Source organism: Clostridium sp. RTP31139st1_H3_RTP31139_211217 (assembly GCF_040227035.1).
GTDB classification, from domain to species: Bacteria; Bacillota; Clostridia; order Clostridiales; family Clostridiaceae; genus Clostridium; species Clostridium saudiense.
Map to the genome: position 1 here is coordinate 1 of NZ_JBCOAB010000019.1, position 57,671 is coordinate 57,671.

The following is a 57,671-nucleotide window of genomic DNA, read 5'->3' on the forward strand; positions in this document are numbered from 1 at the left end:
AATTAGTGTATAAAATTTTGAACAATTAAAAAGGAGTTGTATTCAGACTGAATTTATTAATTCAATCTGATACAGCTTCTTTAATTTATAAATAAAAAAGGACAATCCTTTAAAAGGTTGTCCTGAAAATTACTTTAACATCATTACATTTTTAAATCTTGAACCTGCAACAAGGAATAAAGGTACACCTATTATAGTTATTACTACTAATTCTCCTAAAGCAACTTCTCCAATAGATAGAAGTAGTGGTAATCCATATAGTTTGTTTAGCATCCATCCAATGATGAGACCATTAAATAAGGTCGGCCAAATAGAAGCAACTAATAATTTTACTTTGTAATTTTTGATTACTTTACCTGTAAAATAGATAGCATATACACTTATAAATGTGGCTAATGTGCCGAATATAACATCCATTGGTCCATTAGGGCCTAAAATATTAGCAATTAAGCAACCAAGTGTAAGTCCTCCTATGTATAATGGATCAAAAACAGCAAGTAACACTAAGATTTCAGAAATTCTGAATTGAATATTTCCATATGAAAATGGTGCAATTGCAATAGTTACTACTGCATAGATTGCTGCAATTATTGCAGTTCTAGTAAGTCTTTTAGTCATATCATTTTTCATTTTTGAAAAACCTCCTAATAAAAAATATTAGGAACCTAAGGCTATAATAGATAGTATTTAGAAGTAAATAATAAGTTAAAACATCGAAGCTAATTAATTCAAAATATTATCTATTTAAATTTAATAATAAATTTTTACCTAGTTTTGTTTAAAGACAGGAGGTTCCCGAACTGTCTATATTTCAGAAATAAATTATACTTAATATTATATGATAAATCAAGAAGAATTATATTTTATTACTTCAATTTAAGAAAATAATATATAAAAAGTTAATATTTTAAAAAAAATAGTATTATAATTTATTAATCATATTTTTATATAAGGAGGAAAGTGGGTATGGAGTTTTTAGAAAATAAAAATAGGAAAGATTTTGAAAGGCATAAAAATAAAATTCAAGAAAATATAGATATGGGGAAAAATATGGGGGTAAATAAAATTAGTGCTATATTGGCAATAGCAGATGAATCTCAAGAAATTCAAACAAAATTAATAAATTGGCTATTATCTGAAGGATATAGGATTTCATTAAAGGAAGAAGATTGTACAATATTAACTATCGAATGGTAAAAAAATAATAAAAAAATAATTATTCATGAATATCATTATGAAAGCTGTCAATAATTACAGAAAAAGGAGTGATATTTATGAGTAATGAAATGCATGGTAAAGATAAAGAAGAAGTAAAATTTGAAAATAAGCATTTTAATAAAAAAATTTCAATTTTATCAGGTATTATAGTTTTTGCTGTAGTTGTTAGTTTTTTTGTAGCATATATTATAAGTGATAGATTAATAAATCCAAAGTATTCACAAGAAAAAGAAGATGATGAAAAAACCGTTTATAATAATTCTAAAATTTTAAGTGATGATATGATGGTTGTGTTAATGAATGAAGGTGTTGTGGAAAAAGAACAAAGCATTTTAGAGTTTAAAAAAGAAAATTCTATAGTAAGTGATATTAATCAACAATTTGTTGTTAATTTTTATGAAGCTAATGGATATAACCTAGAATCTTTAGAAGATGATAAAGTAGTTTTTGTAAAAGAAGGAACAACAAGTGTTTTACAACCTAACAAATACTATCTTGGAGAAAAAGATGGATATTTTGCTATATATAAAACAGATGATTCAGGAAATTTAACAATTGAAGAAAGTGAAGATGTATATACTAATAATCGACCAATAAGTTTCTTACATGGTGATGACTTAGAGGCAATAAAAAATTTTAAGTATTCTTATGATACAAAGGAAGAAGCTATAGAAAAATTGTCTGCTTTTATTTCTTAAAAGTAAATACGTTAAATAAATACATATAAGGAAAATTTACTTTTAAGACGAAATTAAATTTTTAAAATTAATAAATTTGTAACCCAATCAACAACTCAAATATTTTAATGAGTTGTTTAATATATCTTTACACTAAAAAGAGATTATAAATAGAATTTGGTTTCTGTTTATAATCTCTTTCATTATAGGAAAATACACACCTGTATAACAAGATAATCATAGGGAAAAATATTAGCATAACCTACTAAGGAGGCGAAGAGATGAGTATTGTACCAAACTTCGATTATTTGTTAGTGATGCCAAGCGGAAATATAATAGGATTTCATGATGAAGAAACAGCAAAAGCATATATTAATAACTACTATTATTTTAGGACAAGAAATAATGATGTAGTAGGTGCATATGAAGATTTAACTGAGGATTTTGATGATATTGCAAATGTTCTTTGCTATAAAATTGGAGTAGAAGAAGGTGAGTGTAAATTATATAATACACGAGATATAATAGAAAAAATACAAGAGGAAGTTATTTTTTTTGATGAAAGAGAAGAGGTAATATCAAAATTATTATCTAATCATATTGATTTAAACATATTTGATTATGCAATAGATAACATATTTACTAATACAGAATCTATAGATATTATGGAACCATATGGAGATCCAATAACTGGTCAGTAATATTATAATGAAGAGTTATGCTTTATACAATGGCATAACTCTTTATTATTGAAAAAGTTATTTTAAAATGTTAAAGTATAAGTTAGATTATATAAGAATATAAGTTTTATAATTAATATTAAAGTTTTTAAGATACAAAAACATATTTAATCTATTTATTTAGATTGAGGGGGATAAAAATGTACGAATATATTAAAGGGAAGTATATTGGAATTAACAAAGATTATGTTATTATAGAAAATGGTGGTATAGGATATAAAATATTTACTTCAGGAGCTACTATGGCTGAAATGCCTAAAGTTTCGGAAGAAGTGATGTTGTATTTAGAACAAATAGTAAGAGAAGATTTTATTGGATTATACGGATTTAAGGATAGAGAAGAATTAGAAATGTTTAAACTGCTTATTTCAATAAGTGGTGTTGGAGCAAAAGCTGCATTATCATTACTTTCAATAAGTAGAATAAATAATCTAAAGTATGCTATTATTATGGAAGATGATAAGCATTTATGCAGAGCACCTGGGATTGGTAAGAAAACAGCAGGAAGAATAATTTTAGAATTAAGAGATAAAATCAAAACAGATGAAGTATCAGAAGGTGTTGATATTCAAGAAGGATTTGAAGATATCGTACCAAGTAATGCAAATTCAATTGGCGAAGCTTTAGGAGCATTATTAGCTTTAGGATATTCAGAAAAAGAAGCTGAAAGTGCATTAAAGAAAGTAAATAGACAGGAATCAGTTGAAAATATTATTAAGGAATGTTTAAGAGTATTAATGGGATAGAGGTGATATAATTTGGAGAGAATTATCACGCCAGATGAAATTCTGGAAGATGGGAATGGTGAATTAAGTTTAAGACCTCAAAAAATCAATGAATATATTGGTCAAGATAAGGTAAAAGAAAGATTAAATATATTTATTACCGCTGCAAAGAAAAGAAATGAAGCATTAGATCATGTTTTATTATATGGACCACCAGGATTAGGAAAAACTACCCTTGCTAATATTATAGCAAAAGAAATGGGTGGGGATTTAAAGATTACATCAGGTCCAGCTATTGAAAGAGCAGGGGATTTAGCTGCTATATTAACTACATTAAAAGATAATGATGTTTTGTTTATAGATGAAATACATAGATTAAATAGAAGTGTTGAAGAAATTTTATATCCTGCAATGGAAGATTATGCTTTAGATATAGTTATAGGTAAAGGAGCAGCAGCAAAATCAATTAGATTAGATTTACCACATTTTACTTTAATAGGAGCTACTACTAGAATAGGTATGCTTACATCTCCTTTAAGAGATAGATTTGGGGTTTTGTGTGATATGGTGTATTATACAGAAGAGCAATTGAAAGAAATAATTGTACGTTCTGCATTTGTTCTAGGGTGTGATATAACTGAAGAAGGTGCATATGAAATTGCTAGGAGATCTAGAGGAACTCCGAGAATTGCAAATAGATTATTAAAGAGAGTTAGAGATTATGCAGAGGTATATTCTGATTCATTAATAAGTTTTAAAGAAGCAAAAGCAGCGTTAGAATTATTAGAGGTAGACGCTCAAGGGTTTGATAGAGTTGATAATAAAATTTTAGAAGCGATTATTGATAATTTTAACGGCGGTCCTGTTGGGATAGAAACATTATCTTATTTTATAGGGGAAGAGCTTGGAACAATAGAAGATGTTTATGAGCCATATTTGCTACAAAAAGGATTTATAGTTAGAACTGCTAGGGGAAGAACCGCTACGGATAAGGCTTATAGTCATTTAGGTAGAATAAGGGGCAAAAAAGTTACAAAAAAGCAAACTAGTTTTTTTGAAGGTTAGGAGATATATAATGAAAACAAGTGATTTTGATTTTTACTTACCAGAGGAGCTTATAGCTCAACATCCACTAGAAAGAAGGGATTATTCTAGATTAATGGTTTTAGATAAAGAAACTGGAGAGATAGAGCATAAACATTTTTATGATGTTATAAACTATTTAAATCCAGGAGATACATTAGTTTTAAATAATACTAGAGTAATGCCAGCAAGACTTATAGGAGAAAAGGCTGAAAGTGGAGGTAAAATTGAGTTTTTACTTTTAAAAAGAATTGAAGGAGATAAATGGGAGTGCTTAGCTAAGCCAGGTAAAAGAGCTAAAATAGGAGCTGAATTTGTATTTGGTGAAGGAAAGTTAAGATGTAAGGTTGTAGATATAATAGAAGAAGGAAATAGAATTATTGAATTTTCTTACGATGGAATATTTGAACAAGTTTTAGATGAGCTTGGAGAAATGCCACTTCCTCCTTATATAACAGAAAGACTTGATGATAAGGAAAGATATCAAACTGTTTATTCTAAGGAAAAAGGATCAGCAGCAGCACCTACTGCAGGATTACATTTTACTAAAGAACTTTTAGAAGAAGTTAAAGAAAAAGGTATTAATATAGCATATGTTACATTACATGTAGGACTTGGTACATTTAGACCAGTAAAGGTTGATGATGTAAATGAACATGTTATGCATTCGGAATTTTATCATTTGGAAGAAGAAGATGCAAAGATAATAAACGAAACAAAGAAGCGTGGAAATAAGATTATTTCGGTTGGAACAACATCAACAAGAACTTTAGAGACAATTGGTGATGAAAATGGATTTGTTAAAGCACAAAGTGGATGGACTAATATATTCATTTATCCAGGATATAAGTTTAAAGTAGTAGATAAGCTTATAACAAATTTCCATTTACCAGAATCAACATTAATAATGTTAGTTTCTGCATTAGCAGGAAAAGAAAAAGTAATGAATGCTTATAATGAAGCTGTAAAAGAAAGATATAGATTCTTCTCTTTTGGAGATTCAATGATAATAAAATAGAATACATAAGTTAAGAAGGACGTGAAGTTTTGAGTAAAAGATATACGTTATTAAAAAAAGACGGTAAGGCAAGAAGAGGTAGATTTGAAACACCTCATGGAACTATAGAAACACCAGTATTTATGAATGTTGGTACTTTAGCTGCAATTAAGGGTGGAGTTTCTTCAATGGATTTAAAGGAAATTGGATGCCAAGTTGAGCTTTCAAATACATATCACCTACATTTAAGACCAAGTGACAAGGTAGTTGCAAAAATGGGTGGATTACATAAGTTTATGAATTGGGATAGACCAATTTTGACAGACTCAGGTGGATTCCAAGTATTTTCATTATCATCAATGAGAAAAATTAAAGAAGAAGGAGTATACTTTAATTCTCATATAGATGGAAAAAAAATATTTATGGGACCAGAAGAATCAATGCAAATTCAAAGTAATTTAGCATCAACAATTGCAATGGCATTTGATGAATGTATACCAAATCCATCTACTAGAGAGTATGTTCTTCAATCAGTTGCAAGAACAAATAGATGGCTTGAAAGATGTAAAATTGAGATGGATAGATTAAATTCTCTTCCAGAGACAATAAATAAAGAGCAAATGTTATTTGGAATTAATCAAGGTGGATGTTATGAAGATATAAGAATCGAACATGCTAAGCATATTGCTAAAATGGATTTAGATGGATATGCTATAGGTGGATTAGCAGTTGGTGAGACTCATGAAGAAATGTATAGAGTTATTGATGCTGTAGTACCACACTTACCAGAAGATAAACCGATATATTTAATGGGGGTTGGAACTCCAGAAAATATATTAGAAGCTGTAGATAGAGGAGTAGATTTCTTTGACTGTGTTCTACCAGCTAGAAATGGTAGACATGGGCACGTATTTACAGGGCAAGGTAAGATAAACTTAATGAATGCAAAATTTGAATTAGACGAAAGACCAATAGATGAAGGTTGTGAATGTCCAGCATGTAAGCATTATACAAGAAGCTATATAAGACATTTATTTAAAGCTAAAGAAATGCTAGCATTAAGATTATGTGTATTACATAATTTATACTTCTATAACAAGCTTATGGCAGATATAAGAACAGCAATTGATAATGGCACTTATAGTGAATTTAAAGAACAAAAATTAAGAGAATGGAATTGTAAAAAATAAATTCTAAACTATGTTTTGTGAATAATTTGTGAAAGTTAGAAATTGATTTGTTCATAGAATTGACATATAATTTTAAATAAAGTATAGTATTTAATACATAGTAAATATTACGATGTATCCTTAAAGATGAATGTGAAGGGAAGGGATTTTTAAATGGCACAATTATTAGCTACACTATTACCTTTAGTAGCAATGTTTGCAATTATGTACTTTTTATTAATAGTTCCAGAAAAGAAGAGAACAAAGAAGTATAATACAATGTTATCAGAATTAAAAGTAAATGACGAAATTTTAACAAGAGGCGGAATAGTTGGAAAAATTATAACAATCGAAGAAGATCAAATGGTTATCCAATCAGGTCCAGATAGAGTAAGATTTAGAATTACTAAGAATGCTATAGCTCAAAAATTAAGCAAAGACGTTGCATAATTAAAGAATAATACCCCCTTTTAGGTCATAGAATGAACTAAAAGGGGGTGTTTTTATGGAGTGGAAAGACTATTTTAATAATGTTCTAAAAGGTGTAGTGGGAGCTATAGCAGTAGTAACAGTGTTAACTGCAATTTTATCTTTAGTTATGTCTTTTGTAGACATTAGTTCAGGAATGTTTAGTGCCATTTATGTAGTTATAACTAGTATTAGCTTAATATTTGGAACAATATTTGCAGCAAAACTATATGGTCATAAGGGTTGGCTAGTAGGACTTTCTGTAGGAGTTTTATTTTACATATCCTTATATGCTATTGGAGTTTTATTTGGAGCAGAAGCTACATTGGGATTATATGATTTGATGAAATTTTCACTTTGTGTAGTTGTTGGCATTCTTTCTGGGATGTTAGGCATTAATTTAGGAAGTGACTAAAGAGAAAAGGAGCTATGTTATAGGCATAGCTCCTTTAATTTATGTATATATAATAATTATAACATTAAATAAAAATAAAATATATAATATGAAAAAAGATTTGTTAAAATGCACAAAAAATATAAAAAAGGTAGAAATAAACCATGGGAATACTTTACAATAAGAATGTAAAGTAAATTTAAAAGATAATATAGATATTTGGAAACGATTTCCTAAATAGATATTTTCTTTTAAATTAAAAAATAGGGAGGAGAAATTTATGAAAAAAAGGGGATTAATGAAGTACAAATGGCAAGTAGCAGTAATGATGTTAGTATTATTTTGTCTAAATCTGGTACCGTTTCCTAACGGTGTGAGTGATGTTTTGGCTGAAACAGTATTAAAAAGCCCAGTAGTTAATAGTGATGGAACTGTTACTTTTAATTATCAAGGTGATGGAACAGAAAATGCTGTAAAGGTAAAGGGTGAATTTAGTGGTTGGAATACAATTGATATGATAAAAGGTGAAAATAATATTTGGACAACCACAGTTGAGGGAATATCAGGAATAAATGAATATGGAATTGTGACTTGGGCAGATACAACTACTGATGATATTAATGGTGATTGGAAGGGTGATCCATTAAATTCATATAAAAAGGGTAATAATCCAGCAGTTGTAGTTAATCCACAGGTTAGTAATGGAAAGGTTACATTATATTATTTAGGTAATGGAACAGAAACGAGAGTTGCAGTAAAAGGATCTTTTGATAATGAATGGTCAGTTTTACATGAGATGATAAATGAAAGTAGCTCAAATATTTGGTCTGTAACATTAGATCTTGCACCAGGAAATTATGAATATGGAATAGTAACTTGGTCTCCAGACACAAGTAATCAAGAATTTGGCGATTGGCAAGGGGACCCATTAAATCCTAAGCATTCTGAAGAAGGTGATTTTACTTCTAATGCATTGATTTCAGTAGAAGGTGAATCAGAATTAAAAAGTCCAGAAATTAATGAAGATGGTAGTGTAACATTTAGAGCTGAATATGAAGGCGAAAATTTATATTTAATTGGATCGATGGTTGAGTGGAATACATCTAAAGAAATAAAAATGGAAAAAAATGAACAAGGCATTTTTTCTACAACGATCAACTTAGAACCAGGAACATATGAATATAAATTTAAACCATGTGAAGGTGATAATTGGGAAGGTGCATTTAAAGACTCGTTGAATACAGAAGTTAATGGAGAAAATTCAGTAATTGTTGTACCAAAGCAACAAGAGAAAAAAACAGTAAAAGTAAGATTTGTAAAAGAAGGAGAAACTAAATACGAAAACTGGGGATTTTGGACATGGTATCCGGGGGAAGTAGGAAAATTTGTTGAGTTTGATTATATAGATAAAGAAGGAGCATATGCGTTATTAGAATTACCAGCTAATGTAACAGAAGGTGAGCTGGGGATTATAGTAAAAGAAGGACAAGGTTGGGATAATAAGGCAACTGGAGATTTAAAATATGAAATCTCTGATCTAAATAATGATAATAATGAAATCGTTGTAATTTATGGTGAAAAGGAAAATCCAAAGAGTGTTATCCAAAGGGCATTTATAAAAGAATATGAAGAAATTACTGTAAATATTCATTATAAGAGAAATAGTAAAGACTATGACAATTGGAATATATGGGAATGGTTAGATGGTACAGATGGAGAAACATTAGAATTAACTTCAGAAGATAGTTATGGTAAAGTAGCAACTAAGGTATATGAAAACCTAATTAATGATACTAAGATGGGGTTCATTGTTAAGAAAACTGAAGGTGATAATGAATGGGCTGAAAAGGATGTAGATATTAACAGATTTATTGATTTGAGGCATGTATCTAATGATGGAACATTAGATATATACGTAACACAAGGCAAAGAAGCCTTTGGTTATCATTCACCATTAGCTTCAAAAGAAATAATAGATTTAGATGGACAGGTAAATGGTGATATGTTATATCACAATACTTGGGATAACCTATATAAATATCCATTTGGAGCAGTTGCTGAGGGAACTGATGTAACAGTTAGAATGCATGCACAAAAAGGTGATTTACAATATGCTAGAGTATTAGTAAGAAATACTAATACAAACAGATCAGACCTTTATAATATGGAAAAAGTATCGACAATTACTGTAGATGAAGAACAAGTTGATATATGGGAAGCTACATTTACACCAGACGAAATTGGAGTTTATGGATATAAATTTATTGCTGGTGATGGTGATACTGTAAAATACTATTGTGAAGATGGTAGCGAAGGTAAAACTGGAACTGTAGGAGATAAAAATGGACTATTCTTCCAACTTACTGTTTATGATAAAGATTATAAAACTCCTGATTGGATGAAAGAGGCAGTTGTTTATCAAATTTTCCCTGATAGATTTTTTAATGGTGAGGAATCAAATGATACAGCTAAAGAAAATGCAAGAGGAGAGGAACCAATAGAAGCTCATGAAACTTGGAACTCACTACCAGATAATCCGAGATTGGGTGAAAATGGGATGGATGATATTGATGGAGCATATTCTGGTGATGGAATATGGTCAAATGATTTCTTTGGTGGTGATATTGAAGGAATTCAAGAAAAATTAGATTATTTGCAAGGATTAGGAGTTAATACATTATATTTAAATCCTATTTCTATGGCTTCTTCAAATCATAAATATGATGCTACAGATTATAAAACTTTAGATCCTATGTTTGGAACAGAAGAAGAATTTAAGGCATTTACTGCAGAATTAAAAAGTAGAGGAATGCACTTAATTGTAGATGGTGTATTTAACCACGTTGGTGATGATTCTATTTATTTTGATAGATATGGTAAATATGATACAGTTGGTGCATATGAATATTGGTCATATGTATATGATTCAATGAATAATGAGGCAATAACACAAGAAGCTGCAATGACTAAGGCAGATGCCTATTTTGTTGAAGATGGACAAACATTTAGTGAAGAAAAATGGCATTTATGGTTCAATATTAAGAATACTAAGGTTGATGTTGGAACAACAAATGAAAGATATGATTATCAAGGATGGTGGGGATATGATTCACTACCAGAATTTAAATCAGTAACTAAGGAAGAAGCTATTGAATTAGGTTTAGCTAGTGAAAATGACGAATTTGTTAATAAAGCAAGTGAATGGAACAACAAAGAGTTAGTTGATTATATCTACAAAGATGAAGATTCTGTTGCGAAACAATGGATTGATTGGGGAGCAGATGGTTGGAGACTTGATGTTGCTAATGAGGTTGATACAGTATTTTGGAATGACTTTAGAGAAGTTATGAAGGAGCATAATAGTGAAACGCTTATTTTAGGTGAAATCTGGGATGATGCTTCAAAATATTTTGTTGGTGATCAATATGATTCAGTAATGAATTATAGAATAAGAGCAGCGTTAATTGATTATTAAAAAAATGGTAATGCAACAAGATTAAATGATACATTAATGGCTGTTTATGAAGATTATCCAGAAGAAGCATTTTATGCATTAATGAACTTAATGGGATCTCATGATGTTGCAAGAGCAATTTATGTATTAGGAGGAGGAAGTGATTCTTCTGAAAGAGCTGAACTTGGAAATTATGATGAAAATCTAGGAAAGCAAAGATTAAAGCTTGCTGCTTTATTTGAATTTGGTTATGCTGGAGCTCCTACTATTTACTATGGAGACGAAGCAGGAGTTACAGGATCTAAAGATCCAGATTGTAGAAGAACTTACCCATGGGGTAATGAGGATGATTCATTAGTTAGTTTTTATGAAGCAATTGGAGCAGTTAGAGAAAATAATAAAGAATTATTTTCTTATGGAGATTTAACAACTTTATATACTGGTACTGAAGGAGTATATGTATATGGAAGAAGCTATGAGGATAAACATGCTATAGTAGCTATTAATCCTACACAAAGTGATGCTAAAATAACTTTAGATTTAAAAGAATTTACTGGAAATGGTACTAATTTCATCGATGGACTAGATTCTGATTATAAAATTTCAGTTAAAGATGGAAAAGTTGAAATAACTATTCCTGCAATGACTGGTAGAATGATGACAAGTATAAATGTTATAAAATTACCTGATTCAGTTAGTAATATTACAGGAATTGAAGGAAATGGAGAAGTAACTTTAAAATGGGATTCTGTAAAAGGAGCAAAAGAATATAAGGTTTATTCTTCAAGTTTTAAGGGAAGTTTACAAATAGAAGTTGAGATAGTAGATAATACTGAGATTACAATTGATAAATTAACAAATGGTAATAGATTATACTTTGCAGTAAGTGCAATAGATAAAGATGGAAATGAATCACCTTTATCTTGGAGTGATGGATTAACTCCACATTCAGAAATTACATGGCTTGGTAATTTGAGTGACGTAAAAGCTGATAAGGTTGATATATCATCATCTATAAATGTTAATTCTGAAGTATATATAGAAAATGTTTCAAACGTAGAAGGAGCATCTGAAGGATTAGTTGGAAGATTACTAGTTAAATATCCTGGAGATGAGGAATTTACAACATTCAAAGGGACTTATTTAGAGGAAAATGGTAATAATGACGTATTTACAGCGTCATTTATAGCAAATAAAGCTGGAAAGTATGAATATAAGTTTGAGTTTACTACTAAAGGAACTTATGGATTTAATGACAAGGATAGCATAAAGTCTACAGAAGTTAAATCATTTAAATTAGCTGTTAATGATAATGTATCTCCAGCAGAAGCTATTGAGTTAAACACACCTGAAGCGCAATCAGGAGAAGTTAATTTAAGCTGGAATATTGTTGGAGAAAATAATATAGCTCTATATGAAATTGTTAGAAATGGAGTTGTAGTTGCAAGAATTCAAGATAAGTCAATAGTATCTTATAAAGATACAGATGTAAAAAATAAAACTGAATATAAGTATGAAGTAATTGCTTATACAAATGGTGGTAATTCAATTAAATCAAATTTAGTTGATGTTACACCAGATTTAGTTATGGTAGAAGTAACGTTTAAATTACATGCACCTTCATATACACCACTTGATGCTGTAATAACAATGCCAGGTGGAATGAATGGATGGGATGTAAACTCATGGGAAATGAGCAGGAATGGTGCTGTTACAGCTGACTGGACTTATACTATTTCAGTTTTAGAAGGTGAAGAAATTGAATATAAGTATGTTAAAGGTGGAGCTTGGGATCAAGAAGCATTAATGAATTATTCAAATCCAAAGGCTGCTAATCAAAGTAAGTATGGTTGTACTACTGGAGAAGGTGGTAATGAAAAAATTACAGTAGTTAATCAAGGTAATGGTAAAATGCTTGTTGAAAATGAAGTGGTAAGATGGAAGGATATGCCTGTAGTTGTGTTAGATCCATCAAATGGAAGCTATACAAAGAATGACACTATTACAGTTAAAGGTAATTCAATGTTAGATCCGAACTTAACTATAAATGGTGAAAAAGTTGAAGTTGATGAAAACGGTAATTTTGTGCATCAAGTTAAATTAAATGTTGGTAAAAACGATATTAATATTCACATTGAGCCAACAGATGAAAATAAAAATAACCCAGATATATTTAATAATAATGAAGAAGCAATAGGATTTGCGACAAAAGATTTATCATTAGAAATAACAAGATTAGCTGAAGGTGAAGAAATACCAGGACCAACTATTAATGCAAATGATAGAGTTTTAAAGCTTGGCGATGAATTCAATGTATTAGAAGGCATTACTGCAAGTGATGCAGAAGGAAATGATATTACAGAAAAATTAGAGGTAATTGAAAATACAGTTGATACCTCTAAAGAAGGGGATTATAAAGTTATATATAAAGTAGTTGATCAAAATGGAAAAGAGGCTACTAAAGAAATTAAGGTTACAGTAGAAAAGCAAGATTCTGAAGAGGATGAAGATGATGATACATCTGTTGAAGTTAAGCCAGAAGAAAATGGAACTATAAAAGTTGATAAAATTACAGATAAAGATGGTAATAATAAAATTAATATTAGTAAGCCAAGTGATGAAGCTATTGTTGAGATTACTGATATAGAAAGTATTAAAAATGGTACTGGTTCTATAGAAATAACTAATGGTAATCAAACATTATTAATACCATTTAGTGTATTTGATAAGGAGTTACTTGTAGATGGTTCTTCTGTAATAGTTAAATTAAAGAAGAGTAATGATGATACTATTACAAAGGGCTTAAAGGCAGTAAATAAAGTTTATGAAATAGACTTATCTATAAAGAATAGAGATAAATCTACTAAGATCACAACTGCAAAGGACGGAAGAATTACAATATCTATTACATTAACAGATGATGAATTAAAAGGATTAAATAAATCTAAATTATCTGCATTCTACTATAATGAAGAAAATAAGAAATATGAAATAGTAGAAACTAAAGTTGATGGTAACACTATAGTATTTACAACAGATAAAATAGGAAAATTCATAATTGCTGAAAAGTCAAGCACTGTTGATGGTAGTATATTACCTCAAACTGGAGGGACTAATAATATGTATTATATAATAATTGCTTTATTATGTACTGTAGGTGGAATAGCAATTGTATATAAGAAAAAAGAATTAAGAAAATAATCAAGAAAGCTCTAGGGTAACACTTAGAGCTTTTGATATGTAAACTAGGTTATATAATTTGAAGTATACGGAATATAAAGTAAATATACTTCTAGTAAATTAACTTTTATGGTAAAATCAAGATAAAACATAAGAAGATATGTTCATAAGGGGGACAAAATGGGTTTATTTAAAATAGTGGGTAATGCATGTATATGTATGTTAATAGTGTTTTTATTGGCTATAAGTCAAGTGATTTCACCTTGCATAACTGTAAGAGCTGAAGAGAATAGTAGAGAGTTAGAATTTAGTACTTATAATGAAAAAATAATTGATATAAAGAATAATGTACTAGAAGATAGTGATTTGATTGTGGAAAATGAAGAAATAAAGATTGAAACTGTTATACATAATACAAAATTGGTTGAGATTAATAGGGTTAAAATTGAATATTTTACAAAAAGTAAATTAAAGCCAATTAAGGTGGTTAACATAGATAAAATTTTAGCAGGAGAAAGTATAAATACATATATAGATTATTATTTTAATAAGGCTGGGAGATATACTATTGAAGTTAAAGTAAGTGGATATATTACTAAAAATAGTAGCAAGTTAGATAATAATACTATAAAAGAAGATAATATCAAAATAGAGAGTAATAGTAGTGTTGATATAAAAGTATCAAAAATGAAGGAATTATCTAAGGTTGTAGTTCAACAGGGGTATAATAATGGAGTTAAATCAGATGATAACCTGAAAACATTAAAAAATATTGTCAAAGAAAATGGAATGAAATTAGTTTTAAATGAAAACGTATTATCAAATCAAGTTTTAAGTGAAGCAAAATTATTAATTTTAACGCAAGAGTATATAAACATTGCATCTCAAGTTGAAATAAATTTAATAACTAAATACATAAGTGGTGGAGGAAATCTTATAATAACATCTAGTTCAGATATTTATGATGAAAATTCAAATTGTGAATATGCTAAGAAAGGAAATCATATTTTAGAAGCAATTGGGGCAAAAATACGATTAAATGATGATCAAGCTATTGATAATGATATAAATGATGGAGAAAATTATAATTTAAGTTTTAATAAATATAATATAGAAAGCGAATTATTAGTAGGAATTGATGTAGATAAGAAATTTAAATTTTTTAATGGATCAACTTTAATTATTCCTTAATCAAGTGATAATATAGAAGTATTAATCGAAGGTCATGAAAGTACTTATGGACATTATTATGATAAGCAAAATGATAATGTTTCAGTAAATAAGGGAGAAGTAGTAGGACTAGCTATCGAAACATTAGATAATAATTCGAAGATAGTTATATCAGGTACAAATTTTTATTATGAAGATGAAATTAGTGATAGCAATTTTTCTAATTATGAAATAACTAATATGCTTTTAAGATATTTAGCGCCAGTACCTAAAATAGAATTAAGTTCAATTTTGTCTGTTAAAATTGATAAAAATAGTGATAATATACTGGATAAATTGGGAGAGAAAGTAATTGTTGAAGGCTATGTTACTGTAGCATCTAAGGCCGAGTCAAATAGCAATTTATTTAATAATGTTATCTATGTTCAGGATGATACTAGCGGAATAGAGGTTTATGGAGTTATAGAATCTAAAGTAAAGCTAGGTCAAAAGGTTAGAGTAACTGGACGTGTAAGTTCAAAATTTGGTAATGCGCAAATTAAATTGCAAGATGAAAATTATGATTTACAAATAATTGATGAAAGAATAAATTTAATATTGCCAATAGAATTTTCAACATTTGATAGTATGCAAGAAAAAAATGAAGGTATGTTGGTGAAAACTATAGGAAAAGTAACATCTATAGTTGAAAATATTATTTATATTAACGATGGAAGTGGAGAAGCTGTAGTTTATATAGATAACTTTATAGAAAATAGTATCAAATGTGATTTAGAATATGAATGGAAGTCAAAAATTAAAGTCGGAGATGTAATTTCAATAGTAGGTATTGTAGTTGAGGGTACTGATGGATATCTTCTGCTAGTAAGGGATTTAGCAGAGATAGTAAATATTAGTGATGAAATACAAGAAGATATTGAGAATGAAGAAATACCTGAGTTAGGAGAAAAGCCTGAGGTAGATGTAAATCCAGAAGTAGATATAAATCGTGAAGAGAATATACATAGTGAATTAAATAAAGAAAAAGAACATAATAACATCAGTAATGAAGAAATTGAAGAAAATACTCTAAGTCAGAATATAGATAAATATTATTTCTTTTTTACGATTGCATTGATAATAGTTAGTGGAAATATTTTTACATTGTTTAAAAGTGAAAGATATTAATATAATAATTAAAAAAGGAGAATTTAGTTTAAAATATACTTTAATGTAAGGTGATTTTAGATTGAATTCTCCTTTTTTATAAGTATAAATAAGCTAGAGAATATTAATTGATTTTAGCTTGTCTTTAATTTCAAATAGTTTATTTTCAAGACTATCGATTTTTGATGAAAGGATTTCACGTTCACTAATTTTATCTGTTTTACTTAATTTTGTGTTTAATTCATCGATATCAGTAGCTATTGAAATAATTTCTAGGGCATATTCCCATGCACTTTTTCCCATATACAAACCTCTTTATATAATTTATTTACTTGTATTTTATGAGGTAATATTTAATGTGTGCCAAATTGAGATAAAAAAATGTTTAAATTAAGTGAAAACGATATAAAGAGCAATAAAAAGAAAGAAATCCAAAATAAAAAGGTTTAGATATAAGAAAATAAAGATATAAGGGGAAAAACAGTATACTAAGTTTCTTAGTTTATAAAGCTATAAAAATATAATTTTAATAAAAAATAATGTAATTATAAATGAATAAAAGATAATAGTAGATTTTTTGTATTAATGAATTAGTTAATATATAGATACATAAAGAATATAGAATTAAGAAAAAATAAAAAGTAAGGAGCTAAAAGTAATTACCAAAAAGTGCTTGTTAAAAAAAAGACAATTTTTTTATAAAACCTCTTTACTATTTCTTAGTAAAGTAGTATGATTTAATCAAAGAAAATAATTATTGATTAGTAATAAATATTTAAAAATATTTATTAGCTCTAGGAGGAATTAATATGAAAATAGTAGTAGTAGGATGTACTCATGCAGGAACTGCAGCAGTAGTTAATTTAAAGGAACTTCACCCAGAAAGTGAAATTACAATATATGAAAAAAATGATAATTTATCATTTTTATCTTGTGGAATTGCATTAAATGTAGGAGGAGTTATAAAAGAAACTAAGAACCTTTTCTACAACTCACCTGAAAACTTAGCTAAAATGGGTGTTATAACAAACATGAAGCATGAAGTTTTAAATATTGATTTTGATAATAAAACGTTAAAGGTTAAAAATCTTTTAACTAATGAAGAGTTTGAAGATAATTACGATAAATTAGTCTTAACATTAGGCTCATGGCCAATAGTACCAAGATTTGAAGGTGGAGACTTAGATAATATTTTATTATGTAAAAATCATGACCATGCAGTTGAAATTATAGAAAAATCAAAAACCGCTAAAAATGTAGTAATAATTGGTGCTGGATATATTGGGGTTGAGTTAGTAGAAGCATTTGAGATGCAAGGTAAAAAAGTAACTTTAATTGATGCTGAAGAAAGAATAATGGCAAAATACTTAGATAAAGAGTTTACTGATATCGCAGAAAAAGAATTTACAGATAGAGGAGTTAACTTAGTATTAGGAGAAAAGGTATCTAAGTTTGAAGGAGAAAATGGAAAAGTATCTAAAGTTGTTACTGAAAAGGGAAGTTATGAAGGCGATTTAGTAGTATTATGTATTGGATTTGCACCTAATACTAAATTAGTACAAGGAAAGTTAGATACATTACCAAACGGAGCTATTATAATTGATGAATATATGAGAACTAGTAAAGAAGATGTTTTTGCAGCTGGAGATTGTTGTGTTGTTAAATATAATCCTGCTCATGATACAAGATATATTCCACTTGCAACAAATGCTGTAAGAATGGGAACTTTAGTTGCAAGAAATATAGTTGAGCCTACATTAAAATATATGGGAACACAAGGTACTTCAGGAATAAAAATTTACGAAAAATGTATAGCATCAACAGGATTAACTGAAGAAGTTGCTAAAGCTACTACTAAAATGAATGTTGGTTCAGTTGAATTAACTGATAACTATAGACCAGAATTTATGCCAACATACTTACCAGCTACTGTTAAATTAGTATTTGATAAGGATACAAGAAGAGTAATTGGTGGACAAATAATTTCTGATATAGATTTAACACAATTTATGAACACTTTATCAGTTGTAATTCAAAATGAAATGACTATTGAAGAATTAGCTATGACAGATTTCTTCTTCCAACCACATTTTAATAAACCATGGAGTATTTTAAATGCAGTAGCTTTAAAAGCTTTATAATATATAAAAATAGCCTATTTACTTAGGCTATTTTTTTATTGTATTAAAAAAGAAATATTTTTAAGGTTGTGTATAGTTTGTTATATTTAAATAGTATACGAGAGTAATAAATAATATGGAATAATTTTTTAGAGAAAAGAGTATATCTCATATAGAGAATAAAATTATGTAAAAGATAAAGAAAATATTTACTTTGGGTAATGGGTGATTGAGGATGAAAAAATGGTACAAGTTTTTTATAATTTTTATTGCTATATGGATAGTTGTGGCAATAGTTTTAAATATTAAGCTAGACAAAATAAATAGTAGAAATAGTAGTAATGAAAAAGAAGTAACTGAAAAAGATAATAGTAATGAGACTTTTAATAGCAAGTTTAAGGAGCAAGGAGAAATGAGAGGGGTATGGCTTTCAACAGTTAATAATTTAGATTGGCCGGAGGTAGGAAGTTATAACAATAATAAGATGCAACAGGAATTATTAAAGGAAAAATTAGATTTTATTGAAGATAATAATATGAATACTGTATTTTTTCAAGTAAGACCTATGGGAGATGCTTTATATGAGTCAGAGTATTCTCCATGGTCAAAATATTTAACTGGAGAATTGGGAAAGGACCCTGGATATGATCCATTAGAATTTGCAATAAAAGAAGCTCATAAAAGAGGAATTGAAATACAAGCTTGGTTTAATCCATTTAGAATAGATAGTAATTCAGAAAAATTTAATTTAGATAATTATATAAATGAATTACCAGAAGGTAGTCCTTTAAAAGAAAATAAAGACTGGATTGTAAAATATGATAAATATAGTTATTTAGATATTGGAATACCAGAGGTAAGGCAATATGTAATAGATTTAATTTTAGAAGTAGTGGATAAATACAATATAGATGGAGTTGTGCTTGATGATTATTTTTACCCTTATCCAGTTAATGGATTAGAGTTTTCAGATGATGAAACATATAAAAAGTATGGTGAAGGATTTTTTACAAAGGAAGAATGGAGAAGAAATAATGTAGATACATTTATTAGTGAACTAAATAATGCAATAAAATCAAAAGATTCTACCCTGAAATTTGGAGTAAGTCCATTTGGAATATGGAGAAATGGGGAGTCAGTTGGAGGTAGTGCAACAAGTGGATTAAGTAGTTATGATGATGTTTATGTAGATTCAAGGAAGTGGATAAAAGAAGGATATATTGATTATATTATTCCACAAATATACTGGCAGTTTGATAATAAAAATGCACCTTATTCTATTCTTGTTGATTGGTGGGCTAAGCAAGTTGAAGGAACAAATGTAGAGCTATATATAGGAAATGCTGTTTATAAAATAAATGATTCAACTTATGGAGATGCATGGTTAAATGAAAATGAGGTAATAAATCAAATTAGATATTCAAGAACAATATCTAATGTTAAAGGTAACTGTTTCTTTAGATTAGGTAGTTTAGAAGAGAATCGATTAGGATTTACAGATGAATTAAAAGAATTTTATGAAAAAAATCAATAGAATATTTGACAAAAAATAGAAATAATGATATTATTATCTCATAATGATAGTAAATTTAATTCGTTTAACAAAGGCAATGGGGCCTTAAGGTTATCTTAAGGTACTGTTGTCTTTTTTACATTTAAATTTCTATTATCTTTTTGATATTACTTCAAAAAGCTAAACCCTTAAAATTTTTATATAGTTTGCAAAGCACTTATTTAAAAATAAATTAGTAAAATGTAACCCCTAAAATTAAATTGCCTAAGTGATAAATAAGTGCTTTGTAATATATAAGTATTGGTATATTATTTATTAATTATTTATAGTAGAGTAGTATAAAAATTAATTGGTTTAGTATTAAAACTTAATTAATAATAACTATTTCTATTTAAATTATTAGTTTTTGATTATTTGCATAGATTAATAGAAAATTAATTATGATTAAGTAGTTGCTATTATTTTACCAAGATCTTTTAGATCATACCCACCAATTCCTTGTAGCTCATTTTTAAATTTATCAGAAGATAAAATGGAAATAATATTTTGATAAATTGGATTATTTAAATCACTTTTTTTTATAATCAAATCATATCTTTCAGTCTGAATTGGTATAAAATCAATAGTTTCGACTTGCATAGAAGCTTTTTTATTGCCAATTCCAACATTTGCATCTCCACGACCAACTGTACTTGCAACGGCTAAATGCGAAGTTTCTTCATTATAATATCCATTTATACAGTTTGGATCAATATTAAGTAATCTTAGCTTTTCATCAAGTAAGACTCTAACACCGCTACCTTTTTCTCTGTTAACAAATTTAATTTTATTATTAATTAAATCTTCAAAAGATTTTATATTTAATGGATTTCCTTTAGCAACATAAAAACCTTGTAATCTATAGGCTAAATTGATAAGTACGCAAGATGTTCCAGGAACAAGTCTTTTAACATAATCTACATTATAGTTATCATTGTCACCATCCCAAAGGTGACATGAAGCTATAGAAACTTTATTGTTATATAAATCATACAAGCCGTTATAACTCCCTTTGTAGGAGCGTAAAACAGTAAAATCAGGATATAGCTCTTCTATGTATCTTGCTAAAATATCTAATAAGATATCTTGACCAGAAATTATAATTTCGTTAGTAGATTGATTGCTTAATGTAATAGAATTATGAGTTTTCTGCTTGGGTATATTAGCTTTTGATTCAAATGTATTATTTTGAGATTCAGTATATTTTAGCTGCTTAGAGCCAATTTTTTGATTGCGTATATATTCTTCTACATCATGCATATCAATTCTAATTTTTTTCCCTATTTTATAGCTTGGCAATTCACCGCGTTTTATAAGTTCATAAACAGTATTTTTCGTTATTTTTAGTAATTCTGACACTTCTAGTGGAGTCAAAGAAGATTTTAAGTCCATGTTATCCCTCCTATATATTATGATAATTTTAGCATTATTAATAAATAAATTGCAAGAATTAACGATATATGATACTATCTATTTGTATCAAACATGACAAAACTAAACAAAACATAATAAAACATGTTTATTTAAAGGAAATGGAGGATGTAATAATGAAGAAATTAGGAATGATTTCAATGTTACTATGCTGTAGCTTATTATTTGTAGGTTGTGGTAAAGGTACTGAGGGGGAGAATACTAGTAAAGGTGATACAGAGGCAAAGGCTCCTGTAGAGCTAAATATATCTGCAGCTGCAAGTTTAAAAGAAGTAATGGCTGATTTAGAAACAGAATATAAGAAGAGTAATGAAAATGTTACTTTAGTTGTAAACTATGGTTCATCAGGTTCTCTTCAACAACAAATAGAGCAGGGAGCACCTTGTGATTTATTTATTTCTGCAGGGCAAAAGCAAATGAATGCATTAAAAGATGAGGGATTATTAGTTGATGATACAACAAAAGATTTAGTTGAAAATTCTTTAGTTCTTGTAGCAGCTAATGGAATTGATATTACTAGCTTTGATGATTTAAAAAGTGATAAAGTTACTCATATAGCTGTTGGTGAACCAGAAAGTGTTCCAGCTGGTAAATATGCAGATGAAGTATTAACAAATACAGGAATAAAAGATAGTATTACTGATAAATTGGTTTTTGCTAAAGATGTTAAAGAAGTTTTAGCTTGGGTTGCATCAGGAAATGCAGATGTAGGATTTGTATACTTAAGTGATGCATTAAGTAGTGATAGTGTTACTATAGTTGAAAATATTGATGAAGTAAATAATCATTCATCAATTACTTATCCAGTATCTGTTATAAAAGATTCAACTAATGCTGATGAAGCAAAGAAATTTGAAGATTTCTTATTTACTGATGCAGCACAAAAGATATTTGAAAAGTATGGATATAAATCTGTAGAATAATATTCTGTAGAGTTAAATTGAAGAAAGTAAGGTTATAAGTTATGGATTTTTCACCTTTATGGATATCGCTTAAAACGGCCTTTCTTGCAACTATTATAACTTCAATAATAGGGATATTTATATCTTATAAAATGGCTAATTATAAAGGAAGAGGTAGAGGATTCATAGATGGAATCTTCACTCTTCCTCTAATATTGCCACCAACTGTTATAGGATTTTTCTTATTACTTATTTGTGGGAAAAATGGATTTGTAGGAAAGATTTTTATGAGTTTTAATAAAAATATTATATTTAGCTGGAGTGCAACAGTTATAGCTGCTACTGTAGTTGCATTTCCTATGATGTATAGAACTTGTCGTTCTGCATTTGAACAAATAGATAAGAATATGATTTCAGCAGCAAGAACATTAGGTTTAAGTGAAACTAAGATATTTTTTAAAATTGCAATGCCACTTGCATGGCCAGGAATAATTGGTGGATTGGTATTAAGTTTTGCAAGGGCGTTAGGAGAATTTGGGGCGACTTTAATGATTGCTGGTAATATACCAGGAAAAACACAAACAATGCCAGTGGCAATATTCTTTGCTGTTGAAGGTGGAGATATGAATAAGGCTATGCTTTGGGTTTTAATTATAGTTGCAATTTCATTTATAATGATATTTTTACTAAATTATTGGTGTGATACTCAACAAAAAATAATAGGCAATAGGGGGAGATAATTATGAGTTTATATATAGATATTAATAAAGAATTATCTTCTTTTAATTTAGATGTTTCTATGGAAAGTAAAGGTGGTATTATAGGCCTTTTAGGAGCATCGGGTTCAGGAAAAAGTATGACGCTTAAATGTATAGCAGGTATTGAAAAAGCTGATAGTGGAAAAATAATAATTAATGATAAGGTACTTTTTGATTCAGAAAAAAAAATAAATGTAAAGACCAAGGATAGAAAAGTAGGATTTTTATTTCAAAATTATGCCTTATTTCCTCATATGACTATAAAAGACAACATTGAAATTGGATTAGATAGGATAAGTAAGGCAGAAAAGAATAAATTATCATCTAATTTTATTAAAAAATTTGGATTAGAAGGACTAGAAAAGAGATATCCATGGCAGCTTTCAGGTGGACAACAACAGAGAGTTGCACTTGCAAGAGCTCTTATTACTTCACCAGATATCTTGCTTTTAGATGAACCTTTTTCTGCATTGGATAATCACTTAAGAGCTACAATGGAAAGAGAGCTTGTAGAAATTTTAAAGGATTATAATGGGACAGTTGTTTTTGTAACTCACGATATTGCAGAGGCTTATAGAGTTTGTGATAAAATTATAGTTTTTGATAGTGGAAAGGCTAGTAATATTAGAGAAAAAAATCTTTTATTTGAAAATCCTTTAAGTTTTGCAGAAGCTAAGCTTACTGGCTGTAAGAATATATCAAAGGCTAAAAAGCTAGAAGATAATTTGATTTTAGCTGAAGATTGGGATTTAAAATTAAAATGTTCAAGTAACAATAGAGATACTGATTATATAGCAATAAGATCCCATAATATTAAGTTGTTTAAAGGGCAAGAAAATGATGAAAATGTATTTACTATGAGTATTGAAAATATAGTAGAAAATCCTTTTGATTATACTTTATATATTAGGAGCATTAAGTCAAATAAATCAAATTTAATACATTTTACTATTTCAAAAGAAGAAATGGTATTTGATATTAATGAAAAGATAAAGGTTAAATTTGAGCCAGAATATTTATTTACCTTTAAAGGTGAATAAATCATTATAGAAAATCATGTCATGAAGTTTGACATGATTTTTTTGTATTGTTATTTATTTAGATGATATAATTATAAATAAAGTTAGATATGTATAAAGGAGGAGAGGTATGTATAAAAATATTATTTTTGATTTAGGAAATGTAGTTTTAGATTATAATCCAAAGGTATATTTAAAGAACAAATTAAATGATACTAAAAGTGAAGAATTGGTATTAGATAGTATTTTTAAAAGCAAAGAGTGGCCGATGTTAGATAGAGGAACTATTACAGAAGAAGTAGCAATTAAAAATATAGTTAGTAGAAATATTGAAAGTAAAGATATAATAGAGTTAGCTTTTGAAAACTGGTATGAAATGTTAACACCTTTAAATGAGACTGTTGATATTATAAAAGAACTTAAAGATGATGGGTATAAAATATACTATTTATCAAATTTTCATTCAAAAGCATTTGAGATTGTAACAGAAAAATATGAGTTTTTTAACCTTTTTGAAGGTGGGATTGTATCATTTAGAGAACAGCTTTTAAAACCAGAAAAAGAAATTTATAATAGGCTTTTAGAGAGGTATGGTTTAATTCCTGAAGAAAGTATTTTTATAGATGATGTCCTTGAAAACGTTAAAGGAGCAGGTGAAGAAGGAATTAAGGGGATTCAATTTAAAAATATAAATGAATTGAGAAAAGAGTTAAATGAATGTGGTGTTTTAAAAAGATAAATACAGAAAAGTATAAATTGAAATTTAACTTAAAAGAGTACAATGGAGGAATTTTATGGGCATTTTATTAGAAGCTTGTGTTGGATGTTATAAAGAGGCTAAAAAAGCAGAGTTACAAGGAGCAGATAGAATTGAGCTTTGTGATAACCTAGGTGAAGGTGGGACAACTCCGTCTTATGGAACTATATATTTAGCAACGCAAAATATTAATATACCTATAGCAGTAATAATAAGACCTAGAGGTGGAGATTTTGTTTATTCAAATGATGAATTTGAAATAATGAAAAAAGATATAGTTATTTGTAAAGAGTTAGGTGTAGAAACTGTAGTATTTGGTATATTAAATAAAGAAAATAAGATTGATATAGAACGAACTAAGGAATTAATTGATTTAGCTAGCGGATTAAAGGTTACTTTTCATATGGCTTTTGATGAAATAGATGATAAGTTTGAAGCATTAAATCAATTGATATCTATGAATGTTGATAGAGTTTTAACTAAAGGATGTAAGACTTGTGCATTAGATGGTAAAAATACATTAAAGAATCTTGTGGAAAAAAGTGATAATAGAATTACTATTTTAGTAGGAGGAGGAGTTACTTATAAAAATTATAAAGAACTTTCAAATTATATAGGATGTAATGAAATGCATGGAAGTAAGATAGTAGGAACTTTAAAATAGTATAGTTTTTGAATGAATTTAATAATTTTATATTTAAGATAATAGATTTAAATATAAAAATAGATGTAAAATTTATTTTTAACAGTATGCTTATATAAATGAACTAATCAAATAAATTCCAATAAGTTCAACTTATTGGAATTTTATTTGATTTATACTTTATAGAATTTTTTTAAAGAAAATTTCTCCAACACCATCCTCATTAATCCCACATAGCATTCCACATTCAATAAAACCCATTTTTAAGTGCCATTTTTGAGGATTAACTGCATCTGTCATAGTTGAGCTTAATAAGGTATTTTGTCCATTATTTTTTAAATAATTTTCTAAAAATGATAACATAGATTTTCCAATGCCATTAGCTCTATAATCCTTTTTTATGACTATGTAACTTATAAATGGAAGATGTGTCCAGATATATTCTATTTTTAAACAACCAATAATTTTATTGTTATGCTCTGCTACTATTACTTCTTTCATATGAATTTTATTTTTTATAATATTAACATTTTTATGTAAGTCCAATTCTACACAGCTATTAAAATCTTTTTCTTCAGCAAATCGAATATTCATATTTAATTACTACCTTTCTATACACTATTTTACAATTTGATTATAGCCTATTTTTGCTATTTTATAAATAATTATTATAGTATATAATAAGAAATAAATTAAATTATAAGAAAAGGAATAAGATTATGGTACATGAATTAACAGTATATAAGTTAGGTAAATTATTAAATGAACTTTCTTCACAGTATGATGTGAATTTATTAGTAAAAAGAAAGTTAAGTGGAGGATTTATTACAATTACAGGTGAAGTAAATGTAGATTATATTCCAACTGATAAAAAGACTTTAAAGGGAAATAACATTATTGGTTTAAAGGTAAAAAACAACAGTGGAGAAATTGATTTAAAAATTACAGGAATTAAGGATACTTTATTTAAAGTTGAAGTTGCCCCTACAAAGTTTAAAGAAGTTAGTATTGGGGGATTATCTATAGATAAGATTCAAGAAAGTAAAGATGAGTGCAAAGTAAGAGTTGATGAAGATTTAATTTTTACAGTTCCTGCACCAAGCGAAGTAGTAGAAAAATTAATATAAAAAATAAATTAATAAATGTCGATGCTATTTAAGTATCGATATTTTTATGTTTTTATAAAGTCATAAGGAAAAGTAATTTTATAGTATAACAAGAGTAATTATATAAATTTTAACTTAAATTTCATAGTATTCTGTATATTTAAGATTAATAAAATTATGCTATAATGATGTAGTTGAAAAAATTAAGATATTGGGGGTAAAAGATTGAGTGACGATATTATAAAGAAGCTAACCCTTGAAATAAATAAGCATGAAAATTTAGAAGATAAAGAACTTAAAATAATTAAGTTCCAACTTTTAAGAAAAAGTATGATTTTAAAAGTTGTTTTAAGAGGTAAGGAAAAATTAACTCATGACGAAGAGGAGTTAATTAAAAAGATAATTTGTAAAACTTTAATGATAAGAATTACTGTTGAAATAGTATTTTATAGGGATGCATCGGACATAACTTTAGAAGAAGTTATACAAAATCACTGGATTGAATGTATTTCAAGTACTATTAAAAAAACTCCTTTATGTAAAAGTCTTTTATTAAATTGTAGAAAAGAAATTAATGGGAATAAAGTTACTATTTACAATGGATATGATAAATTAACAGATCATTTAAAAGGTAAACAAGGAGAAAAGTCATTAGAAGATACTGTAAAAGCAATGTTTGGTATATCTTGTAGATTTGAATTGAAATTTGATCCTGAAATGGAGATAACTATAGACTTTGAAGCTAGGGAGAAAGAAGAACGAGAATTATTAAGTAAAGCAATGCAAGCAAGAGTTCAAGAAATGAGTAACAGCTCTAGTGGAGGAAGTAAACCAGCGGAGAAAAAGCCTGCTGAAAAGAAAGCTTATGAAAAGAAAGAAAATGGATATAAGAGAGAGGCAAAAGCTGAAAATGCTATTTATGGTAGAAATATATCTATTGAAGCAACTCCTATTAATGAAATAAATGAAAGATCAGGTTATGTTGCAGTTTTAGGTGATGTATTTAAAGTTGATACTATGGAAACTAAAACAGGAAAGATAATTTTAACATTCTATATTACTGATTATACAAGTTCAATAACAGTAAAATGTTTCTTAAAACCACAAGAAAAAGATGAAGTTCTCGATAATGTTAAGAAAGGTTTATATTGTAAGGTAAGAGGGGAAGCAGTATATGATACTTACCAAAGAGAAGTTGTAATAATGGGTAGAGACATTTTAAAAATGAAAAAGATGGAGAAAATGGATGGAGCTGAAGAAAAAAGAGTTGAGCTTCATTGCCATACTACTATGAGTGCAATGGATGGAGTTACTCCAGTTTCTAAAATAATAGAAAGAGCTGCTAAATGGGGGCATCCAGCAATAGCTATTACTGATCATGGTGTTGTTCAGGCCTTTCCTGATGCACAGATAGCTGCTAAAAAAAATAAAATTAAGGTTATTTATGGTGTTGAAGGGTATTTAGTTGATGATGGTGTTCCATTAGCATTAAATGAAAAAGGGCAAAATTTAGATGATACTTATGTTGTATTTGACTTAGAAACAACAGGATTTTCATCTAAGAATGATAAGATAATTGAAATAGGTGCAGTTAAAATTAGGAATGGAGAAATTATTGATAACTTTAGTGAGTTTGTTAATCCAAGACGACCTATACCATATAAGATAATAGAATTAACAGGTATTAATGATGATATGGTTAGAGATGCACAATCAATTGAAGATATACTTCCAAGATTTATAGAGTTTATAGGAGATTCTGTTGTTGTTGCACATAATGCTTCTTTTGACTGTAGTTTTATTTCTAAAAATTGCAATGATTTAGGATTGAAATTTGAGCCAACTATAGTTGATACAGTGCCGTTATGTAGATTTTTATATCCAGAATTAAAATCTGTAAAATTAAATATTGTAGCAAAGCATTTAGGTGTAAAGCTTGAAAGTCACCATAGAGCTGTAGATGATGCTAAAGCAACGGGAGATATATTACTTGAATGTATTAAAAAAATTAAGGAAGAAATAGAAATAAATACTCTTTCAGAATTGAATAAGGTATTTTTAGAGAAAGTTGATATTAAAAAATTACCTACTTACCACATAATTATATTGGCTAAAACTCAAGCTGGGATTAGAAACCTGTATAAACTAGTATCTGAAGCGCATATAGATAATTTCTTTAGAAGACCTAGGACTAAAAAGTCAAGGCTTATGGAAATGAGAGAAGGGCTTATTATTGGTGGAGCTTGTGAGGCTGGTGAAGTTTATAGATCAGTAGTTGGTGGAAAAAGTGATGAAGAAATAAAAGAAGTAATGAGCTTTTATGATTATGTTGAGATTCAACCTATTGCCAATAATGCTTATATGATAGAAAAAGGTTCGGTTAAAGATGAAGATGAACTAAAAGATATTAATAGAAAAATATATGATTTAGCGAAGGAAATTAACAAACCTACTGTAGCAACTTGTGATGTTCATTTCTTAGACCCTCAAGATGAGGCATTTAGAAGAATTATAATGGCAGGGCAGGGGTTTGGTGATGCTGATAATCAAGCACCACTTTATCTTAGAACTACAGAAGAGATGTTAAAGGAATTTGCTTATTTAGGAACTGATATTGCTAAAGAAGTAGTAATTAAAAATCCTACTGAAATTGCTAACTCGGTTGAGGAAAATTTAAAGCCAATTCCAGATGAAACATATCCTCCTAAAATTGAAGGTGCTGATGATGATATAAGAAATATGACGATGAATAAGGTACACTCAATTTATGGTGATCCTTTGCCAGAAGTAGTACAAAAAAGATTAGATAAGGAGTTAAATTCTATTATTAATAATGGTTATGCTGTTCTTTATCTAATTGCTCAAAAATTAGTTGCTAAATCTTATTCAGATGGTTACTTAGTTGGATCAAGAGGATCTGTTGGTTCATCATTTGTTGCAACAATGTCTGATATAACAGAGGTTAATGGACTACCACCACATTACGTTTGTCCAAAATGTAAAAAGTCTCATTTCTTCTTAGATGGATCTGTTAGTTCTGGTGCCGATCTTGAGGATAAGGATTGTCCTGATTGTGGTGTTCCTTATATTAAGGATGGTCATGATATTCCTTTCGAAACATTCTTAGGTTTTGAAGGAGATAAAGAACCAGATATAGATTTAAATTTCTCTGGAGATAACCAAGGAGATATTCATAAATATACAGAAGTATTATTTGGAAAGGGTTATGTCTTTAAGGCAGGAACAATTGGTACAGTAGCAGAAAAGACAGCATATGGATTTGTTAAAAAGTATTTAGATCAAAAGGGACTTGTGGTATCTCAAGCAGAAATTGAAAGATTGACAATTGGATGTACAGGGATAAAAAGAACTACTGGTCAGCATCCAGGTGGAATAATGGTTGTACCTAATTATACAGATGTGTATAATTTTACACCAATTCAAAGACCTGCAGATGACCCAACATCTGATGTTACAACAACACATTTTGACTATCACTCTATCTCTGGTAGATTGCTTAAGTTAGATATACTTGGGCACGACGATCCGACAGTACTTAGAATGTTACAAGATATAACTGGATTAGACCCTAAAACTATACCTTTAAATGATAAAAAGGTACTGTCTTTATTTACATCACCGGAAGCTCTTGGTGTTACAAAGGAAGAGTTAGAATGTGAAGTTGGTTCATATGGTTTACCTGAGTTTGGAACTAAATTTGTTCGTCAAATGCTAGTTGATACTCAACCACAAACATTTTCAGATTTAGTAAGAATATCAGGACTTTCACATGGTACTGACGTTTGGCTTAATAATGCACAATATTTTATTAAAGAAGGATATACTACCTTAAGAGATTGTATTGCAACCAGAGACGATATCATGGTTTATCTTATGTATAAAGGTGTTGCACCTAAAACAGCTTTTACAATAATGGAAAGCGTAAGAAAAGGTAAGGGGTTAACAGAAGAATTTGAAAAGACCATGAAGGAAAATAACGTTGAAGATTGGTATATAGAATCATGTAAAAGAATAAAATACATGTTCCCGAAAGGGCATGCTGTTGCATATGTTATGATGGCAGTTAGAGTTGCTTATTACAAGGTATATTATCCATTAGCATATTATGCAACATACTTTACAGTTAGAGGAGCTGACGATTTTGATGCAGATTTAATATGTAAGGGTGAAACTGCAGTTCATGCAAGGCTTCAAGAGTTATATGAACTTGGAAATCAAGCAACTGTAAAAGATAAAGGATTAATTACAGTATTAGAACTTTCTTTTGAAATGTATAAAAGAGGATTTAAAATGTTAAAAGTAGATTTATATAAATCTGATGCAACAAAATTCTTAATTGTAGATAATGCATTAAGGCCACCTTTAAGCTCATTGCAAGGGGTTGGAGTGAATGCCGCAAAATCTATTGCGGAAGCAAGAAAGGATGGAGAGTTTATTTCAAAAGAAGATTTAAGATTAAGATCAAAGGTATCAAAAACTGTTATTGAAACATTAAGCAATCATGGTTGTTTAGAAGGTATGTCTGAAACTAATCAATTATCATTATTTTAATATTATATATAAATAAGACTAATTATTTAATGAAAAATCATAAAATAATTAGTCTTATTTTATATTTTTTATTGTATAATAATTAAATTGGAAAAGAAAGGAGATTTTAAATGGATTTGTCAGTTATAGTTAATGGAGTAATATCATTATTTTTAATAATATTAGTAGGGGTATATGCTGCTAAGAAAAGAATAATAACTAAAGAAATAAATAAAGGTTTAACTAATATTCTTCTTAAAATTACATTACCATGTCTTGTAGTATCATCATTTATATTTGATTTAAGTGACGAGTTAAAAGATAACATTATTAGATGTTTTATATATAGTCCATTGGTTTTAATTATTTCAATAGTTATATCGTATATACTTCTTATACCAATCAAAGGTGAAAAAAAGATAATAATACAATTTGCAAATGTGTTTTCTAATTGTGGATTTATTGGCTTTCCTATAGTGTTTAGTATATATGGAAATGAAGGAGTAATATATGCTTCTATATTTAATTTATTTTTTACTGCTTTTTTATGGACATATGGAGTTATTTTATTTAATGGGAAAATGAAAAGAGAGGATATAAAAAAAGTATTGTTAAATCCAGCTATAGTTGCAGTGTTTATTGGATTAATAATTATGATTTTTGGTTTTGATATTCCTAGTGTTTTATCTTCTACATTAGATTTAGTTGGAAATATGACTTCACCACTGTCTATGATAATAGTTGGTGTTATACTTGGAAATGCGAAAATAATTTCATATTTAAAGGATAAAACAATTTATTATAGCGCATTTTTGAAATTAATAATTATGCCATGTATATTAATTTTAATTTCAAGGTTACTTAAAGATACTTCTTTAGTAATTAAGACATTGATAATAGTAACTGCAATGCCAGCTGCAGCTATGACATCTATATTAGCAGAAAGCTTTGATAAGGAAAGTGAATATTCAGCAGTAATTGTATTTATAACTACTTTATTTTCAGTTATTACATTTCCGATATTGCTTAATTTTATACTTTAGAGAAATGATAATTATTTATGAACAAATATAATATGATCATCATAGGATATTTATAAGTAATCTTAAAAGGAGATTAAAGTGAGTTATAATTCAATTTATGATATTATTGGATTGAACAATGAGGTAAATAGATTAGAAACTCAAGCTAAGCTGGGGTGGAGTAAAGAATTTAGAGCTCTTAAATGGTTAGGGCTAAAAGATGGAATGAAAATATTAGATGTTGGTTCTGGACCAGGTTCATATACTGAATTGTTATTAGAAAATTTACCTAATAGTGAAATAACGGGTTTAGAAATAGATAAAAATTTATTATCTATAGCAAAAGATAGGTTGAAAGATTATCCTAGTGAAAGGTTAAATTTTAAGTATGGATCAATTTTGAATAGTGGATTAAAGGAAAATTCTTTTGATTTTATTATTTGTAGGTTTGTATATCAGCATTTAGAAAAACCTTTAGCTGCAACAAGAGAAATATATAAATTATTGAAACCAGGTGGAATAGTTGCCATTATTGATTCAGATAGGGGGCTTTATGGGGTAAGTGAACCTGATATTTTATTTAAAAGTGGAAGAGGGTTTATAAGTCAAATAGAGAGAAGAGCTAAATGGAACAGAGAAATTGGTAGAAAACTTTTGAAAATTTTAAAGTATGAAGGATTTGATAAGTTAGATTTTGAAGCAGTAACAATCCACAGTGACTTGGTTGGAATACAGAATATTATTGGAGTTGATAATGTTCCTCCAGAATTAATCAAAATTGTTAGCAGGAATAATCCTAGATTGGGTAAGATAATGAAAATGTGCTGTGACAAAAAAGAAAGGGAAAATTGCACAATAATTTTTTTGAATTTAATTGCAAAAGGTCAAAAGCCTATAATAACATAAAAAGGGTAAGAACCCTTTTAAATTAATTATACCACCATTTAGAAGGAACACTTTTAGGTGTATAAATATTATTTTGAATATTTTTATTTATTTGTTTAGTAGAGTATGTATTAATGAAATTAAAAGATAAGCTTATAAATAATAATGGGATAATGAATAATGATTTTTTCATAATAACCTCCATAAAAATAAAATTATATAATATTAATATCCCACATATTTATCTTAATTATTTATAAAATAAAAGATACTGTAGAAAAATAAATTTTGCTACAGTATCCCTTTTTATGTTCTAAAGTCAAATTTAGTAGAGCATTTTTTGCACGTAACGACAATCTTACCTTTTCTTCTTGGAAGTCTTAATTTTTGACCACAATTAGGACATTTGGTAATCTTATAATCACGAAATTGAGTGTACTTTTGTTTTATTCTACCAAATAAAAATGAGATATTATTTAAATCATAGTTTTGTAAGTTATAAGGTATAGATTTACCGAATTTATTTAATAGTTTATTTGTGTATGTATAAAATACATTATATTCTTCTTTTCTTTTATATATTTTTTTTGAAAAAGCTCTATATATTGCATATGCAAATACAATAATACCTAAAACTCTTGTTATATCAAATATATTAAGTATAAAAGATAATAAAACAAGTACTATAGATAATAAATCAAATCCATAAGTACCATTTAAAAAGTTCATATAATCACCCCTAATTATATAAGTTTTTTTATAATTATAATATAAATTCAAAGGTTGTACAATTTAAAATATAAGAACAAATGGTGAATAAAAAATTAATAATAGGATAATATAAAATTGTAATCACTTAGTTACATGTGTAACTAATGATTGATTATGGGGCGTTGCAATAAAAAATGCAACGTCTTTTATTTTGTAGTATATAATACAAGTATAAATTGAACTAAAAAAATAAATGGAAATCCTATTTTAAATTTCAAATGTTTAGTTTTATGTCTGAAAGTATACATTCCGATTATTCCACCAATACTTCCACCTAAAAGGCATAAAATAAATAGTGTTTTTTCTTTTATTCTCCATTTGTTTGTAACTGCTTTTCTTTTATCTATACCCATTAAAATAAATAGTAATAGGTTTATTAATAAAAAATAAATAAGTTTTAAATTCATATAACCTCCTAAAAAATAAAAAACACTGAGGCATATTATTCAGTGTTTTTTATAGATTTACTTTTCTTGGCCTTTAGCTAATCTTACAATATTACTTTTATGTCTCCAAAAAACAAGTATGCAAGCAAATAAAGTTGCACATACATAATATTTGTCATAGCCAAGTAATAAAGTTGAGATAAATAAAGTTACACCAGCAGATAATGAGCGAATTGAAACTATCTTAGTAAATAGTTTTAAACCAAAAAATACAACTGCTGTAATTAAAAATGGAATTGGTAATGCAACCATGAATGCAGCTGCAGAAGTAGCAACACCTTTTCCGCCTTTAAATTTTAAAAATATTGTGTAATTATGACCTAATATAGCAGCTATAGCAACTAATGATAAGATTAAGCTTTCGTTAGTTTGTAAAATATCAGTCCAAATTAAAATTCTTGTTAATAAAACAGGAATAATAGCTTTTAACATATCACATATTGCAGTGATTTTTGAAAGCTTGTCCCCGGCAACTCTTTTAACATTTGTTGCTCCAATATTTCCACTTCCATAATCTCTTACATCTTTGTTAAGAGTTTTTTTAACTAAAATATAGCCAGTTGGAATTGATCCCATTAAATAAGAAAAAATAACTAGTAATGCTAACATGGGTACCTCCTTATATATATCTTTACATAAATATAATATTTAAGAATGTTAAAATATGCAAGTAATATTTAGTTTTTTATTTGTGGAAAAAATTGAAATATTAAAGGGTTATAATAACAACAAAGAAATAACCAGCATATAATACAATATAAGATAAATATAATGAGGAGTATTTTATGAATAGATGGGATGATATAGCTATTATTACATTTATTGCTTGTGACGCTGTTTTGGAAAATCTTAATTTGGGTAAAAATTTTTATAGGTATTTTTGTAAAAAAATTGAAAGTGGAGCTAAAGAGATAGTTGGTAAATTATCGAAATAATAAAAAAAATAAAGCTTAATTAAGTAAAAAATGGTAAACATAAATTTTAGATATTTAGGAAAATATAAAATATGTAAGTAACAAGGGTGTAAATTGGGAAAAAAAGAAAAATATAATTTATATTTAGCTACTTTAGCATAAAAAATTAATTTTAATAAAATGCATAAAAAAATGAGGATAATACAAGAGTAAAAAATGTTGACAAATGCTAATAAAATGTCGTATTCTGTAACGGTGCGAAAAAATGTTTACGCATTTTTAGGATTGTATTAGAAAAACATGAGGTGAATTATCAATGGGAATAAGACTAGAAAACCTAGTTGTAAAATTTGGAGACTTTAAAGCAATTAATGACGTTACATTACAAATACCAAAAGGAAAGCTAGTTTCATTATTGGGTCCATCTGGTTCAGGGAAATCTACTACATTATTTACGATTTCTGGAATACATAAGCCTTCTAGTGGAAAGATATTTTTTGGAGATAGAGATGTAACAGGTTTAGAACCGGAACAACTTGGAATAGGGCTTGTTTTTCAAAACTATGCACTATATCCACATATGACAGTAAGAGAAAATATATTATTCCCTTTAAAAAATTTAAAGTGGGATAAGCAAGAAGCTGAAAAGAGAGTAGTTGAAGTTGCTAAAATAGTAAAAATAGCGGATCAACTAGATAAAAAGCCATCTCAGCTTTCAGGGGGACAACAGCAAAGAGTTGCTATAGCAAGAGCTTTAGCAAAGAAACCAGAAATTCTACTTTTAGATGAACCTTTATCAAACTTAGATACAAAGTTAAGGGTTGAAACAAGACAAGAAATAAGAAGAATACAAAAAGAAACAGGGGTTACAGCTATATTTGTAACACATGACCAAGAAGAGGCTATGTGTATATCAGATGAAATAGTATTAATGAAAGACGGAGCAATTCAGCAAGTTTCATCACCAACAGATATTTATATGAACCCAGTTAATAAGTTTGTTGCTTCATTTATAGGAAGTCCAGAAATGAACTTTATTGATATTGATTTAAAAGATGGAGTAGGAAATTTAGATACTTTAACAATTGAAAACTTACCAAAAAATAAGAATAAGGTAATACTTGGAGTAAGAGCTGAAGATTTTGAAGTTGCAGAAAAAGGACTTCAAACTAAAGTAGTTACAGTAGAGATATTAGGTAGAGAAAGATTATTAACTTTAGACCATAAAGGAAAAGAGTATAAAATGCTAGTTGATAAGGAATTCTTTATTGATGAAGGTGCAGACTTAACGATTAGGCCTAAGAATGGTAAGAGTTATGTATTTGACTCTGAAAGTGAGGAGTTCATAGCAAAATGTTAAAGAAAAATAGAAAAGGATATTTATACTTATTGCCTGCAATTTTAATATTAGGTATTTTTGTATTTTATCCTATAATAAATACTATTATTTTTAGCTTTGATGAAACAAAAGCTAAAGGATTTGTTTTTGGATTTGGATCTTACAAATACTTATTTCAAGATAAGAGATTTATACAATCTTTATTTAATACAGTAATTTATGCTGCTATTGTACCAGCTTTATCAGTAATTATATCTTTATTAATTGCAAATGCCTTAGCAAACATAAAAAATGAAAAGGTAAGAGGGATGTTCCAAAGTATATATTTCTTACCATATGTAACATCGCTTGTTGCAATAGGAATAGTGTGGTCATGGTTATTTAATTCAGAATATGGAATAATTAATTTTATTTTAGGTAAGGTAGGGATTAGCCCTATAAACTGGTTAAATGATCCTAAGTATGCGATGATAGCATTAATAATTTTTGCAGTTTGGAAAAGTTTAGCTTTCAATACGTTGATTTTAACAACAGGAATAGCTTCAATTAATCCACAATATTATCAAGCAGCGAAGATTGACCAAGCAACTAGTGGAACAATATTTAGAAAAATAACTGTTAAATTAGTTTCACCTATGATTGCATATACATATGTTATAAGTTTAATTGCAGCATTTAAGGTTTATACTGAGGTTTATGTTTTATTTGGGGGACGTACTTTAGATGGTGCAGTATCAACGGTGGTTAGATATATAATAGATAGATTCTATGGAGATCAGGATTTCCCATTAGCATTTGCAGCTTCAGTTGTTCTTTTAATTATTATATTAACAGTAACTTTAGTTCAAAAAACTGTAGCGCGTAATAAGATTCATTACTAAGAGGTGTAAAAATGAAAACTAAGAATAATATAAAAGCAGCCATTAAATACTTCTTATTAGTTGCCTTTGCTATAATAACGCTGTTCCCATTTTATTGGATGATAGCATCTTCATTAAAATCAAGCTTTGAAGTTATTCAAACACCACCAACTATGGTGCCTGAAAAGTTTATGTGGAGTAATTTTAGCACGGCATTTTCAATGGCTCCTTTTGGGAGATATTTTATAAATACAATAATAGTAACAGCTTTAAGTATTGTTACAACTGTAGTAATTGCGATACTATCAGCCTTTGCTTTTTCACATCTTGAATTTAAGGGAAGAGATTTAATATTTTCAATTTTCTTGGCTTCAATGATGATTCCAGGTGAAGTTCTTATAGTAACAAACTTTAAGACAATTTCAGCGTTAAAAATGATAGATAGTTATAGTGCATTATTTGTGCCATACATGGCTAATGTATTATACATATATATGCTTAGAGAATTCTTCTTAAAGATTCCAAAGCAACTTTATTATGCTGCAAAAGTTGATGGAGCAAGTGATTGGAAGTTCTTATGGAAAATAGTTGTACCTATGGCTAAACCATCAATAATAACAATATGTATTTTAGTTGGTATAAATTCATGGAATGCTTTCTTATGGCCATTATTAGTAACTAATAGTGATAACATGAGATTACTTGCAAATGGATTAACTGCATTCCAATCAGATGTTGGAAATAGATATGAATTATTAATGGCAGCTTCAACAATAATTACAATGCCGATAGTTATAGTTTACTTGTTCTTACACAAGAAGATTATGAATGGAATTTCTATTGGGGGAACTAAGGGATAATACAATAATTAGTTATGTAGGTGAAAGATATTTTAAAAGTTAAAGTATTAGCTGAATTTAGTACTTTTAAAGTAATTTATTATATAGTTTGGTTATGAAATTTATATTTTAACTTTTAATTATCTTTTATTATAAAAAATATATATATTTAAGGTTTTAGAGGTGAAACAAATGAAAAGAAGATTATTAGCATCTTTAATGACTGCAGTAGTTGCAGTTACAGCATTAACTGGTTGCGGAAGTAATAATTCATCAAGTGAAAAAGCTGAGATTGTTACTGAGTTAACACAACCAGTATCAATTGAAATGTGGCACTATATGAATGGTAAACAAGCTGAAATTTTACAAACTATAGTAGATGATTTCAATGCAACAAATGGAAAAGGTATAACAGTTACTGCATCTAGCCAAGGGAGTATTACCGATTTAAACAAGAAAGTTATTGCTGCATCACAATCAAATACATTACCAGCAATAATTAATGTTTATCCAGATGCTGCAACAGGATTAATCAATGAAAATAAAGTTGTTGATTTAACTCCATATGTAAATGATTCTTCAATAGGAATGAAAGAGGATATTGAAAATGATTTCATTCCAGACTTTATTAAAGAGTTATCACAATGGGGAAATAATAAAGTTTATGGATTACCTATGACTAAATCTACTGAAGTTTTATATGTAAATAAAAACTTATTAGAGCAATTAGGTTATACTGTTGATGATTTAAAAGATTTAACTTTTGAAAAATTAGCTGAAATTTCTCAAAAAGCATATGATGAATTAGGAATAGCAGGATTTGGTTTTGATTCAAGCTCGAATGCATTTATTTCATCATTAAAAGAAGAAGGTAAAGATTTTGTTGAGTTAGATGGAAAAATAAATGTTAATAATGATTGGGCTAAAGAATTTATGCAATTCTTTAGAGATAAGACTCAAAGTGGTGCTTTTAGAGTTCCAGGTGAAGATAAATTCTTATCAGGTCCATTTTCAAACCAAAAATTATTAGCTTATCAAGGATCATCTGCAGGTTTTGCACACATAAACACTAATGGTGCTTTTGAAATTGCAGTAGTAGAAGTTCCACATTTTGAAGGTAAAGATAAAGCTGTTATACAACAAGGTGCATCATTATTTGTTACAAATGATGTTTCTGCAGAAGCTCAATATGCAGCTTATGAATTTATAAAGTTTGCAACAAACACTGAAAACACTGCTAAGTTTGCTACTGGTACTGGATATTTACCAGTAAGAAAATCAGCTTTAGATTCTTCAATTGTTCAAGATGTTTTAGCTGATACTACTTCTTTATATGGTAAGATTTATGAGGTAGCAAATACTTCTTTAAATTATGCTTACTTTACACCAGCTGTAAATAATGCTCAATCAGCTAGAACAGTAGCAGAAGAAAAATATGCTTCATATGTTACTGGAACATCTGATGATGTAGAAGCAATGTTAAAAGAAATGAATTCTCAAGTTGAAACTTCTATAAGTCGTCAATAAAAGAATTAATACAATTATTACCCTACTTAGCTATCTAAGTAGGGTGTTTTTCTAGAAATTATTAATATAATTATCAATTAAGGAGGTAATTAATTATGAAAGAAAAATTAATGAAGGAAATTATTAATAAAATTGAAGAGTTTGAGACAATTGCAATATTTAGGCATGTGTTTCCAGACCCTGATTCATATAGTTCTCAAACAGCATTAAAAAGTATAATAAATAATACATATCCAGATAAAAAAGTTGTTATTTTAGGTGAACACTCTAAAAATTTAGAATATATAAATACAATGGATGAAGAAATTGATTTAGATAAAGAGTGCTTAGCTATTATTGTGGATGTTGCAAATGCTCCAAGAGTAGACAATCAATCATTTAATAAATGTGGATATATAATTAAAATAGATCATCATAAACCTTTTGATGCTCCTTTTGAAAATTTAACTTGGGTTGATACAAACTATTCGTCTTGTAGTGAAATGATATTAGATTTATATCTAAATAATTGTGATAAACTTAAGATTGATAAAAAGGGAAGAAAGGCATTATATACAGGAATTATTGGAGATACAGGAAGATTTTTATATGTTGAAAATCCTACGGAATTATTTAAGAAATTATCAAAAATAACATATGATTTAGAAACTAAAGACATATATGCAAATATGTATAGACGTGAAGAAAATGAACTTAAATTTTTAGGATATATTTATAGTAATTATAAGACTACTGAAAATGGAATGGCATACTTAAAAGTTCCTAAAGAAGTTGTTAGAGAATATAACTTAGAAACAATGAAGGCTGTTAGAATGGTAAATGCGCTTCAAGATACAGCTGAAATAATTAATTGGAACTTCTTTGTTGAAAAAGAAGAGAATGGTATATTCTGTGAATTTAGATCTAATGGGCCTAGAGTGAATGATATAGCAGCAAGTTTTGGTGGCGGTGGTCATATGTTTGCAGCAGGTGCATCATTAGCAAATTGGGAAAAAGTTGATGAGATAATAAAAGCTTTTGATGAAAATTGCAGACAGTTTAATAATAGTAAATAAAAAATATATATAGTATGATAAAAAAGTACCTAAGGACAAAATTTTAAATAATTGTCTTTAGGTATATTTTTATGTAAAAATATTTTCAAATAGTAATTTTATGGTATAATTAAATTATATTTACTTAACAGTAATATATTAAATTAAAAGGTGTAAATTTCAAAATAAATTCTTTTTATAGGGTAGATTTATAGAATTTATTTTAGATTTAGAGATGAAAAAGAGGATTTTTAGGAGGAGAGAAAATGGCAAGATTTACATTACCAAGAGACATTTATCATGGAAAGGGCTCTTTAGAGGTCCTAAAGACATTGAAAGGGAAAAAAGCTGTAGTAGTCGTAGGCGGCGGATCAATGAAGAGATTTGGATTCTTAGATAAGGTTGAAAGCTATTTGAAGGAAGCTGGATTAGAAGTTAAATTAATAGAAGGTGTTGAACCAGATCCATCAGTTGAAACTGTTATGGATGGAGCTGCTGTTATGAGAGAGTTTGAGCCAGATTGGATAGTGGCTATGGGTGGAGGTTCACCTATAGATGCAGCAAAAGCAATGTGGATTTTCTATGAATATCCAGACTTTACTTTTGAACAAGCTGTTGTACCATTTGGATTACCTGAACTTAGACAAAAAGCAAAATTTGTTGCAATACCATCTACTTCAGGAACAGCAACTGAAGTTACAGCATTTTCTGTAATTACTGATTATAAAGCAAAAATTAAATATCCTTTAGCTGATTTCAATATAACACCAGATATAGCAATAGTTGATCCAGATTTAGCGCAAACTATGCCTGCTAAACTTGTTGCACATACAGGGATGGATGCATTAACACATGCAATTGAGGCATATACAGCATCATTAAAATCTAATTTCACTGATCCATTAGCATTAAAGGCAATTGAAATGGTTGATGAAAATTTAGTTAAATCTTTTGCTGGAGATAAAGAGGCAAGAAATTTAATGCATGAAGCTCAATGTTTAGCAGGTATGGCATTTAGTAATGCTTTATTAGGAATAGTACATTCTATGGCACATAAAATAGGGGCCGTATTCCATATTCCTCATGGGTGTGCAAACGCAATTTTCTTACCATATGTTATTCAATATAATAGATCTGTATGTGAAGATAGATATGCAAATATAGCAAGAGTATTAAAATTAGAAGGGCAAACAAATAGTGAATTAACAGATTCATTAATTGAAAAAATAAATGAATTTAATAAGGAACTTAATATTCCAGCAACTATGAAAGAATATGGAGTTACTGAAGAAGAATTCCTAGCTAATGTAAAACATATAGCTCATAATGCAGTTTTAGATGCATGCACTGGATCTAATCCAAGAGAAATCGATGATGAAACAATGGAAAGATTACTTTCATGTACATTCTATGGAAATAAAGTAGACTTTTAATAGTTTGGATTTAAGACTTAGGAGTTAGTAGTTAGTGGTTAGTAGTTGAGGTTAAAATTCAGCTGAGTTGGATTTTAAAATATATTATTATGAAACTTCAAAAGTAGTTTCAATCTTAACTACTAACTTAAAACTACTAACTCTTAATTTTTAATATAGAGTGTTAATAAAAAATATTATATAAATACTTAAGAAAATTTTAGGGGGTTATTAAGGTGTATAAAATAACAAGTAAAAGATTATTAACTGAAAATATTTATTTAATGGATATTGAGGCTCCTAGAGTAGCTAGATCTGCTCAACCAGGGCAATTTATTATTATTAAAAATAATGATAAGGGAGAAAGAATTCCACTAACTATAGAAGATTATGACAGAGAAAATGGAACAGTAACTATTGTTTTTCAAACAGTAGGTTATGCAACTAAAGAGTTAGCCAAATACGAAGTTGGTGATTATGTAGAAGATTTTGTAGGACCGTTAGGTCAACCAAGTGAATTTATTCATGAGGAATTAAGTGAACTTAAGAAATCTAAGATTATATTTGTTGCTGGAGGAGTGGGGGCAGCTCCAGTATATCCTCAAGTAAAGTGGTTCTATGAACATGGTATTGATGTTGATGTTATTATTGGAGCAAGAACTAAAGACCTTATAATTTTAGAAGATGAAATGAGAAAGGTTGCTAAAAATTTATATATTTCAACTGATGATGGATCATACGGATTTAATGGAAGAGTTACAGATTGTTTAACAGATTTAGTTGAAAATAATGAGAAAGAATACAACCATGCGGTTGTAATTGGACCTATGATTATGATGAAGTTTATGAGTGCTCTTACTAAAGAATTAGGTATAAAGACTACAGTTAGTTTAAATCCTATTATGGTAGATGGAACAGGTATGTGTGGTGCGTGTAGAGTAACTGTTGGAAATGAAGTTAAATTTGCTTGTGTTGATGGACCAGAATTTGATGGCCATCTTGTGGATTTTGATGAAAGCATGAGAAGACAAACTCTATATAAGAGTGAAGAAGGAAGAGAATTATTAAAAATTGAAGAAGGCGACACACATCATAGAGAAGGTTGCGGATGCGGAGGTCATAATTAGTATGAATAATGTAGTTGATAGAATGAAAAGAATACCTGTTGTTGAACAAGAAGCAAGTGTAAGAGCGAAAAATTTTAAAGAGGTATGTTTAGGATATGATGAAGAGCGAGCTTTTAATGAAGCAAGCAGATGCTTAGGATGTAAAAATCCTAAATGTGTCAGCGGATGTCCTGTATCTATAAATATACCAGCATTTATATCAGAACTTAAGGAAAAAAATATAGAAGGAGCAGCTAAAGAAATAGCTAAATATAGTGCATTACCTGCAGTATGTGGTAGAGTGTGTCCTCAGGAATCACAATGTGAAGGTAAATGTATTTTAGGTATAAAAGGTGAGCCAGTAGCTATAGGAAAATTAGAAAAATTCACGGCTGATTGGGCTAGGAAGAATAACATAGATCTTTCTGAAAAAGAAGATTCTAAGGGTAAAAAAATTGCAGTAATAGGTTCAGGTCCTGCAGGACTTACATGTGCTGGTGATTTAGCTAAAAAGGGGTATGATGTTACAATTTTTGAAGCTTTACATGAGCCAGGTGGAGTTTTAGTTTATGGTATTCCGGAGTTTAGATTACCAAAGGATGAGGTTGTAAAGCATGAAATAGATAATATTAAAAAACTAGGAGTTAATATTGAAACTAACGTAGTTGTAGGAAGAACAGTTACAGTAGATTCTTTAATTGAAGATGAAGGATTTGATGCAATATTTATAGGGTCAGGTGCAGGTCTTCCTAAATTTATGGGTATTCCAGGTGAAAATGCTAATGGAGTATTTTCAGCTAATGAGTTTTTAACAAGAGTAAATTTAATGAAAGCATTTAAAGAGGAATATCATACTCCAGTAAAAGTGGGAAAGAGAGTTGCTGTTGTAGGTGGTGGAAATGTTGCTATGGATGCAGCTAGAACTGCATTAAGACTTGGAGCAGAAACACATATTGTATATAGAAGAAGTGAAGAAGAGCTTCCAGCAAGATTAGAAGAAGTACATCATGCTAAAGAAGAAGGTGTTATCTTTGATGTATTAACAAATCCAACTGAAATTATATGCGATGAAAATGGATGGGTTAAAGGTATGAAGTGTGTTGAAATGGAATTAGGAGAACCAGATGATTCGGGTAGAAGAAGACCTGTAGTAAAAGAAGGTTCAGAGTTTATTATGGAGGTAGATACTGTTATCATGTCTTTAGGTACATCACCAAATCCTTTGATTTCATCAACAACTAAGGGATTAGAAACTAATAAGTGGAAATGTATCATTGCAGACGAAGAAACTGGACTTACTACTAAGGAAGGTGTATATGCTGGTGGAGATGCTGTTACAGGTGCTGCAACAGTTATTTTAGCAATGGGAGCAGGTAAAAAAGCAGCTGCTGCAATAGATGAGTATTTAAGCAACAAATAACTACAAAATTCATTGACTTTTTAATAATAAATTAATAAAATTATCTTATCTAATGGCTAGCCGTTGTAATACTATCGATTCTTTGGTGTGAAGATAACAATGGATATGCCGCTAGATAAGAGAATTTAGTTTATAACTCCAAAGTTATTTTCTTTCTTTGGGGTTTTTCTTTATAATAATGGGAAGTAGCAGTAGGTGGAAAAATGAAATTAACTAAAGTGCAAAATAGGTTTATAAAAAACAAAAATATGGGCTTTTCATTAATGAAAGGAAAATCATTAACAGGAAAGACTATAACAGCTTTACATAGAGTTATAAATTTAGAAAATAATTATTGTTTATATAAAGATGATAAAGTATTATTTTTATCTTCAAATTCTAATGAATTAATTAATAATAATAATTTATATGAGAATATAAGTAAAGAAAGTGAATTTTATTCTTTATTTTCTTTAAGTGCCAGAAGAGTAGAGTTTAATTTAATAGATTCGTTGATAAAAGAATATTCAAATAAGTATTTGAAGTTAAATGGTTTGAATTTGGAATTAGTTTCTTTTGATAAAGGATTTGAGTTATTAAATAGTGTAGAATTTAATGAAAAAATGAATGGATTTTTAAAGAAATCAAAAGTTTTAAATAAAATTTCTGCTGAGGAGCTTTATAATGAAATTATGTGGATTAAATCATGTAATTTCACAAAAGAGGAATATAATGAAGTAGAAAGAAAAGGTAGAAAATATAGAATTATTAGAAATTCTTTTACTAGAGAAGCTATTTATTCATTAAAGAAAGTATACAATGATTTATTAATAGATAATGGATTTTATGATATTTATGATGAGACTAGCTTTGCAATTAAATATGCAAAAGAAAATAATAATAATAAATACACTCACATAGTTTTGGATAATGTAGAAAGTTTAACTAAAGGACAAATTGAATTTGCAAAAAGTATATATGCCAATTGTTTATATTCTTCATTTGTTTTTATTATAAATAATGATAAAAGCAGTGATGATATGTGTTGGCTAGTAAAAGGAAGAAAGTTAAAAACTCTTGGAGCTGATTTTAAAGGGAAAAGCTTTGCTTTTAAAAAAGAGTTTATTGACCAAGATAATATGAAAAATACATTTATTGATAAATATGAATATATAAATTTAAAATATAAAAATATTGTTGATTTTAATTTAGATAATTCATCGCCTAAAAAAGAAATTTATCTTAATGATAATACAGTCTTTTCTGAAGAGGAATTAGAAGAAGTTGATGTATATAATGACATAGCAGCAGGTAATCCTATTGAAATTAATGAAGAAGTGTTGGAGAAGTTCCTTTTACCAAAAGGATGGTTGGAGAAAGGGAAAGATACTTTTATACTTCATGTTAAAGGAGATAGTATGATCGATAAAAATATAAATGATGGGGATATGGTGGTAATTAAGAGACAAAATACTGCTTATAATAATGAAATCGTTGCTGCTAGTTTAGATGGTGAAGCAACGCTTAAAACATTAAAATTAAATGGTGAAGCACATATGTTAGTTCCTGCAAATCCTAAATATAGTGAAATTTATTTAGAAGGCAAGGAAGTAAGTATTTTAGGTGTAGCAATAGGTGTTATTAAAAATAAGCTAAATTAATATATTATGGGGGGGCTAAAAATGATTTCTAAAAAGATGAAAACTATGGTTGAAAATAGTTCTACAATTAGGGCAATGTTTGAAGAAGGAAAAAGACTTTCAAGTATTTATGGAGAAGAGAATATTTTTGATTATAGTATAGGCAATCCTAATGTGGAACCACCTAATGAGATAAAGGATATAATTATTAAAATATTAAATGAAGAAAAACCTAATACAGTACATGGATATATGAATAACTCAGGTTATGAAGATGTTAGAGAAGCTATAGCTAGAAATATAAAAGAAAAAAATAGTATAGAACTAAATTATGAAAATATTGTTATGACATGCGGAGCAGCAGGGGGATTAAATATTATTTTAAAGAGTTTATTAAATCCAGGTGATGAGGTAATTGTATTTGCACCTTTTTTTGGTGAGTATATTAATTATGTAAAAAATTTTGATGGTAAAGTTAAGGTTATATCAGCAGATACTAATAGCTTTCAACTAAACTTAAAAGAGTTGAAAAATGAAATTAGTCAAAATACTAAAGCTATTATTATAAATTCTCCTAACAATCCAAGTGGGGTTATATATAGTGAAGATACTATTCAACAATTATCAAATATATTGAGAGAAAAGGAAGAGGAATTCAAACAGGATATATATTTAATTTCTGATGAACCATATAGGGAGATTGTATATGATAATGCAAAAGTTCCATGCGTATTAAAATATTATGATAATTCATTTATTGGATATTCATATAGCAAGTCATTATCATTACCAGGTGAAAGAATAGGGTATGTTGTTGTTAACCCTAAAATTAATGGTTTCAAAGAAATAGTTTCTTCATTAAATATAGCAAATAGAATATTAGGTTTTGTTAATGCACCATCTCTTTTCCAAAAGGTAATTAAAGAAAGTTTGAATTTAGAAGTTGATGCTGAGATATATAAGAAAAATAGAGATTTACTATATAATCATTTAATTAGTATTGGATTTGAGTGTATGAAGCCGGAAGGAGCATTTTATTTATTTCCAAAGGCGCCAATTAATGATGACGTTAAATTCTGTGAAGAAGCAAAGAAATTTAATATTTTAGCTGTTCCAGGAAAAACATTTGGATGTCCTGGATATTTTAGGCTGTCTTATTGTATATCATATGAAAAGATAAAGAAATCATTGAAAGCTTTTGATAACTTAATGGAGAAATACAAAAAATAAATAGCTTTATAATTTGCAAAATTATTTATATTAACAATTATTAGTGAATAAAAACAATGAATTTAGGGCAAGTTTAAAATGGGGAACTTAAATGTTGCTTAGCCCCTTGTATTTATTAGTAAAGTATGTTAGTATGTATAAAGAAGTAATTTACTAATAGCTAAAAAATGTAGAGTGGGGCAGGTTCCCGCTCTTTCTATTTGAACGCAACTACTTTTTTAGTTGCGTTTTTACATATCTATTTTTTAAACTACTTGAAAATTGAATATTGCAAAGGAGGATAATTATGAAAATTGATGCCTTAGTTAATGAAATTTATGAAATGGTTAATCCCATAGCAGAAGAACTTAACTATGATATATATCATATCGAATATGTTAAGGAAAATGGAGAATTCTATTTAAGAATATATATAGAAAAAGATGGCGGCATCACTTTAAGTGATTGTGAAGCTCTTTCAAGAAGAGTTAGTGACCTTATGGATGAAAAGGATCCAATTAAAGATCCATATTTCTTAGAAGTATCATCACCAGGATTAAATAGAACTTTATTTACTGAAAATCACTATAAGAGATTTATAGGAAGAGAAGTAATGGTTAGATTCACTAAATCTATTGATGGGAAAAAGAATGTTAAAGGTATTTTAAAAGAAGTTAATGATGATAGTATAGTTGTTGAAGCAGAAAACTTAATGAATATTCCTAAAGATAAAATTAAGTCTGCAAATATTGAAGGGGAAATATAGTAAGGAGGGTATTTAAGATGAACCAAGAGTTTATAGGTGCTCTTAAAGAAATAGTAAAAGATAAAGGTATTAGTGAAGATTTATTATTCACAACAATAGAAGATGCATTAGTTGCTGCATATAAGAAGAATTATGCTGGACCAACATCATCAGCACAAAATGTTAAAGTAACAATTGATAGAGAAAGCGGTGAAATACACGTTTATTCTCAAAAAGTTGTAGTAGAAGAAGTTTTTGATAATGTTACTGAAATAGGATTAGAAGAAGCTCAAGAAATAAAACCTACTTATGACTTAGATGATATTGTTGATTTTGAAGTTACTCCAAAGAATTTTGGAAGAGTTGCAGCACAACTTGCTAAAGGTGTGGTTACTCAAAGAATTAGAGAAGCTGAAAGAAGCATAATCTATGGTGAATATAAAGAAAAAGAATATGATATTATTACTGGAACAGTTCTAAGAGAAGATAAGGGAAATGTTTTTGTTAATATTGGAAAACTTGAAACTGCAATTGGACCAAATGAACAAATTCCAAGAGAAAAATATAAGTTTAATGAAAAAATTAAATTATATGTTGTTGAAGTTAAAAATACTCCAAAAGGAGCTCAAATTATAGTTTCTAGAACACATCCAGGACTAGTTAAGAGATTATTTGAATTAGAAGTGCCAGAAATATATGAAGGTGTTGTTGAAATAAAGAGTATCTCTAGAGAAGCTGGTTCAAGAAGTAAGATAGCAGTTATTTCTCATGATGAAAATGTTGATCCGATGGGGGCATGTGTTGGACCTAAGGGATCAAGAGTTCAAAATATAGTTAACGAGCTTAAAGGTGAAAAAATTGATATAATAAAATGGAGCAAGAATCCAGAAGAATTTATTGCAAGTTCTTTAAGCCCAGCTAAAGTTTTAAGTGTGACTGTTGATGAAGAAAATAAATCTGCAAAAGTTGTTGTTGATGATAATCAATTATCACTTGCTATTGGTAAAGAAGGACAAAATGTAAGATTAGCTGCAAAATTAACAAACTGGAAAATAGATATTAAAAGTAAGTCACAAGCAGAGGCAGCTCAAGAAACAACAGAAACAATAGAAGAATAGGGGGATTTTTTTATGAAAGTAAAGAAAATACCTTTAAGAATGTGCACAGGGTGCATGGAAATGAAACCTAAAAAGGAACTTATTAGAGTTGTTAAGAGTCAAGATGGTGAAGTTTCTGTTGATTTAACAGGGAAAAAAGCAGGTAGAGGTGCTTATATCTGTAAGGATATAGAATGCTTAGAAAAGGCTTTTAAAGCTAAGAGATTAAGTAGAAACCTTGATGTTGCAATAGATGAAGAAATATACAACAGATTAAGGGAAGAGATAGTTAATGAATAAGTTTTTTAATTTTTTAGGTCTTGCTAAAAGATCAGGGAATTTAATTGAAGGATATAGCAAATGTGATGAGCAGCGTAACAGAATAAAATTTCATCTTGTTATATTAAGTGATGATGCTTCTAATAGTACTAAAAAGAAGTTTAGAAATCACTGCTCAGAAAAGAAAATTCCTCTTATAGAAGGCTTTTCAAAAGAACAACTAGGAAACCCAATTGGGAGAGAGGAAATTAAAGTTTTAGCTGTAACTGATAAAAATATGGCTGAAAAGTTAATATCCTTATACCAAAATGAAGAAGGAAGAAATTAACCGGGGGTGATTTTATTGTCAAAGATTAGAGTATATGAATTGGCAAAAGAGCTTAATGTAAGCTCAAAAGATTTAATAAATTTATTAATGGAAGAGTTTGGTGTTGAAGTAAAAAATCATATGAGTGTAATCGAAGATGAAGATGCTACACTTATAAAGGAATTACTAGGAGATACATCAAATGGTGATTCAGAAGGGAAAAAGAGTCTTGTTGATGAATATGAAGAGGAACTTGCTGAATCACTAAATAAAGGTGTTAAAAAGAAAAAGAAGACTAAAAAAGAGTTAGAGCAAGAAGAAGTGGAAAGAAATGCTGAAGCTGCTTGTGGAGTAATTGAAATTGGTGAAACAATTACAGTTAAAGAATTATGTGAAAAACTTGGAAAACCAACAAATGACGTTATTAAGAATTTAATATTCTTAGGTGTTATGGCTGGTGTAAACCAAGAAATAGATTTTACTACTGCTGAAAAACTTTGTGAAAAATATGAAGTGCTAGTAGAAAAGAAGGAAGAAGAAACTGAATTAGAAGCATTTGAAGAAGATACAGATGTTGTTGAAGAAAATTTAGTTAAGAGACCACCAATTGTTACAATAATGGGTCACGTTGACCATGGAAAAACTTCACTTTTAGATGCTATTAGACACGCTAAAGTAACTGCTAGTGAAGCAGGTGGAATAACTCAACATATAGGTGCTTATACAGTTTCTTTAAATGGAGAAAAGATTACTTTCTTAGATACTCCAGGACACGAAGCTTTCACTGCAATGAGAGCAAGAGGGGCTCAAGTTACTGATATAGTAATATTAGTAGTAGCAGCAGATGATGGTATAATGCCACAAACTAAAGAAGCGATAAATCACTGTAAAGCTGCAGATGTTCCTATGATAGTTGCAATCAATAAGATTGATAGACCAGGTGCAAATGTTGATAGAGTTAAACAAGAATTAACTGAACATGGTTTAGTTTCAGAAGACTGGGGTGGAGATACAATTTGTGTTCCAGTTTCTGCTAAGACAGGAGAAAACTTAGAAAGCTTATTAGAAATGGTTTTATTAACTGCTGAAATGCAAGAATTAAAAGCTGATCCAAATAGAAAAGCTAAAGGAACAGTTATAGAAGCTAAGCTTGATAAGGGAAGAGGAGCTGTTGCTTCTTTACTTATTCAAAATGGAACATTAAATGTTGGAGATTCAATTTTAGTTGGTTCTACTTATGGTAGAATAAGAGCTATGTTTGATGATAGAGGAAAGAAAATTAAGAGTGCTGGACCATCTATACCAGTTGAAATTTTAGGGCTTTCTGAAGTACCAGCTGCTGGAGATAGATTTATTGTTTGTAAAGATGAAAAAACAGCAAGAAATATGGCTGATTTAAGAAAGCAAAAAATTAAGGCTGATAGTCATCAAGCTTCAAATAGAGTATCTCTAGAAGACTTATATAGCCAAATTCAAGAAGGTAAAGTTAAGGAATTAGCTATAGTTGTTAAGGCTGACGTTCAAGGTTCAGTAGAAGCAATAAGACAATCATTAGAAAAGTTATCTACTGATGATGTTAAAGTAAGAGTTATTCATGGTGCTGTTGGAGCAATAACAGAAACTGATGTTACGCTTGCTGCTGCTTCAAATGCATTAGTAATAGGATTTAATGTAAGGCCAGATGGAAATGCTACAGTTCAAGCAGAAAAAGAAAATATCGAGATAAAGACATATAGAATTATATATGATGCAATTGAAGATGTTAAATCAGCAATGATTGGTATGCTTGAACCAGAATATAAAGAAGTTGTAAATGGTAAAGCTGAAGTAAGAATGACTTATAAGATTTCAAATGTTGGAACTATAGCTGGATGCTATGTTACTGATGGAAAAATTGTAAGAAATTCTGAAATTAGAGTTATCAGAGATGGTATAGTTATATTTGAATCAACATTAGCTTCATTAAAGAGATTTAAAGATGATGCTAAAGAAGTAGCTAAGGGTTACGAGTGTGGTTTAAGTGTAGAAAAATTCAATGATCTTAAAGAAGGCGATGTTATAGAATCATTTACAATGGAAGCTATAAAAAGAAAAGAGCTTTAAGAGGTGTTTTAGATGGCTAACTATAGAGGCGGAAGAATAAACGAAGAAGTAAAAAGAGAAATTAGTAATATAATACAAAATGAAATCAAAGATCCTAGACTTACTGCTATGGTATCAGTTACTGATGTTAAAGTAACAAAGGATTTAAGATATGCAAAAGTATTTGTAAGTATATTTGGAAAAGATGATGAAGAAAAGAACAACACTTTTGTTGCTCTAAAAAATGCTAGTGGATATATAAGAAAAGAAATAGGGCAAAGAATTAATTTAAGATATAATCCTCAAATTATATTTGAACTTGATGATTCAATTAATTATGGAATGCATATTGAAGAATTAATTCAAAAGGTAAAAGAAAAGTAATATGACTTTAAGTCAAATTGCAGAGTATATTTTAAAGGGCAAAAAAATAGGCATTACCTATCATGTATCACCTGACGGTGATGCTGTAGGTAGTGTCCTTGCACTTCTTAATGGATTAAAAAGTTTAAATAAGAATTGCTATGTAATCTCAAAAGATAGTTTATCAGATAATTTGAAATTTTTAAAAGGATCTGAAGAAATTCTTGGGAACGTTGTAGAAGCTACAAATGACACTGATATAGTAGTGGTATTAGACTGTGGTAATTTAGAGAGAGTAAGTGCAAATTTAAATGAATTCACTGGTACAATAATAAATATAGATCATCATCTTTCAAATGATAAATACGGAGATATTAATTATATAGATTCAAAAGCTGCAGCAACTGCAGAAATAGTATTTGAATTATTAGGATATATGGGTATTTCTTTTAATGATGAAAATAATAATACTTTAAAAGAAATAGGAACATGCATATATACTTCAATAGTAACTGATACAGGGGCATTCAGACATTCTAATGTTACTGAAAGAACTCATACAATATCGGCTGCTTTAAAGAAAATAGGTGTTGATAATACAAGCATATATCAAAATCTTTTTGATAATAAAGATTTTAGCAGAATAAAATTAATTGGAAAAGCTTTAAGCAGTATGCAACTTATATTAAATGGAAAAGTTGCGTTGTTAGAAATTGATAAAGATTTTACAGCAGATTTAGGAATAGATGTAGGTGATACATCAGATATAATTTCATATGGACTTCAAATTAAGGGTGTGGAAGTAACATTATTACTTAAAGAAGTTGAAGATGGCGTTAAAGCAAGTTTAAGAGCGAAAAGCTACGTTGATGTAAGAAAAATAGCTGAAATTTTTGGCGGTGGCGGTCATGTAAGAGCTTCAGGGATAAAAATTAAAAATATATCAATGGAAGAAGCTAAATATGAAATATTAAATGAAATACAGAAAGAGTTGTAATAGATGAATGGTGTTTTAAATATTTTTAAACCTAAAGGAATGTCATCTTTTGATGCTGTAAGAATAGTAAAGAAAGTTGCAGGAACAGGTAAAGTAGGTCATACAGGAACATTAGATCCAGAAGCAACAGGGGTATTACCTATTTGTATAGGGAAAGCAACTAAAATAATAGATTATATTATGAATTCTGAAAAAGTATATGAAGTAACTTTAAAGTTAGGAATTAGGACAACTACTTATGATTTAGAAGGTGAAGTATTAGAAGAAAAAGATTGTAATCATTTAACAGATGTTGAAATACTTCAAGCTGTTAATAGCTTTATAGGAGAATACTCACAAGTTCCACCGATGTATTCTGCTTTAAAGCAAAATGGAGTTAGACTTTATGAGTTAGCGAGAAAAGGCATAGAAGTTGAAAGAGAAGGAAGATTGATTACTATTTATAATATAGAGGATATTAAAATCAATAATCCTTATATTTCAATGAAGGTTAGTTGTTCTAAGGGTACTTACATAAGGAGTTTATGTTATGATATAGGAGAAAAGCTAGGTGTTTTTGCAACTATGACAGAATTAAATAGAGCTAAAACATCAGTGTTTTCGCAAGAAGAATCAATTAATATAAATGATTTGACAAAAGAAAATATAAATGAATATATATTATCTATGGAAGAAGCTCTAGAAAAGTATGATAAAATTATTGTTCGAGGAAAATATGTTAATCTACTAATTAATGGAGTTAGAGTTGGAGATAATAGATTTACTAACGATAAAGTGATAAATCAGAAGTTATATAGAGTATATGATGAAGAAAATAATTTTATAGGTCTTGGTAAGAAAAATGATTTAGGCTTTAAAATAGAGAAGTTACTAATCACATAGGAGAAAAAATTAATGCTAATATATGATAATAACACTCTTAAAAATGAAGAAAAAAATAATTATATAGCTTTAGGTAGTTTTGATGGATTACATTTAGGGCATTTATCCTTAATAGAGAAAGTAAAAGGTTTAGCTAAAGAAAATAATGGAAAAGCTATAGTTTTTACTTTTAAGAATCATCCTAGAATTTTTCTTAATCCTAATTGCCATATTCAATTAATAATGAGTAATGATGAAAAGATTAAAGTTTTAGAGGAAAAAGGTATAGATATACTAGCATTTAAAGACTTTGACGATGAAATTATGAAAATGATGCCAGAAGAGTTTGTAAAATGGCTTTGTGATTATTATAAAGTTAAAGGTATTGTTGTTGGATTTAACTTTAAATTTGGATATAAAAATTTAGGAAATGTTGAACTTTTAGAAAAACTTCAAGAAAAATATAATTATAAATTATATGTTATGGAACCATGTATGATAAATGATGAGGTTATTAGTTCGACATTAATTAGAAATGAATTATTACAGGGAAATGTAAACAAAGTATTTAATATGTTATCTAGACCATTTATGTTATGTGGGAAGGTTGTAGATGGTAAGAAATTAGGAAGAACAATAGGATTTCCAACAGCTAATTTAGAAGTTAAAGGCAAAAAGGTCATTCCTAAAAAAGGAGTTTATTATACAAATGTAGAAGTAAACGGAAAAATTTTCAAAGGAATTACATCTATAGGGAATAATCCTACAGTTAATGGGATAGACTTAACAATAGAAACCTACATTTTAGACTTTAACAATGATATTTATGATAAAGAAATTAATGTTTACTTTATTGATAGAATAAGAGATGAAGTAAAGTTTAATAATATTGAAGAGTTAATAACTCAACTAAAAAAAGATAAAAAATGTGCTGAAGAAAGAAATATAGCAATATGTCAAAATAATTTATAAACCTAGATTATTAGATAATAAATTCTAAATAGATTTAAAATAATAAATTATGTTTACAAGATAGACGGACTTTGCTATAATATTTCATGAAGAACCTACTTCTAAGATTTGAGGGTGATTTCTCTTTTCCTGGAAATAGGGGATAAAATTACTGGAGGTGTCATTATGGACGCAATAAGAAAGCAAGAATTAATCAAACAATACGGAAGACACGAAGGAGACACTGGTTCACCAGAAGTTCAAATCGCTCTTTTAACTGAAAGAATCAACTCATTAACTGGACACTTAAAAGTTCACAAGAAAGACCACCACTCAAGAAGAGGTCTTTTAATGATGGTTGGACAAAGAAGAGGTCTTTTAAACTACTTAGCTGCACAAGATATCGAAAGATACAGAGCAATAATAGCACAATTAGGCTTAAGAAGATAGTCTTTATAGAGCGGGTTTTATCCGCTCTATTATTTTAAAAAAATTAAAATTGAAGAACCGCAAAACCTGAAGGGAGGTTATTAAATGACTAATGTACTAGAAAAAAATATAGCTGGTAGAACTATGAAAGTTGAATTTGGTAGAGTTGGAATGTTATCAAATGCAGCTATTTTTATGAGCTATGGAGATACAGTTATTTTAACTAATGTTAATGCTTCAGAAAAACCAAGAGATGGGATTGATTTCTTCCCATTAAGTGTTGAATACGAAGAAAGATTATACGCTGTAGGTAAAATACCTGGCGGATTTATAAAAAGAGAAGGTAGACCTTCAGAAAACGCAATTCTTTTCGGAAGAGCTGTAGATAGACCATTAAGACCTTTATTCCCAAAAGGATATAGAAATGACGTTCAAGTGGTTTGTACAGTTGTATCAGTAGAACAAGATAACTTACCAGAAATTCTAGCAATTAATGCAGCATCAATGGCATTATGTCTATCAAGTATTCCTTTTACAACACCAGTTGCAGCAGTGCAAGTTGGTTTAATCGATGGTAATTATGTTTTAAATCCAACATCTAAAGAAAGAGAAGAAAGTATTCTTCAATTAACTGTTTGTGCAACAAAAGAAAGAGTTATGATGATTGAAGCAGGTGGAGATGAAATACCTGAAGACGTAATGATAGGTGCAATTGAATATGGTTTTGAAAAGTGCCAAGAAATTGTTACTTTCCAAGAAGAAGCTATGGCGAAGTTTGGTAAGAAGAAAGATGAACCAGTTTTATATAAACCTAATGAAGAACTTGCAAAAGATATAGAAGAATTTGCAGGTGAAATGATTAAAGAAGCTATGTGGATTACTGATAAAGATGAAAGAAATGCAGCTATGGATTTAGTAAACGATAAAATTACTGAAGAGTTTGCAGAAAAGTATCCAGATAACTTTGGAGATGCTAAAGAAATAATCTACAACATGCAAAAAGAAGTAGTTAGAGATATGCTATTAAATCACTCTAGAAGACCTGATGGAAGAGCATTCGATGAAATAAGAAAAATAACTTGTGAAGTTGATTTATTACCAAGAACTCATGGAACAGGTTTATTTACAAGAGGATTAACTCAAGTTATGACAGTAGCTACTTTAGGGGCTGTTGGAGATATTCAAATTATAGATGGTATAGGTGAAACAGAATCTAAGAGATATATGCACCACTATAATTTCCCAGCTTACTCTGTTGGTGAAGTAAGACAATTAAGAGGGCCGGGTAGAAGAGAAATAGGTCATGGAGCTTTAGCAGAAAGAGCCTTAGAACCACTTATTCCTTCAGAAGAGGAATTCCCATATACCATTAGATTAGTTTCAGAAGTATTAAGCTCAAATGGTTCTACTTCTCAAGCTTCTGTTTGTGGATCTACATTAGCATTATTAGATGCAGGTGTTCCAATAAAGAGACCAGCAGCAGGTATTGCAATGGGACTTATAACATCAGAAGATTTAACTGAAGAAGAAGTTTTAACTGATATTCAAGGAATCGAAGACTTCTTTGGAGATATGGACTTTAAGGTAGCTGGAACTACTGAAGGTATAACTTCTATACAGGTTGATACTAAAATTAAAGGATTAAGCTTTAACGTTATTGAAACGGCAATTAAAAATGCAAGAAAAGCAAGATTACACATTTTAGATAAAATTAATGAATGTATTCCAGAACCAAAAAAAGAAGTTTCTAAGTTTGCACCAAAGACATCTACTATTTCAATTGATCCAGAAAAGATTAGAGATGTTATCGGAGCTGGTGGAAAAGTTATTAATAAAATAATAGCTGATACTGGCGTTAAAATTGATATTAAAGAAGATGGTACAGTATTTGTTTCTT

54 protein-coding genes (1 of these 54 running past the window's edge) are annotated in these 57,671 nt (G+C 28.6%); 46 read left to right on the plus strand and 8 right to left on the minus strand.

Annotated elements, in window-relative coordinates; translation table 11 throughout:
- Positions 1 to 129: 129 nt before the first annotated feature.
- The gene (locus tag ABUA17_RS09540; RefSeq protein WP_042393749.1) at positions 130 to 630 is read right to left on the minus strand and encodes a QueT transporter family protein; all 501 of its coding nucleotides are present in this window, start codon (positions 628 to 630) and stop codon (positions 130 to 132) included.
- Between the two features lie 336 nt (positions 631 to 966).
- Here ABUA17_RS09540 and ABUA17_RS09545 point away from each other — a divergent pair, with 336 nt between their 5' ends.
- The 13 genes from ABUA17_RS09545 (at position 967) to ABUA17_RS09605 (ending at position 16,442) form a co-directional block, all read left to right on the plus strand.
- Complete coding sequence (locus ABUA17_RS09545; RefSeq protein ID WP_042393753.1) at positions 967 to 1,197, plus strand: hypothetical protein; 231 nt, start codon at positions 967 to 969, stop codon at positions 1,195 to 1,197.
- A 77-nt stretch (positions 1,198 to 1,274) separates the two neighbouring features.
- On the plus strand, positions 1,275 to 1,916 hold the full coding sequence (locus tag ABUA17_RS09550; RefSeq protein ID WP_349817991.1) for a hypothetical protein: 642 nt from the start codon (positions 1,275 to 1,277) through the stop codon (positions 1,914 to 1,916).
- A gap of 260 nt (positions 1,917 to 2,176) precedes the next feature.
- Positions 2,177 to 2,596, plus strand: a complete 420-nt coding sequence (locus ABUA17_RS09555) for a hypothetical protein (protein WP_042393756.1) — start codon at positions 2,177 to 2,179, stop codon at positions 2,594 to 2,596.
- A gap of 179 nt (positions 2,597 to 2,775) precedes the next feature.
- Positions 2,776 to 3,381, plus strand: a complete 606-nt coding sequence (gene ruvA, locus ABUA17_RS09560; protein ID WP_042393758.1) for a Holliday junction branch migration protein RuvA — start codon at positions 2,776 to 2,778, stop codon at positions 3,379 to 3,381.
- Positions 3,382 to 3,393: 12 nt separating this feature from the next.
- On the plus strand, positions 3,394 to 4,425 hold the full coding sequence (gene ruvB, locus ABUA17_RS09565) for a Holliday junction branch migration DNA helicase RuvB (RefSeq protein ID WP_042393761.1): 1,032 nt from the start codon (positions 3,394 to 3,396) through the stop codon (positions 4,423 to 4,425).
- 10 nt (positions 4,426 to 4,435) lie between these two features.
- On the plus strand, positions 4,436 to 5,461 hold the full coding sequence (queA, locus tag ABUA17_RS09570; protein WP_042393763.1) for a tRNA preQ1(34) S-adenosylmethionine ribosyltransferase-isomerase QueA: 1,026 nt from the start codon (positions 4,436 to 4,438) through the stop codon (positions 5,459 to 5,461).
- Positions 5,462 to 5,490: 29 nt separating this feature from the next.
- Positions 5,491 to 6,630: a tRNA guanosine(34) transglycosylase Tgt gene (gene tgt / locus ABUA17_RS09575; RefSeq protein ID WP_042393766.1), complete on the plus strand. Its 1,140-nt coding sequence runs from the start codon at positions 5,491 to 5,493 to the stop codon at positions 6,628 to 6,630.
- Positions 6,631 to 6,783: 153 nt separating this feature from the next.
- On the plus strand, positions 6,784 to 7,059 hold the full coding sequence (yajC, locus tag ABUA17_RS09580; RefSeq protein WP_195951160.1) for a preprotein translocase subunit YajC: 276 nt from the start codon (positions 6,784 to 6,786) through the stop codon (positions 7,057 to 7,059).
- Positions 7,060 to 7,114: 55 nt separating this feature from the next.
- On the plus strand, positions 7,115 to 7,492 hold the full coding sequence (locus ABUA17_RS09585; RefSeq protein WP_042393771.1) for a TIGR04086 family membrane protein: 378 nt from the start codon (positions 7,115 to 7,117) through the stop codon (positions 7,490 to 7,492).
- Positions 7,493 to 7,751: 259 nt separating this feature from the next.
- The gene (locus ABUA17_RS18805) at positions 7,752 to 10,946 is read left to right on the plus strand and encodes an alpha-amylase family glycosyl hydrolase (protein WP_491006329.1); all 3,195 of its coding nucleotides are present in this window, start codon (positions 7,752 to 7,754) and stop codon (positions 10,944 to 10,946) included.
- A gap of 36 nt (positions 10,947 to 10,982) precedes the next feature.
- Complete coding sequence (locus ABUA17_RS18810) at positions 10,983 to 14,126, plus strand: immunoglobulin-like domain-containing protein (protein WP_491006325.1); 3,144 nt, start codon at positions 10,983 to 10,985, stop codon at positions 14,124 to 14,126.
- A gap of 159 nt (positions 14,127 to 14,285) precedes the next feature.
- Positions 14,286 to 15,296 (plus strand): hypothetical protein, encoded by a 1,011-nt coding sequence (locus tag ABUA17_RS09600; protein ID WP_349817990.1) that lies wholly within the window; start codon positions 14,286 to 14,288, stop codon positions 15,294 to 15,296.
- 219 nt (positions 15,297 to 15,515) lie between these two features.
- The gene (locus ABUA17_RS09605) at positions 15,516 to 16,442 is read left to right on the plus strand and encodes a hypothetical protein (protein WP_349817989.1); all 927 of its coding nucleotides are present in this window, start codon (positions 15,516 to 15,518) and stop codon (positions 16,440 to 16,442) included.
- Positions 16,443 to 16,535: 93 nt separating this feature from the next.
- Here the strand turns inward: ABUA17_RS09605 and ABUA17_RS09610 are convergent, their stop codons facing one another.
- Positions 16,536 to 16,724, minus strand: coding sequence for a hypothetical protein (locus tag ABUA17_RS09610; RefSeq protein ID WP_042393774.1), 189 nt, complete (start codon positions 16,722 to 16,724; stop codon positions 16,536 to 16,538).
- A 506-nt stretch (positions 16,725 to 17,230) separates the two neighbouring features.
- Between ABUA17_RS09610 and ABUA17_RS09615 the strand changes: the two genes are divergently transcribed.
- Both ABUA17_RS09615 and ABUA17_RS09620 read left to right on the plus strand, forming a co-directional pair.
- Entirely contained in the window at positions 17,231 to 18,562 is a 1,332-nt protein-coding gene (locus tag ABUA17_RS09615) for an FAD-dependent oxidoreductase (RefSeq protein WP_042393775.1), read from the plus strand.
- Positions 18,563 to 18,776: 214 nt separating this feature from the next.
- Positions 18,777 to 20,075: a glycoside hydrolase family 10-like protein gene (locus ABUA17_RS09620; protein ID WP_195951163.1), complete on the plus strand. Its 1,299-nt coding sequence runs from the start codon at positions 18,777 to 18,779 to the stop codon at positions 20,073 to 20,075.
- 423 nt (positions 20,076 to 20,498) lie between these two features.
- Here ABUA17_RS09620 and ABUA17_RS09625 read toward each other — a convergent pair whose 3' ends face one another.
- Entirely contained in the window at positions 20,499 to 21,485 is a 987-nt protein-coding gene (locus ABUA17_RS09625) for a helix-turn-helix transcriptional regulator (protein WP_042393777.1), read from the minus strand.
- Between the two features lie 155 nt (positions 21,486 to 21,640).
- Between ABUA17_RS09625 and modA the strand changes: the two genes are divergently transcribed.
- The 5 genes from modA to ABUA17_RS09650 all read left to right on the plus strand — a co-directional run bounded on the left by modA (position 21,641) and on the right by ABUA17_RS09650 (position 25,624).
- On the plus strand, positions 21,641 to 22,447 hold the full coding sequence (gene modA, locus ABUA17_RS09630; protein WP_042393780.1) for a molybdate ABC transporter substrate-binding protein: 807 nt from the start codon (positions 21,641 to 21,643) through the stop codon (positions 22,445 to 22,447).
- Between the two features lie 41 nt (positions 22,448 to 22,488).
- Positions 22,489 to 23,166, plus strand: a complete 678-nt coding sequence (modB, locus tag ABUA17_RS09635) for a molybdate ABC transporter permease subunit (RefSeq protein WP_042393783.1) — start codon at positions 22,489 to 22,491, stop codon at positions 23,164 to 23,166.
- A gap of 2 nt (positions 23,167 to 23,168) precedes the next feature.
- A complete protein-coding gene (locus ABUA17_RS09640) occupies positions 23,169 to 24,224 on the plus strand; it encodes a sulfate/molybdate ABC transporter ATP-binding protein (RefSeq protein ID WP_042393787.1) in 1,056 nt (351 codons plus the stop codon).
- A 109-nt stretch (positions 24,225 to 24,333) separates the two neighbouring features.
- A complete protein-coding gene (locus ABUA17_RS09645) occupies positions 24,334 to 24,942 on the plus strand; it encodes an HAD family hydrolase (protein WP_042393790.1) in 609 nt (202 codons plus the stop codon).
- A gap of 55 nt (positions 24,943 to 24,997) precedes the next feature.
- Entirely contained in the window at positions 24,998 to 25,624 is a 627-nt protein-coding gene (locus tag ABUA17_RS09650) for a copper homeostasis protein CutC (protein ID WP_042393792.1), read from the plus strand.
- 159 nt (positions 25,625 to 25,783) lie between these two features.
- On the opposite strand, the gene ABUA17_RS09655 is transcribed toward ABUA17_RS09650, so the two are convergent.
- Positions 25,784 to 26,197 (minus strand): GNAT family N-acetyltransferase, encoded by a 414-nt coding sequence (locus tag ABUA17_RS09655; protein WP_042393794.1) that lies wholly within the window; start codon positions 26,195 to 26,197, stop codon positions 25,784 to 25,786.
- 125 nt (positions 26,198 to 26,322) lie between these two features.
- On the opposite strand from ABUA17_RS09655, the gene ABUA17_RS09660 reads away from it, so the two are divergent.
- The 4 genes from ABUA17_RS09660 (at position 26,323) to ABUA17_RS09675 (ending at position 33,188) form a co-directional block, all read left to right on the plus strand.
- Positions 26,323 to 26,730 (plus strand): hypothetical protein, encoded by a 408-nt coding sequence (locus ABUA17_RS09660; RefSeq protein WP_042393796.1) that lies wholly within the window; start codon positions 26,323 to 26,325, stop codon positions 26,728 to 26,730.
- A 204-nt stretch (positions 26,731 to 26,934) separates the two neighbouring features.
- Positions 26,935 to 31,281 (plus strand): PolC-type DNA polymerase III, encoded by a 4,347-nt coding sequence (locus ABUA17_RS09665; protein ID WP_042393798.1) that lies wholly within the window; start codon positions 26,935 to 26,937, stop codon positions 31,279 to 31,281.
- Positions 31,282 to 31,391: 110 nt separating this feature from the next.
- Entirely contained in the window at positions 31,392 to 32,303 is a 912-nt protein-coding gene (locus ABUA17_RS09670) for an AEC family transporter (RefSeq protein WP_042393800.1), read from the plus strand.
- Positions 32,304 to 32,381: 78 nt separating this feature from the next.
- The gene (locus ABUA17_RS09675) at positions 32,382 to 33,188 is read left to right on the plus strand and encodes a class I SAM-dependent methyltransferase (protein WP_052330565.1); all 807 of its coding nucleotides are present in this window, start codon (positions 32,382 to 32,384) and stop codon (positions 33,186 to 33,188) included.
- Between the two features lie 22 nt (positions 33,189 to 33,210).
- Here the strand turns inward: ABUA17_RS09675 and ABUA17_RS09680 are convergent, their stop codons facing one another.
- The 4 genes from ABUA17_RS09680 to plsY all read right to left on the minus strand — a co-directional run bounded on the left by ABUA17_RS09680 (position 33,211) and on the right by plsY (position 34,993).
- Entirely contained in the window at positions 33,211 to 33,360 is a 150-nt protein-coding gene (locus tag ABUA17_RS09680; RefSeq protein WP_156327823.1) for a hypothetical protein, read from the minus strand.
- 113 nt (positions 33,361 to 33,473) lie between these two features.
- Positions 33,474 to 33,896 carry a zinc ribbon domain-containing protein gene (locus tag ABUA17_RS09685; RefSeq protein WP_042393806.1) on the minus strand — a complete coding sequence of 141 codons (423 nt, stop codon included), beginning with the start codon at positions 33,894 to 33,896 and terminating at the stop codon, positions 33,474 to 33,476.
- Positions 33,897 to 34,084: 188 nt separating this feature from the next.
- Positions 34,085 to 34,345, minus strand: coding sequence for a DUF1294 domain-containing protein (locus ABUA17_RS09690; protein ID WP_042393808.1), 261 nt, complete (start codon positions 34,343 to 34,345; stop codon positions 34,085 to 34,087).
- Positions 34,346 to 34,402: 57 nt separating this feature from the next.
- Entirely contained in the window at positions 34,403 to 34,993 is a 591-nt protein-coding gene (gene plsY / locus ABUA17_RS09695; protein ID WP_195951165.1) for a glycerol-3-phosphate 1-O-acyltransferase PlsY, read from the minus strand.
- A gap of 176 nt (positions 34,994 to 35,169) precedes the next feature.
- On the opposite strand from plsY, the gene ABUA17_RS09700 reads away from it, so the two are divergent.
- The 22 genes from ABUA17_RS09700 to ABUA17_RS09805 form a co-directional block, all read left to right on the plus strand.
- Complete coding sequence (locus ABUA17_RS09700) at positions 35,170 to 35,319, plus strand: hypothetical protein (RefSeq protein ID WP_156327337.1); 150 nt, start codon at positions 35,170 to 35,172, stop codon at positions 35,317 to 35,319.
- A gap of 295 nt (positions 35,320 to 35,614) precedes the next feature.
- Positions 35,615 to 36,658, plus strand: a complete 1,044-nt coding sequence (locus tag ABUA17_RS09705; protein WP_042393814.1) for an ABC transporter ATP-binding protein — start codon at positions 35,615 to 35,617, stop codon at positions 36,656 to 36,658.
- Positions 36,652 to 37,518, plus strand: coding sequence for a carbohydrate ABC transporter permease (locus tag ABUA17_RS09710; RefSeq protein WP_042393816.1), 867 nt, complete (start codon positions 36,652 to 36,654; stop codon positions 37,516 to 37,518). The genes ABUA17_RS09705 and ABUA17_RS09710 overlap by 7 nt, the downstream gene beginning before the upstream one ends.
- 11 nt (positions 37,519 to 37,529) lie before the next feature.
- Positions 37,530 to 38,357: a carbohydrate ABC transporter permease gene (locus ABUA17_RS09715; RefSeq protein ID WP_042393818.1), complete on the plus strand. Its 828-nt coding sequence runs from the start codon at positions 37,530 to 37,532 to the stop codon at positions 38,355 to 38,357.
- A gap of 171 nt (positions 38,358 to 38,528) precedes the next feature.
- Positions 38,529 to 39,863: an extracellular solute-binding protein gene (locus ABUA17_RS09720; protein ID WP_042393822.1), complete on the plus strand. Its 1,335-nt coding sequence runs from the start codon at positions 38,529 to 38,531 to the stop codon at positions 39,861 to 39,863.
- Positions 39,864 to 39,958: 95 nt separating this feature from the next.
- Positions 39,959 to 40,918, plus strand: a complete 960-nt coding sequence (locus ABUA17_RS09725; RefSeq protein ID WP_042393825.1) for a DHH family phosphoesterase — start codon at positions 39,959 to 39,961, stop codon at positions 40,916 to 40,918.
- 245 nt (positions 40,919 to 41,163) lie between these two features.
- Positions 41,164 to 42,330, plus strand: coding sequence for an iron-containing alcohol dehydrogenase (locus tag ABUA17_RS09730; RefSeq protein ID WP_042393827.1), 1,167 nt, complete (start codon positions 41,164 to 41,166; stop codon positions 42,328 to 42,330).
- A gap of 215 nt (positions 42,331 to 42,545) precedes the next feature.
- Positions 42,546 to 43,436: a sulfide/dihydroorotate dehydrogenase-like FAD/NAD-binding protein gene (locus ABUA17_RS09735; RefSeq protein WP_042393829.1), complete on the plus strand. Its 891-nt coding sequence runs from the start codon at positions 42,546 to 42,548 to the stop codon at positions 43,434 to 43,436.
- Between the two features lies 1 nt (position 43,437).
- A complete protein-coding gene (gene gltA, locus ABUA17_RS09740) occupies positions 43,438 to 44,835 on the plus strand; it encodes an NADPH-dependent glutamate synthase (protein WP_055291318.1) in 1,398 nt (465 codons plus the stop codon).
- 203 nt (positions 44,836 to 45,038) lie between these two features.
- Positions 45,039 to 46,475 (plus strand): transcriptional repressor LexA, encoded by a 1,437-nt coding sequence (gene lexA, locus ABUA17_RS09745; RefSeq protein WP_349817988.1) that lies wholly within the window; start codon positions 45,039 to 45,041, stop codon positions 46,473 to 46,475.
- A 21-nt stretch (positions 46,476 to 46,496) separates the two neighbouring features.
- Entirely contained in the window at positions 46,497 to 47,684 is a 1,188-nt protein-coding gene (locus ABUA17_RS09750) for a pyridoxal phosphate-dependent aminotransferase (RefSeq protein ID WP_042393834.1), read from the plus strand.
- 286 nt (positions 47,685 to 47,970) lie between these two features.
- Positions 47,971 to 48,429, plus strand: coding sequence for a ribosome maturation factor RimP (gene rimP, locus ABUA17_RS09755; RefSeq protein ID WP_042393837.1), 459 nt, complete (start codon positions 47,971 to 47,973; stop codon positions 48,427 to 48,429).
- Positions 48,430 to 48,446: 17 nt separating this feature from the next.
- A complete protein-coding gene (gene nusA, locus ABUA17_RS09760; protein ID WP_055275162.1) occupies positions 48,447 to 49,526 on the plus strand; it encodes a transcription termination factor NusA in 1,080 nt (359 codons plus the stop codon).
- 12 nt (positions 49,527 to 49,538) lie between these two features.
- Positions 49,539 to 49,805: an RNase P modulator RnpM gene (gene rnpM, locus ABUA17_RS09765; RefSeq protein ID WP_042393843.1), complete on the plus strand. Its 267-nt coding sequence runs from the start codon at positions 49,539 to 49,541 to the stop codon at positions 49,803 to 49,805.
- Positions 49,798 to 50,112, plus strand: coding sequence for a ribosomal L7Ae/L30e/S12e/Gadd45 family protein (locus tag ABUA17_RS09770; RefSeq protein ID WP_042393846.1), 315 nt, complete (start codon positions 49,798 to 49,800; stop codon positions 50,110 to 50,112). The genes rnpM and ABUA17_RS09770 overlap by 8 nt, the downstream gene beginning before the upstream one ends.
- A 15-nt stretch (positions 50,113 to 50,127) precedes the next feature.
- Positions 50,128 to 52,194, plus strand: a complete 2,067-nt coding sequence (gene infB, locus ABUA17_RS09775) for a translation initiation factor IF-2 (RefSeq protein ID WP_055291321.1) — start codon at positions 50,128 to 50,130, stop codon at positions 52,192 to 52,194.
- 12 nt (positions 52,195 to 52,206) lie between these two features.
- Positions 52,207 to 52,557 (plus strand): 30S ribosome-binding factor RbfA, encoded by a 351-nt coding sequence (gene rbfA / locus ABUA17_RS09780; protein WP_042393850.1) that lies wholly within the window; start codon positions 52,207 to 52,209, stop codon positions 52,555 to 52,557.
- 1 nt (position 52,558) lies between these two features.
- The gene (locus ABUA17_RS09785) at positions 52,559 to 53,533 is read left to right on the plus strand and encodes a DHH family phosphoesterase (protein ID WP_042393853.1); all 975 of its coding nucleotides are present in this window, start codon (positions 52,559 to 52,561) and stop codon (positions 53,531 to 53,533) included.
- Positions 53,534 to 53,536: 3 nt separating this feature from the next.
- Positions 53,537 to 54,415, plus strand: coding sequence for a tRNA pseudouridine(55) synthase TruB (gene truB, locus ABUA17_RS09790; RefSeq protein ID WP_042393856.1), 879 nt, complete (start codon positions 53,537 to 53,539; stop codon positions 54,413 to 54,415).
- Between the two features lie 12 nt (positions 54,416 to 54,427).
- The gene (locus ABUA17_RS09795; RefSeq protein WP_195951167.1) at positions 54,428 to 55,366 is read left to right on the plus strand and encodes a bifunctional riboflavin kinase/FAD synthetase; all 939 of its coding nucleotides are present in this window, start codon (positions 54,428 to 54,430) and stop codon (positions 55,364 to 55,366) included.
- Positions 55,367 to 55,531: 165 nt separating this feature from the next.
- The gene (rpsO, locus tag ABUA17_RS09800) at positions 55,532 to 55,795 is read left to right on the plus strand and encodes a 30S ribosomal protein S15 (RefSeq protein WP_042393862.1); all 264 of its coding nucleotides are present in this window, start codon (positions 55,532 to 55,534) and stop codon (positions 55,793 to 55,795) included.
- 84 nt (positions 55,796 to 55,879) lie between these two features.
- A protein-coding gene (locus tag ABUA17_RS09805; protein WP_349817987.1) for a polyribonucleotide nucleotidyltransferase crosses the window boundary here: on the plus strand, positions 55,880 to 57,671 show its 5' portion. It continues 308 nt past the right edge of the window; 1,792 of the gene's 2,100 nt are visible here — the first part of the coding sequence; it begins with the start codon at positions 55,880 to 55,882; the stop codon falls past the right edge of the window.

Coding starts and splice junctions, on each gene's coding strand:
- ABUA17_RS09540 (WP_042393749.1), bottom strand. CDS start 630: ATGAAAAATGATATGACTAAAAGACTTACTAGAACTGCAATAATTGCA.
- ABUA17_RS09545 (WP_042393753.1), top strand. CDS start 967: ATGGAGTTTTTAGAAAATAAAAATAGGAAAGATTTTGAAAGGCATAAA.
- ABUA17_RS09550 (WP_349817991.1), top strand. CDS start 1,275: ATGAGTAATGAAATGCATGGTAAAGATAAAGAAGAAGTAAAATTTGAA.
- ABUA17_RS09555 (WP_042393756.1), top strand. CDS start 2,177: ATGAGTATTGTACCAAACTTCGATTATTTGTTAGTGATGCCAAGCGGA.
- ruvA (WP_042393758.1), top strand. CDS start 2,776: ATGTACGAATATATTAAAGGGAAGTATATTGGAATTAACAAAGATTAT.
- queA (WP_042393763.1), top strand. CDS start 4,436: ATGAAAACAAGTGATTTTGATTTTTACTTACCAGAGGAGCTTATAGCT.
- yajC (WP_195951160.1), top strand. CDS start 6,784: ATGGCACAATTATTAGCTACACTATTACCTTTAGTAGCAATGTTTGCA.
- ABUA17_RS09585 (WP_042393771.1), top strand. CDS start 7,115: ATGGAGTGGAAAGACTATTTTAATAATGTTCTAAAAGGTGTAGTGGGA.
- ABUA17_RS18805 (WP_491006329.1), top strand. CDS start 7,752: ATGAAAAAAAGGGGATTAATGAAGTACAAATGGCAAGTAGCAGTAATG.
- ABUA17_RS18810 (WP_491006325.1), top strand. CDS start 10,983: ATGGCTGTTTATGAAGATTATCCAGAAGAAGCATTTTATGCATTAATG.
- ABUA17_RS09600 (WP_349817990.1), top strand. CDS start 14,286: ATGGGTTTATTTAAAATAGTGGGTAATGCATGTATATGTATGTTAATA.
- ABUA17_RS09605 (WP_349817989.1), top strand. CDS start 15,516: ATGCTTTTAAGATATTTAGCGCCAGTACCTAAAATAGAATTAAGTTCA.
- ABUA17_RS09610 (WP_042393774.1), bottom strand. CDS start 16,724: ATGGGAAAAAGTGCATGGGAATATGCCCTAGAAATTATTTCAATAGCT.
- ABUA17_RS09615 (WP_042393775.1), top strand. CDS start 17,231: ATGAAAATAGTAGTAGTAGGATGTACTCATGCAGGAACTGCAGCAGTA.
- ABUA17_RS09620 (WP_195951163.1), top strand. CDS start 18,777: ATGAAAAAATGGTACAAGTTTTTTATAATTTTTATTGCTATATGGATA.
- ABUA17_RS09625 (WP_042393777.1), bottom strand. CDS start 21,485: ATGGACTTAAAATCTTCTTTGACTCCACTAGAAGTGTCAGAATTACTA.
- modA (WP_042393780.1), top strand. CDS start 21,641: ATGAAGAAATTAGGAATGATTTCAATGTTACTATGCTGTAGCTTATTA.
- modB (WP_042393783.1), top strand. CDS start 22,489: ATGGATTTTTCACCTTTATGGATATCGCTTAAAACGGCCTTTCTTGCA.
- ABUA17_RS09640 (WP_042393787.1), top strand. CDS start 23,169: ATGAGTTTATATATAGATATTAATAAAGAATTATCTTCTTTTAATTTA.
- ABUA17_RS09645 (WP_042393790.1), top strand. CDS start 24,334: ATGTATAAAAATATTATTTTTGATTTAGGAAATGTAGTTTTAGATTAT.
- ABUA17_RS09650 (WP_042393792.1), top strand. CDS start 24,998: ATGGGCATTTTATTAGAAGCTTGTGTTGGATGTTATAAAGAGGCTAAA.
- ABUA17_RS09655 (WP_042393794.1), bottom strand. CDS start 26,197: ATGAATATTCGATTTGCTGAAGAAAAAGATTTTAATAGCTGTGTAGAA.
- ABUA17_RS09660 (WP_042393796.1), top strand. CDS start 26,323: ATGGTACATGAATTAACAGTATATAAGTTAGGTAAATTATTAAATGAA.
- ABUA17_RS09670 (WP_042393800.1), top strand. CDS start 31,392: ATGGATTTGTCAGTTATAGTTAATGGAGTAATATCATTATTTTTAATA.
- ABUA17_RS09680 (WP_156327823.1), bottom strand. CDS start 33,360: ATGAAAAAATCATTATTCATTATCCCATTATTATTTATAAGCTTATCT.
- ABUA17_RS09685 (WP_042393806.1), bottom strand. CDS start 33,896: ATGAACTTTTTAAATGGTACTTATGGATTTGATTTATTATCTATAGTA.
- ABUA17_RS09690 (WP_042393808.1), bottom strand. CDS start 34,345: ATGAATTTAAAACTTATTTATTTTTTATTAATAAACCTATTACTATTT.
- plsY (WP_195951165.1), bottom strand. CDS start 34,993: ATGTTAGCATTACTAGTTATTTTTTCTTATTTAATGGGATCAATTCCA.
- ABUA17_RS09700 (WP_156327337.1), top strand. CDS start 35,170: ATGAATAGATGGGATGATATAGCTATTATTACATTTATTGCTTGTGAC.
- ABUA17_RS09705 (WP_042393814.1), top strand. CDS start 35,615: ATGGGAATAAGACTAGAAAACCTAGTTGTAAAATTTGGAGACTTTAAA.
- ABUA17_RS09710 (WP_042393816.1), top strand. CDS start 36,652: ATGTTAAAGAAAAATAGAAAAGGATATTTATACTTATTGCCTGCAATT.
- ABUA17_RS09715 (WP_042393818.1), top strand. CDS start 37,530: ATGAAAACTAAGAATAATATAAAAGCAGCCATTAAATACTTCTTATTA.
- ABUA17_RS09720 (WP_042393822.1), top strand. CDS start 38,529: ATGAAAAGAAGATTATTAGCATCTTTAATGACTGCAGTAGTTGCAGTT.
- ABUA17_RS09725 (WP_042393825.1), top strand. CDS start 39,959: ATGAAAGAAAAATTAATGAAGGAAATTATTAATAAAATTGAAGAGTTT.
- ABUA17_RS09730 (WP_042393827.1), top strand. CDS start 41,164: ATGGCAAGATTTACATTACCAAGAGACATTTATCATGGAAAGGGCTCT.
- gltA (WP_055291318.1), top strand. CDS start 43,438: ATGAATAATGTAGTTGATAGAATGAAAAGAATACCTGTTGTTGAACAA.
- lexA (WP_349817988.1), top strand. CDS start 45,039: ATGAAATTAACTAAAGTGCAAAATAGGTTTATAAAAAACAAAAATATG.
- ABUA17_RS09750 (WP_042393834.1), top strand. CDS start 46,497: ATGATTTCTAAAAAGATGAAAACTATGGTTGAAAATAGTTCTACAATT.
- rimP (WP_042393837.1), top strand. CDS start 47,971: ATGAAAATTGATGCCTTAGTTAATGAAATTTATGAAATGGTTAATCCC.
- nusA (WP_055275162.1), top strand. CDS start 48,447: ATGAACCAAGAGTTTATAGGTGCTCTTAAAGAAATAGTAAAAGATAAA.
- rnpM (WP_042393843.1), top strand. CDS start 49,539: ATGAAAGTAAAGAAAATACCTTTAAGAATGTGCACAGGGTGCATGGAA.
- ABUA17_RS09770 (WP_042393846.1), top strand. CDS start 49,798: ATGAATAAGTTTTTTAATTTTTTAGGTCTTGCTAAAAGATCAGGGAAT.
- rbfA (WP_042393850.1), top strand. CDS start 52,207: ATGGCTAACTATAGAGGCGGAAGAATAAACGAAGAAGTAAAAAGAGAA.
- ABUA17_RS09785 (WP_042393853.1), top strand. CDS start 52,559: ATGACTTTAAGTCAAATTGCAGAGTATATTTTAAAGGGCAAAAAAATA.
- truB (WP_042393856.1), top strand. CDS start 53,537: ATGAATGGTGTTTTAAATATTTTTAAACCTAAAGGAATGTCATCTTTT.
- ABUA17_RS09795 (WP_195951167.1), top strand. CDS start 54,428: ATGCTAATATATGATAATAACACTCTTAAAAATGAAGAAAAAAATAAT.
- rpsO (WP_042393862.1), top strand. CDS start 55,532: ATGGACGCAATAAGAAAGCAAGAATTAATCAAACAATACGGAAGACAC.